At 37.9% G+C, this 57,671-nt stretch carries 47 protein-coding genes, 1 pseudogene and 1 CRISPR repeat array (1 of these 49 running past the window's edge); of the genes and pseudogenes, 37 read left to right on the top strand and 11 right to left on the bottom strand.

The genetic code is table 11. The annotated features are described in order from the left end of the window. Nucleotides 1–127 precede the first annotated feature (127 nt). Nucleotides 128–595, top strand: coding sequence for a GNAT family N-acetyltransferase (locus IGL30_RS11530; RefSeq protein ID WP_010737001.1), 468 nt, complete (start codon nt 128–130; stop codon nt 593–595). Nucleotides 596–892: 297 nt separating this feature from the next. On the opposite strand, the gene IGL30_RS11525 is transcribed toward IGL30_RS11530, so the two are convergent. Together IGL30_RS11525 and IGL30_RS11520 are read right to left on the bottom strand one after the other, a co-directional pair. Next, nucleotides 893–1,204 (bottom strand): YrhK family protein, encoded by a 312-nt coding sequence (locus tag IGL30_RS11525; RefSeq protein ID WP_123874949.1) that lies wholly within the window; start codon nt 1,202–1,204, stop codon nt 893–895. 27 nt (nt 1,205–1,231) lie between these two features. Further along, nucleotides 1,232–2,365: an alcohol dehydrogenase catalytic domain-containing protein gene (locus IGL30_RS11520; RefSeq protein ID WP_123874950.1), complete on the bottom strand. Its 1,134-nt coding sequence runs from the start codon at nt 2,363–2,365 to the stop codon at nt 1,232–1,234. 250 nt (nt 2,366–2,615) lie between these two features. Here IGL30_RS11520 and IGL30_RS11515 point away from each other — a divergent pair, with 250 nt between their 5' ends. After that, the gene (locus tag IGL30_RS11515) at nt 2,616–3,500 is read left to right on the top strand and encodes a hypothetical protein (protein WP_223610022.1); all 885 of its coding nucleotides are present in this window, start codon (nt 2,616–2,618) and stop codon (nt 3,498–3,500) included. 127 nt (nt 3,501–3,627) lie between these two features. Here IGL30_RS11515 and IGL30_RS11510 read toward each other — a convergent pair whose 3' ends face one another. Together IGL30_RS11510 and IGL30_RS11505 are read right to left on the bottom strand one after the other, a co-directional pair. Continuing rightward, nucleotides 3,628–5,322: an oleate hydratase gene (locus IGL30_RS11510; protein ID WP_010720996.1), complete on the bottom strand. Its 1,695-nt coding sequence runs from the start codon at nt 5,320–5,322 to the stop codon at nt 3,628–3,630. A 53-nt stretch (nt 5,323–5,375) separates the two neighbouring features. Continuing rightward, the gene (locus IGL30_RS11505) at nt 5,376–5,504 is read right to left on the bottom strand and encodes a hypothetical protein (protein WP_010720995.1); all 129 of its coding nucleotides are present in this window, start codon (nt 5,502–5,504) and stop codon (nt 5,376–5,378) included. 145 nt (nt 5,505–5,649) lie between these two features. On the opposite strand from IGL30_RS11505, the gene IGL30_RS11500 reads away from it, so the two are divergent. The 7 genes and pseudogenes from IGL30_RS11500 (at nt 5,650) to IGL30_RS11470 (ending at nt 13,563) form a co-directional block, all read left to right on the top strand. Next, nucleotides 5,650–5,805 carry a hypothetical protein gene (locus IGL30_RS11500; RefSeq protein WP_185068157.1) on the top strand — a complete coding sequence of 52 codons (156 nt, stop codon included), beginning with the start codon at nt 5,650–5,652 and terminating at the stop codon, nt 5,803–5,805. Between the two features lie 372 nt (nt 5,806–6,177). After that, a pseudogene (gene cas9, locus IGL30_RS11495) lies at nt 6,178–10,187 on the top strand (type II CRISPR RNA-guided endonuclease Cas9). Continuing rightward, the gene (cas1, locus tag IGL30_RS11490; protein WP_010720993.1) at nt 10,169–11,035 is read left to right on the top strand and encodes a type II CRISPR-associated endonuclease Cas1; all 867 of its coding nucleotides are present in this window, start codon (nt 10,169–10,171) and stop codon (nt 11,033–11,035) included. Before cas9 ends, cas1 begins: the two are co-directional and overlap by 19 nt. Next, nucleotides 11,032–11,376 (top strand): CRISPR-associated endonuclease Cas2, encoded by a 345-nt coding sequence (gene cas2, locus IGL30_RS11485; RefSeq protein ID WP_010720992.1) that lies wholly within the window; start codon nt 11,032–11,034, stop codon nt 11,374–11,376. Before cas1 ends, cas2 begins: the two co-directional genes overlap by 4 nt. Continuing rightward, entirely contained in the window at nt 11,366–12,025 is a 660-nt protein-coding gene (csn2, locus tag IGL30_RS11480; protein WP_240210930.1) for a type II-A CRISPR-associated protein Csn2, read from the top strand. Before cas2 ends, csn2 begins: the two co-directional genes overlap by 11 nt. Nucleotides 12,026–12,141: 116 nt before the next feature. Further along, nucleotides 12,142–12,441: direct repeats of the CRISPR family, unit length 36 nt; unit sequence GTTTTAGAGCTATGTTGTTTTGAATGCTTCCAAAAC. A gap of 401 nt (nt 12,442–12,842) precedes the next feature. Then, on the top strand, nt 12,843–13,214 hold the full coding sequence (locus IGL30_RS11475; protein ID WP_010720990.1) for a DUF1622 domain-containing protein: 372 nt from the start codon (nt 12,843–12,845) through the stop codon (nt 13,212–13,214). Then, on the top strand, nt 13,204–13,563 hold the full coding sequence (locus IGL30_RS11470; protein ID WP_010720989.1) for a DUF1622 domain-containing protein: 360 nt from the start codon (nt 13,204–13,206) through the stop codon (nt 13,561–13,563). Before IGL30_RS11475 ends, IGL30_RS11470 begins: the two co-directional genes overlap by 11 nt. A gap of 234 nt (nt 13,564–13,797) precedes the next feature. Here IGL30_RS11470 and IGL30_RS11465 read toward each other — a convergent pair whose 3' ends face one another. Then, nucleotides 13,798–15,228: a helix-turn-helix domain-containing protein gene (locus IGL30_RS11465; RefSeq protein WP_088774971.1), complete on the bottom strand. Its 1,431-nt coding sequence runs from the start codon at nt 15,226–15,228 to the stop codon at nt 13,798–13,800. 495 nt (nt 15,229–15,723) lie between these two features. On the opposite strand from IGL30_RS11465, the gene tdc reads away from it, so the two are divergent. The 4 genes from tdc to IGL30_RS11445 all read left to right on the top strand — a co-directional run bounded on the left by tdc (nt 15,724) and on the right by IGL30_RS11445 (nt 23,291). Further along, nucleotides 15,724–17,556: a tyrosine decarboxylase gene (gene tdc, locus IGL30_RS11460; RefSeq protein ID WP_123874953.1), complete on the top strand. Its 1,833-nt coding sequence runs from the start codon at nt 15,724–15,726 to the stop codon at nt 17,554–17,556. 315 nt (nt 17,557–17,871) lie between these two features. Further along, a complete protein-coding gene (locus tag IGL30_RS11455) occupies nt 17,872–19,302 on the top strand; it encodes an amino acid permease (RefSeq protein ID WP_010720986.1) in 1,431 nt (476 codons plus the stop codon). Nucleotides 19,303–19,318: 16 nt separating this feature from the next. After that, nucleotides 19,319–20,638: an amino acid permease gene (locus IGL30_RS11450; protein WP_088774969.1), complete on the top strand. Its 1,320-nt coding sequence runs from the start codon at nt 19,319–19,321 to the stop codon at nt 20,636–20,638. 109 nt (nt 20,639–20,747) lie between these two features. Continuing rightward, nucleotides 20,748–23,291, top strand: a complete 2,544-nt coding sequence (locus tag IGL30_RS11445; protein ID WP_123874954.1) for an HAD-IC family P-type ATPase — start codon at nt 20,748–20,750, stop codon at nt 23,289–23,291. A gap of 137 nt (nt 23,292–23,428) precedes the next feature. Here the strand turns inward: IGL30_RS11445 and IGL30_RS11440 are convergent, their stop codons facing one another. Further along, nucleotides 23,429–24,883: a helix-turn-helix domain-containing protein gene (locus IGL30_RS11440; protein WP_123874955.1), complete on the bottom strand. Its 1,455-nt coding sequence runs from the start codon at nt 24,881–24,883 to the stop codon at nt 23,429–23,431. 255 nt (nt 24,884–25,138) lie between these two features. On the opposite strand from IGL30_RS11440, the gene IGL30_RS11435 reads away from it, so the two are divergent. The 10 genes from IGL30_RS11435 (at nt 25,139) to IGL30_RS11390 (ending at nt 33,037) form a co-directional block, all read left to right on the top strand. Continuing rightward, nucleotides 25,139–25,738 (top strand): NUDIX hydrolase, encoded by a 600-nt coding sequence (locus IGL30_RS11435; RefSeq protein WP_088745581.1) that lies wholly within the window; start codon nt 25,139–25,141, stop codon nt 25,736–25,738. 96 nt (nt 25,739–25,834) lie between these two features. Continuing rightward, nucleotides 25,835–26,287, top strand: a complete 453-nt coding sequence (locus IGL30_RS11430) for a MarR family winged helix-turn-helix transcriptional regulator (protein ID WP_053766210.1) — start codon at nt 25,835–25,837, stop codon at nt 26,285–26,287. Between the two features lie 13 nt (nt 26,288–26,300). Continuing rightward, nucleotides 26,301–26,825 (top strand): GNAT family N-acetyltransferase, encoded by a 525-nt coding sequence (locus IGL30_RS11425; protein WP_088745582.1) that lies wholly within the window; start codon nt 26,301–26,303, stop codon nt 26,823–26,825. A 13-nt stretch (nt 26,826–26,838) separates the two neighbouring features. After that, complete coding sequence (locus IGL30_RS11420) at nt 26,839–27,549, top strand: B3/B4 domain-containing protein (RefSeq protein ID WP_123874956.1); 711 nt, start codon at nt 26,839–26,841, stop codon at nt 27,547–27,549. Between the two features lie 288 nt (nt 27,550–27,837). Next, nucleotides 27,838–28,194 (top strand): VOC family protein, encoded by a 357-nt coding sequence (locus IGL30_RS11415; protein WP_010720978.1) that lies wholly within the window; start codon nt 27,838–27,840, stop codon nt 28,192–28,194. Nucleotides 28,195–28,296: 102 nt separating this feature from the next. Then, on the top strand, nt 28,297–28,557 hold the full coding sequence (locus IGL30_RS11410; protein WP_010720977.1) for a hypothetical protein: 261 nt from the start codon (nt 28,297–28,299) through the stop codon (nt 28,555–28,557). A 229-nt stretch (nt 28,558–28,786) separates the two neighbouring features. Next, nucleotides 28,787–30,100: an NCS2 family permease gene (locus IGL30_RS11405; protein ID WP_123874957.1), complete on the top strand. Its 1,314-nt coding sequence runs from the start codon at nt 28,787–28,789 to the stop codon at nt 30,098–30,100. Between the two features lie 268 nt (nt 30,101–30,368). Beyond that, nucleotides 30,369–31,994, top strand: a complete 1,626-nt coding sequence (locus IGL30_RS11400) for a glycoside hydrolase family 13 protein (protein ID WP_123874958.1) — start codon at nt 30,369–30,371, stop codon at nt 31,992–31,994. A gap of 63 nt (nt 31,995–32,057) precedes the next feature. Beyond that, complete coding sequence (locus tag IGL30_RS11395; RefSeq protein WP_123874959.1) at nt 32,058–32,522, top strand: LytTR family DNA-binding domain-containing protein; 465 nt, start codon at nt 32,058–32,060, stop codon at nt 32,520–32,522. Between the two features lie 98 nt (nt 32,523–32,620). After that, complete coding sequence (locus IGL30_RS11390; RefSeq protein WP_010720973.1) at nt 32,621–33,037, top strand: DUF3021 family protein; 417 nt, start codon at nt 32,621–32,623, stop codon at nt 33,035–33,037. 251 nt (nt 33,038–33,288) lie between these two features. Here the strand turns inward: IGL30_RS11390 and IGL30_RS11385 are convergent, their stop codons facing one another. Next, a complete protein-coding gene (locus IGL30_RS11385) occupies nt 33,289–35,028 on the bottom strand; it encodes an RNase A-like domain-containing protein (RefSeq protein ID WP_430618294.1) in 1,740 nt (579 codons plus the stop codon). A gap of 403 nt (nt 35,029–35,431) precedes the next feature. Between IGL30_RS11385 and IGL30_RS11380 the strand changes: the two genes are divergently transcribed. The 7 genes from IGL30_RS11380 to IGL30_RS11350 all read left to right on the top strand — a co-directional run bounded on the left by IGL30_RS11380 (nt 35,432) and on the right by IGL30_RS11350 (nt 45,504). Then, nucleotides 35,432–36,727, top strand: coding sequence for an FAD-dependent oxidoreductase (locus IGL30_RS11380; protein WP_123874961.1), 1,296 nt, complete (start codon nt 35,432–35,434; stop codon nt 36,725–36,727). After that, the gene (locus tag IGL30_RS11375) at nt 36,717–38,177 is read left to right on the top strand and encodes a helix-turn-helix domain-containing protein (protein ID WP_123874962.1); all 1,461 of its coding nucleotides are present in this window, start codon (nt 36,717–36,719) and stop codon (nt 38,175–38,177) included. The genes IGL30_RS11380 and IGL30_RS11375 overlap by 11 nt, the downstream gene beginning before the upstream one ends. A gap of 112 nt (nt 38,178–38,289) precedes the next feature. After that, the gene (gene glpK, locus IGL30_RS11370) at nt 38,290–39,786 is read left to right on the top strand and encodes a glycerol kinase GlpK (protein ID WP_010720962.1); all 1,497 of its coding nucleotides are present in this window, start codon (nt 38,290–38,292) and stop codon (nt 39,784–39,786) included. Nucleotides 39,787–39,800: 14 nt separating this feature from the next. Continuing rightward, on the top strand, nt 39,801–41,624 hold the full coding sequence (gene glpO / locus IGL30_RS11365; protein WP_430618291.1) for a type 1 glycerol-3-phosphate oxidase: 1,824 nt from the start codon (nt 39,801–39,803) through the stop codon (nt 41,622–41,624). Continuing rightward, nucleotides 41,625–42,341, top strand: a complete 717-nt coding sequence (locus IGL30_RS11360) for an MIP/aquaporin family protein (RefSeq protein ID WP_123874964.1) — start codon at nt 41,625–41,627, stop codon at nt 42,339–42,341. 512 nt (nt 42,342–42,853) lie between these two features. After that, nucleotides 42,854–44,752 carry an endonuclease MutS2 gene (locus IGL30_RS11355; protein ID WP_123874965.1) on the top strand — a complete coding sequence of 633 codons (1,899 nt, stop codon included), beginning with the start codon at nt 42,854–42,856 and terminating at the stop codon, nt 44,750–44,752. A gap of 203 nt (nt 44,753–44,955) precedes the next feature. Further along, nucleotides 44,956–45,504 carry a CDP-alcohol phosphatidyltransferase family protein gene (locus IGL30_RS11350; protein WP_034867944.1) on the top strand — a complete coding sequence of 183 codons (549 nt, stop codon included), beginning with the start codon at nt 44,956–44,958 and terminating at the stop codon, nt 45,502–45,504. A gap of 141 nt (nt 45,505–45,645) precedes the next feature. Here the strand turns inward: IGL30_RS11350 and IGL30_RS11345 are convergent, their stop codons facing one another. Beyond that, on the bottom strand, nt 45,646–45,957 hold the full coding sequence (locus IGL30_RS11345) for a DsrE family protein (protein WP_010720957.1): 312 nt from the start codon (nt 45,955–45,957) through the stop codon (nt 45,646–45,648). 12 nt (nt 45,958–45,969) lie between these two features. Continuing rightward, on the bottom strand, nt 45,970–46,230 hold the full coding sequence (locus IGL30_RS11340; protein WP_010737033.1) for a metal-sensitive transcriptional regulator: 261 nt from the start codon (nt 46,228–46,230) through the stop codon (nt 45,970–45,972). 170 nt (nt 46,231–46,400) lie between these two features. On the opposite strand from IGL30_RS11340, the gene IGL30_RS11335 reads away from it, so the two are divergent. From IGL30_RS11335 to IGL30_RS11310, 6 genes are all read left to right on the top strand, one after another. Then, the gene (locus IGL30_RS11335; protein WP_010720955.1) at nt 46,401–46,712 is read left to right on the top strand and encodes a rhodanese-like domain-containing protein; all 312 of its coding nucleotides are present in this window, start codon (nt 46,401–46,403) and stop codon (nt 46,710–46,712) included. After that, nucleotides 46,713–48,368, top strand: coding sequence for an FAD-dependent oxidoreductase (locus IGL30_RS11330; RefSeq protein WP_088774958.1), 1,656 nt, complete (start codon nt 46,713–46,715; stop codon nt 48,366–48,368). A gap of 75 nt (nt 48,369–48,443) precedes the next feature. Next, nucleotides 48,444–50,579: a HelD family protein gene (locus tag IGL30_RS11325; RefSeq protein ID WP_123874966.1), complete on the top strand. Its 2,136-nt coding sequence runs from the start codon at nt 48,444–48,446 to the stop codon at nt 50,577–50,579. A gap of 333 nt (nt 50,580–50,912) precedes the next feature. Further along, on the top strand, nt 50,913–51,383 hold the full coding sequence (locus IGL30_RS11320) for a hypothetical protein (RefSeq protein ID WP_223610025.1): 471 nt from the start codon (nt 50,913–50,915) through the stop codon (nt 51,381–51,383). Further along, entirely contained in the window at nt 51,383–52,687 is a 1,305-nt protein-coding gene (locus IGL30_RS11315; RefSeq protein WP_123874967.1) for a glycosyltransferase family 2 protein, read from the top strand. The genes IGL30_RS11320 and IGL30_RS11315 overlap by 1 nt, the downstream gene beginning before the upstream one ends. A gap of 189 nt (nt 52,688–52,876) precedes the next feature. Further along, nucleotides 52,877–54,748 carry a glycosyltransferase gene (locus IGL30_RS11310; RefSeq protein WP_430618284.1) on the top strand — a complete coding sequence of 624 codons (1,872 nt, stop codon included), beginning with the start codon at nt 52,877–52,879 and terminating at the stop codon, nt 54,746–54,748. A 64-nt stretch (nt 54,749–54,812) separates the two neighbouring features. Here the strand turns inward: IGL30_RS11310 and IGL30_RS11305 are convergent, their stop codons facing one another. Beyond that, nucleotides 54,813–55,691 (bottom strand): cation diffusion facilitator family transporter, encoded by an 879-nt coding sequence (locus tag IGL30_RS11305; RefSeq protein WP_123874969.1) that lies wholly within the window; start codon nt 55,689–55,691, stop codon nt 54,813–54,815. A gap of 294 nt (nt 55,692–55,985) precedes the next feature. Here IGL30_RS11305 and IGL30_RS11300 point away from each other — a divergent pair, with 294 nt between their 5' ends. Continuing rightward, nucleotides 55,986–57,443, top strand: a complete 1,458-nt coding sequence (locus IGL30_RS11300) for an NAD-dependent succinate-semialdehyde dehydrogenase (protein WP_123874970.1) — start codon at nt 55,986–55,988, stop codon at nt 57,441–57,443. A gap of 75 nt (nt 57,444–57,518) precedes the next feature. Here IGL30_RS11300 and IGL30_RS11295 read toward each other — a convergent pair whose 3' ends face one another. Then, a protein-coding gene (locus tag IGL30_RS11295) for a glycosyltransferase family 2 protein (RefSeq protein WP_002317103.1) crosses the window boundary here: on the bottom strand, nt 57,519–57,671 show its end. The gene runs 804 nt beyond the window's last position; 153 of the gene's 957 nt are visible here — the last part of the coding sequence; its start codon lies off the right edge, out of view; its stop codon occupies nt 57,519–57,521.

The following is a 57,671-nucleotide window of genomic DNA, read 5'->3' as shown; positions in this document are numbered from 1 at the left end:
AAGGATAGCTTTCTTTTTTCTTAGTGAAAAAGAAGGATAAAAGGAGGTTTTTTTGGAGTTTAAAAAAACCATTTCGATAACAAGCGTGCTATAATAGTGCAAATGTATAGGGGAGTGAAAGGACGAAATGAAAGGTTATGAGTTGGTTAAGATCAGAGAAAGACCTGAATGGTTGGAACAGGCAGCGCAATGGTTTACGTCAAAATGGCATCTTCCGCTTTCCTTTTACCAAGAGAGCATGGAAGATTCTCTTCAATCATCTAACGCTGTTCCTCAATGGTATATAGTCGTGACGTCAGAACAAAAAATTATCGCTGGAGCAGGGGTCATCGCGAATGATTTTCATGATCGTCCAGATTTGACTCCGAATGTTTGTGCGTTGTTTGTTGAAAAAGAATATCGTAATCAAGGAATTGCCAAAGAGATTTTATCATTTATTCGAAAGGATATGGGGGCGCTTGGGATTTCGCAGCTCTATGTAGCGACTGACCATACAGGTTTTTATGAAAGATATGAGTGGGAATATCTGACGACGGTACAAGATAATGAAGGGATCCCGGTTTATTTATATCAACTAGCGATTTTTACAACGTGATCGGAGTTGATTACTCAAAAGGGTTCTTTGTCTGGTCAGTAATCTTTTGTTTCTGGTGAGCAATGCCAAGAAAAATCGGAAATTGTTTCTTGATGCTATTTTTGTTGGTATATTGGTTATTCGAGTGTCATTTAGTGGACGGTACTATTTTTTAGCTTCAAAAAAATTCCAGGAGCAATAGAAAGTTCTATCAGTCCTGGAATTTAGAATGGTTGATTTGTTGGAAAAGCATGAATGAGCTCGCTGTCCTAAATAGGCGTTCCGTCTTTTTACCGAAAAATTAGGGAGCTTTCTTATTCATTCTTTTTTTCGCTCTTTTTTTGTTTTTTTCTCGTCATAGATGAAGACATTACGTACTATTTTCAAAATAGGTCGTGCAGTCAAAAAGATCGCTCCTACTAGATAACAATAGGTACTATAACGGTCTGGAATATCTGTTAACAACGCTACGCTTCCAAAAATATAAAAAATCCCTGTTAATAAATCAACTGCAAGAGACAATAATGTATAGCGGTTCTGGAAATAAAGACGAAAACGTTGTCCAGCAATTTCGATATCTTCTTCTTTCCCAATATCTATTTCATGGCTTTTTCGTTTTATTTCTGGCATCTCTCACTCACCTATCTGTGAACAAAGCTAAGGTTTCAAAACAACTTTGATATTTTTATCTTCTTTTTTGTCAAAAATCTCGTATGCTCGGGCAGCATCAGCTAAAGGCATCGCATGTGTGATGATTTGGGTTGGATCGAACAGACCCGCAGCAATCATCTCGTAAATTTTAGGCATCAAATGAACGATCGGTGCCTGACCATGCTTCACTGTGATATCTCTCATGAAAAATTCTTGTAGTGGGTACGAAGAAGCCGGGGTCATATAAACACCAGTGATTTGTACGGTTCCAAATTTTTTGACAGCTTGCGCAGCCATTTGGATCGGTGAAATCGTCCCGCTTTGCAAACTAACGAGATTCTTAGCTTTTTCTTTCACTGGTTCCAAGCCATCCATCCCTACACAATCAATGATGACATCAGCGCCACCTTTTGCTAATTCGTAAAGTTCTTTCCCAGCAGACTGAGTATCTTCTAACAAATAAGTTTCTACATGATTGTAACGAGCGGCTTTATCAATACGATGTTGGACCGGATCGACAGCAATCACTCGCTCTGCTCCTGCCATAGCGGCAAATTTTTGTGCAAACAATCCAACTGGTCCTGAACCTAAGACCACTACAGTGTCGCCTTTTTTTACGTTGGCATTTTGAACGCTCCAATAAGCAGTTGGAAGGATATCAGATAAGAAAAGGACTTTTTCGTCTGCAAGATCATTGTCAGGTACGATAAACGAAGTGCTATCAGCAAATGGTACCCGAAGATACTCAGCTTGACCACCCCAATGATTCCCATTTAAACGGCCAAAGCCAAATAAACCACCATAAAGTTGATCTGGATTTGAGCGATCACATTGACTTTCCATCTCATGGGTACAGAAATGACAATGCCCACAACTAATATTAAAAGGAATAACGACCCGCTGTCCCTTTTTTAGTTTTTTTACTGCAGGACCTACTTCTTCAACAATCCCCATTGGTTCATGACCAACGACATATCCTTTTTCTAAGACAGCCTCCCCATGATGATAGAGGTGAAGATCCGAGCCGCAAATCGCAGTAGCGGTAATTCGAATAATAGCATCTGTCGGTTCCACGATTTTTGGATCATCTACGTTTCTGATTTCCAGTTTTTGGTTTCCTTGCCAGGTAACAGCTTTCATGAAATAAAACTCCTTTCTTCAAACCCTATAACATGTCATTTTTTGAACGAACAGCTAATTTCATTCTAAAGGAGGAGCTGGCTTTTGAGTAGTGAAACGCTTTTAGTAAAGGGAAAATCACTTTAAAATAACTAGTGTATTATTTGGTTTACATTGAGAAGCTTTATAGTTAGAAGTATAATTAAATTATGTTGATTTCTTAGGTTAAGTAAATAACAGATTAAAAAATAGATCAAAAGGGAGGTTATTTGTGATAAAAGAAAAAAAGGGAGAACAAATCAGAAAACTGATGGTCACATTTGCTTGTTCAGTGACTTTGTTTGTGATTATTTCCGTAAGAATCATTCAAGTGACGTTTTTTGATCAGGCGTATTTACTCGGTCAAATCGAAAAAACAAAGTATAGCGAATTGGTCCTCGCAGAAGCTGCTCAGAATTTTCGGAAAGAAAACACAGAAGAAAGTGAATTTTCAGAGGTCGTTGCAACGGCACTTTCACCAAGTTTTGTCGAAGAAGCCCTTCGACCATTTATCCAACATACATATGAAGAAACAAATTATGAGCTAAGAGACAGCAATGAGGTGAGTGAGAAAATTGCTCAGGCTGTGGCTACAATTGCAACAAAAAAACAACTGACTATCGATAAAGAGGAAAAAAATAAAATCGAGACAATGATCTTTATTTACATGTATCACTTCCAAAGTGCATTAGGTGATCGATACTTGACTATTTTTATCGAAAACATCGTGTCTGCTCGAAAAATAGTGGTACCTCTTTTTTACATCTGTCTGGGTCTATTGGTTTTTTGGCTAGTCTATTTATATCGGTTAATTAACAAAACACCCTTTTCTTTCCTGCGTTACGGTATGTTTATTTTGGGAACGACTGGAAGTATGTTTTGCGTTTTAGCAGGATTGCTTTATATACAAGACGTTTTACATAATATAGCTTTTCATTCACAAGCGACTTTACAATTAATGACACATTACGTGCAAGATCTACTGATGTATCCAGCGATTATTGGGGGCATTCTTTTGTTTTGTGCTGTATTATTCGGTGGGGGAAGTAAGCTTCTGCAGAAACGGCAAAGTAAAAAGTGGCTGAAAACTGGAAGCAGTATCTTAAAAAAAGCCTAAGATAATAGCTAAATAAAAATCATTCGTTGAATGATGAAATACTAAAAAACGACTGTCACTCCCGTTACTAGGAAGTGACAGTCATTTTTTGTTGCGGTTGTTCCTTGTTGATACCTTATTGCATCGATCATTCAAACATTTTCTTAGCAGCACGCATCAATGTAGGAATATCTTTGTCATATCTTGGAGTTTTAACAAGACGTGACATTGGAATACCAGCAAAATGGAAAGCAGCGATCTCCCCAGAGCGTACGGCGCTTTGTTCCGTAAAGATCATTTGATAAGGTTGTTCGACAAACTCTCCAGTAAATGCCAAGTTCGTTGAGTGTTGAGGAATCACTTTTGGTCGGTCGCTTTTTGCTCGATTATTAAATAATGCAGAAGCATAAGGCATATACACAGGAATATTATTCACAACGCTATCAAAAATCTCGGTTTCTTTCGTTCGAATATTTTCAGGACCAGGATCGACTTTCGAAAGTTGTCCAATCAGTTCTTCTAACATTTCTTTCCCAGTCATCTTGATATATTGCTTATCCACAAATTCTCCACGACGTCGAGGGTATAAGAAATATCCCCAAATGACGGTTTCGTTTGGTTTTTGTGAAGTAAAATGTGGTTGGTGATGAACGACGATCGACATATTGACATCTTTTTGTCCGAGTGGTGTGATTGGTGTAGTGGAGATAAATGAATTCAATGCATTACCAGGGACTTGTGTCGTGATCCGAGTAATTTCATTTAAAAGCAAATGGTCCTTAGTTGTTAGAGTGAAACTGACCCATTCACTGGCATCACGATCGGCAAAAAATTTGTCAGGGTTACCTAAATTATAGAAACGTTCACTGGCTTTCTTCCACAAGCTAGAAGCAGCACCATAATCCATATTTTCAACAGCTGGTGTGTCGTAGTCACCTAGTGTAGCCGAATCAGTAATTGATCCGTTAGTGAAAAGCACACCCGTATCACCATCAACCACCACGTGTTCTTCCTCATTGGTTAACGTGTTGATCATTTTTAAGCCAGTCACTGTAATTTCATCTTGCATCGGAGTTTCTTTGAATTCCCAATCGACTACGCGGCGGTTCAAAATGATTTGACATCCTTGGTCTTTTAAATAATTGATCAATGGCAACATGATACTTTCATACTGATTATAGCGAGTTCGGTTTACTCCTACCAAATGTTCGATTTGTGTAAATTCATAAATCATTTGATGCATATAGCGACGAAGTTCTTGGGCAGAACTACGAGTACGAAAAGCAAAAGTTGTTTCCCACATAAACCAAAAGTTTGTCTCAAAGAAGTGAGGATCATCTTTAAAGTATTCTTCAATTGTGACATTATCTAATTTTTCTTCTTCTGAATCAGGCATGGCGATCAGCTTAGTCAATAACAAACGATCTTTATTGTTAAATCCTAGTTTGCCTCCGTCAATAATTCCTTTGCCGCCTTCCATCAAACGTGCTTTATCAAATGTTCGGTGTTTTGCATCAAAATCTCTAGTATCTTCAGCCGCAGTCATTCCTGGTTCGGTGACAGAGGGGATTCGGCTTAAGAGATCCATCAAATCCACGTATGTTCGATAATTGAGCATACGTCCACCACGGGCGATATAGCCCTTTTTGTTTTCTAAGGGATGATTTTTATTCCAATATTCATCGACAACGGTATCCGTTGGGGCACCATCATTGGAGCCATGGTCATCTAAAGAATAAAACGTAATCTGATCACCACGCCAGTTTCCTTCTTGAATCAAATAAACAGCAGCTGCCATATTGGCGATTCCAGCGCCAATCATTATTGCTTTACTTTTTCTCATTGTGATTCCTCCAGTATTTTACAAGTGAACAGTCTGACGATTCGTTTCTTTGACTAGATCGATTCAAATTCATCATACAAATGACGATCATCTTCTAACAAGCCTGTCTTTTTACCAAGATAAACAGCACCCAATGTTAATATGCCTAGTCCAATACCTAGTTTGATCCATTTTTTACTCATAAGATGTTCCTCCTTTGTTTTTTCTCTCGTCCTTCTATGTAAAAGGATAGAACCTTTCATTCTAATTGCCAAATGATAGGGTAACCAAATATCCAAACTTTGGACAGATTGAACAGAGTGTCTAATTTTGAGCAAAAGTAAGTCAATGGAATCGAAAAGTTGGTCAGCTGAAAAAATGGAAAGCTTGGGAGGAAAATCAAGATTGGCAGAAAATCTGGAAAGAATGGTTTGCCAGATAGCAATGAAAAGATATGTAAGAGATTTTCGTTATTTTATATTTGATAAAACATTAGGTAATTAGAATTATTTTTTAAAAAAAGTTTCATTAGATTTGATTTTAAAATCAAAATTCTAAATAAAATGCTTTCAAAAATAAAAATCGCATAAAAATTTTGTGTTATAGTAAAACTGTTAAAAATCCTATATATAACAAAAAAAGGCAAAATAAAAAAGCACCGAGACAGTGCTTGCTTTAAAAGCTGATAACGGACAATGCCTTATTTAACTCGCTATGTTGATTTGAATGCTACCAACAAATTGATTATAGCATAATACCAAAGAGTTACAAGTAGAAAAAGAAAATCACTTTGTCTAACTATTCATGATGGTTGGCAATTGTAAAGAAGACAACTTGCTAAGTTGTGTAAATGTTAAAAGAAGGGATGGATAGTGAATGACAAAGGACTATACGATTGGTTTAGATATAGGAACCAATTCTGTGGGCTGGGCGGTACTAACAGATGATTATCAATTAATGAAAAGGAAAATGAGCGTTCACGGAAATACTGAAAAAAAGAAAAACAAAAAAATTTTTGGGGCGCACGATTATTTGATGAAGGTCAAACAGCGGAGTTTAGAAGAACTAAGCGAACGAATCGCCGAAGATTGGCTCGCAGAAAATATCGACTCAGCAAATTACAAGATCTTTTTGCTGAAGAACTCTGCAAACAAGATGACTGCTTTTTTGTACGTTTGGAAGAAAGCTTCTTAGTTCCAGAAGAAAAACAATACAAACCAGCATCGATTTTCCCCACGTTAGAGGAAGAAAAAGAATATTATCAAAAATATCCGACAATCTATCATTTGCGCCAAAAGTTAGTCGATTCAACGGAAAAAGAAGATCTCCGATTGGTTTATCTGGCATTGGCTCATCTATTGAAATATCGTGGTCATTTTTTGTTTGAAGGAGACTTGGATACGGAGAATACCTCTATTGAAGAAAGCTTTCGTGTTTTTTTAGAACAGTATGGCAAACAATCAGATCAACCACTGATCGTTCACCAACCCGTTTTAACTATTTTGACAGATAAATTATCGAAGACGAAAAAAGTGGAAGAAATCCTCAAATATTATCCTACAGAAAAAATCAACAGCTTTTTTGCTCAATGTTTAAAATTGATCGTTGGGAATCAAGCGAACTTTAAACGTATATTTGATTTGGAAGCAGAAGTAAAACTCCAATTTTCAAAGGAAACCTATGAAGAAGATCTGGAGTCTTTGTTAGAAAAAATCGGTGATGAGTACCTAGATATCTTTTTGCAAGCAAAGAAAGTCCATGATGCGATCTTATTATCAGAGATTATTTCTTCAACTGTCAAACATACGCAAGCAAAACTGTCTTCAGGGATGGTCGAACGGTATGAACGGCATAAAGCTGATTTGGCAAAATTCAAACAATTCGTGAAAGAAAACGTACCGCAAAAAGCAACGGTTTTTTTCAAAGATACCACCAAAAATGGTTATGCTGGTTATATCAAAGGAAAAACAACCCAAGAAGAATTTTATAAATTTGTCAAAAAAGAGCTAAGTGGGGTAGTAGGAAGTGAGCCTTTTCTAGAAAAAATCGATCAAGAAACCTTTTTATTGAAACAACGTACTTATACCAATGGGGTTATTCCTCATCAAGTACATCTAATAGAATTGAAAGCGATCATTGATCAACAAAAACAACATTATCCATTTCTAGAAGAAGCAGGACCAAAAATCATTGCATTATTTAAATTTCGAATCCCTTATTATGTCGGTCCTTTGGCAAAAGAACAAGAGGCTAGTTCTTTTGCTTGGATCGAGCGGAAAACAGCTGAAAAAATCCTTCCGTGGAATTTTTCAGAAGTTGTAGATATCGAAAAATCAGCGATGCGTTTTATTCAAAGAATGACAAAGCAAGATACGTATTTACCGACAGAAAAAGTACTTCCTAAAAATAGCTTACTTTATCAAAAATATATGATTTTCAATGAACTAACCAAAGTGAGCTATAAAGATGAACGAGGTGTGAAACAGTATTTTTCCGGTGATGAGAAACAGCAGATTTTTAAACAGTTGTTTCAAAAAGAGCGAGGGAAAATCACTGTCAAAAAATTACAAAACTTTTTGTATACGCATTACCATATTGAAAATGCCCAGATTTTTGGTATTGAAAAAGCATTTAATGCTTCGTATAGCGCGTATCATGATTTTATGAAATTAGCAAAAACGAACCAAAAAGCCATGCAAGAGTGGTTGGAACAGCCCGAAATGGAACCGATTTTTGAGGATATCGTAAAAATACTCACCATTTTTGAAGACCGTCAAATGATTAAACATCAATTAAGTAAGTATCAAGAAGTCTTCGGTGAAAAGTTGCTCAAAGAATTTGCAAGAAAACATTACACTGGCTGGGGAAGATTCTCAGCTAAATTGATCCATGGCATCAGAGATCGAAAAACGAATAAAACGATCCTTGATTATCTAATCAACGATGATGACGTCCCGGCTAACCGTAACCGTAATTTGATGCAGCTGATCAATGATGAGCATCTATCTTTTAAAGAAGAAATTGCAAAAGCAACGGTGTTTTCTAAACATAAATCATTAGTTGACGTCATACAAGACTTACCAGGAAGTCCGGCGATCAAAAAAGGAATTTGGCAAAGTCTTAAAATCGTGGAAGAACTGATTGCGATCATTGGATACAAACCAAAGAATATCGTGATCGAAATGGCAAGAGAAAACCAAAAAACGCATCGGACGAAACCGCGTCTTAAAGCTTTAGAAATTGGGTTGAAACAGATAGGAAGCACGTTATTAAAAGAACAGCCAACAGATAACAAAGCGCTCCAAAAAGAACGGTTGTACCTGTACTATTTGCAAAATGGCAGAGATATGTATACGGGAGAACCGCTAGAAATCGAGAATCTTCACCAATACGAAGTGGATCATATCATACCGAGAAGTTTTATTGTGGATAATTCTATTGATAACAAGGTGTTAGTTGCTAGTAAACAAAATCAAAAGAAGCGCGACGATGTGCCGAACAAACAAATAGTCAACGAGCAAAGGATCTTTTGGAATCAACTGAAAGAAGCCAAATTGATTAGTCCAAAAAAATATGCGTATTTAACCAAAATTGAACTGACACCAGAGGATAAAGCCCGTTTTATTCAGCGGCAATTAGTCGAAACGAGACAAATCACGAAACATGTTGCGAATATTTTACATCAATCGTTTAATCAGGAAGAGGAAGGAACAGATTGTGATGGGGTACAGATTATTACGCTAAAAGCAACATTGACGAGCCAATTCAGACAAACTTTTGGGCTTTATAAAGTACGTGAGATCAATCCACATCATCATGCGCATGATGCGTATTTAAATGGTTTCATTGCGAATGTTTTGTTAAAACGGTACCCTAAATTAGCACCTGAATTTGTCTATGGAAAGTATGTCAAATATAGTTTAGCAAGAGAAAATAAAGCTACCGCTAAAAAAGAATTTTATTCCAATATTTTAAAGTTCCTTGAATCAGACGAACCGTTTTGCGATGAAAATGGGGAAATTTATTGGGAAAAAAGGCATCATCTTCCACGGATCAAAAAAGTTCTTAGCTCCCATCAAGTGAATGTAGTGAAAAAAGTCGAACAACAAAAAGGTGGTTTCTATAAGGAAACGGTCAATTCAAAAGAAAAACCTGATAAACTGATCGAACGGAAAAATAATTGGGATGTGACGAAGTACGGTGGTTTTGGAAGTCCAGTCATTGCCTATGCCATTGCGTTTGTTTATGCCAAAGGGAAGACACAAAAGAAAACCAGGGCAATTGAAGGAATTACCATCATGGAACAAGCGGCTTTTGAAAAAGATCCGACTACATTTTTAAAAGAAAAAGGCTTTCCTCAGGTGACAGAGTTTATCAAATTGCCAAAATATACCTTGTTTGAGTTTGATAATGGGCGCAGAAGATTCCTGGCAAGTCACAAGGAGTCGCAAAAAGGGAATCCTTTCATCTTATCGGACCAATTAGTAACCTTGTTATACCATGCGCAACATTATGACAAAATCACCTATCAAGAAAGTTTTGATTACGTCAATACTCATCTTTCTGATTTCTCAGCCATCTTAACCGAAGTTCTCGCTTTTGCAGAAAAGTATACACTTGCGGATAAAAATATAGAGCGAATTCAAGAACTCTATGAAGAAAACAAATATGGAGAGACTTCGATGATCGCACAATCCTTTTTGCAGTTGTTACAGTTCAATGCGATAGGTGCTCCAGCAGACTTTAAATTTTTCGGAGTAACGATCCCTCGAAAACGTTATACCAGCTTAACGGAGATTTGGGATGCTACGATCATTTACCAGTCGGTCACTGGTTTATACGAAACGAGGATAAGGATGGGTGACTTATGGGCTGGCGAACAGTAGTAATCAATACCCATTCTAAACTGACTTATGCAAATAATCATCTGGTGTTTAAAAATGCGCAACAAACGGAAAAAATCCATTTGTCTGAGATCGATATCCTTATTTTAGAAACAACCGATATCACGATCACGACAATGTTGTTGAAGCGTTTAACAGATGAAAAAATCTTAGTGATATTTTGCGATGACAAGCGATTGCCGTCATCGCAATTATTCTCCTATTATGGGCGACATGATAGTAGTTTGCAGTTATCTAAACAAATTCAGTGGGAATCGGACTTGAAGGGCGTAGTTTGGACAACGATCATTGCCCAAAAGATCCATAACCAATGTCGTTTTTTACAAGAAAATGATTTTGTTGAAAAGGCATCTGCGCTTTCCAAGTTATCAGAAGAATTGGAAACATTTGATCCGACGAATCGTGAAGGGCATGCGGCAAGAATCTACTTTCAAACGTTGTTTGGTAATCAATTCACGCGGGAAGAGTCGAATGAAATCAATGCGGGGTTAGATTATGGTTATACGCTACTAATGAGTTTGTTTGCAAGAGAAATCGTTAAAAATGGTTGTATGACACAATTCGGTTTAAAACATGCGAACCAATTTAATGATTTTAATCTAGCAAGTGACTTGATGGAACCATTTCGTCCGCTAGTTGATCAAATTGTTTATACATATCGTGATCAACCTTTCCCGATTATCAAAAGAAGGCTGTTTGATTTGTTTTCACAAAAGTATTTATATGGGAAAAAAGAAATGTTCTTAACGAATATCGTGACGGATTACACCAATAAAACGATTAAAACATTGAATAATGAAGGGAAAGGAGTTCCTTATTTCGGAATATGAGTTATCGTTATATGAGAATGTTATTAATGTTTGATCTGCCGACAGAGACGAGCGATGATCGAAAAGTTTATCGAAGGTTCAGAAAGTTTTTACTGAGTGAAGGCTTTATCATGCATCAATTTTCAGTATATAGTAAGTTGTTGTTGAACGGTACTGCTAATCAAGCGATGCTCGGTCGATTAAAAGCCCATCATCCTAAAAAGGGCTTAGTTACCTTACTAACGGTCACTGAAAAACAATTTTCACGAATGGTTTATTTGTGTGGGGAAAAAGACCTGAGTCCAGCTAATTCAGACGAACGAGTCATTTTTTTAGGAGAGGATGTGGAGGATGAACCTTAACTTTTCTTTATTAGAACAACCGATAAGCTTTGAAAAAGCGCTGATTTTTGTAATTGAAGATGTGGAAGTTTTTTCAAAAGTCGTTCATGGAGTTTACCAGTATGGTGAAAATAGCATGTTAAAGTTTTTCAATGATAAATTACAGCTACTCAAACCATCAGAATTGATGGTTGTGACGGATATCTTAAGTTTTGATAGCCAAGCTCCGACTACATTGAAGCTGATCTATGCTGACTTAGAGCAACAATTAAATGAAAACATCGAACTAAAATCAAGGATTGATCAATTAACCACCAGGGTTCAGGAATGGATTAGTGAGGAACTCTTAGAACATGAATTAGATTTAGTCTGTGAAGAAATGAGTATAGTCGAGCTATTCAAAGCATTAAAAATAAGAATTACGACGCAACCAGAATCAATTTTTCAAAAAATAATGGAGATTTTACAGATTTATAAGTATCTAGTGAAAAAGAAATGCTTGGTTTTTATCAATGTTGGAGCGTACTTAACAACCACAGAAATGGCTGAACTACAGGAATACATTTCTTTGTGTCATATGCCTGTCCTTTTTATCGAACCACGAAAAATAAAAGGATTGAAGCAAACTGTTTTAGATCAAGACTATTTTTTGTGTGAAGAAATGTGGTAAAATAAGAACAATCAAAATAACAAAAAATCAGCATGAATGAGCATTCAAGACGAAAGTTTTGCTATGGACGAGTAGCGCGATTACGAGATTTCGTGGGAAAAAATTTTTTCTGCGAGGTTTTAGAGCTATGTTGTTTTGAATGCTTCCAAAACATTCTGGTATTTCGCACACCCAAACAACAAGTTTTAGAGCTATGTTGTTTTGAATGCTTCCAAAACAAATGGTTAGGAAATATTACTTCATGTCGGGTTTTAGAGCTATGTTGTTTTGAATGCTTCCAAAACGGTCGAAAAATATTGTTTATCGAATGATCAGTTTTAGAGCTATGTTGTTTTGAATGCTTCCAAAACTTATAAAAATTTAAAGGCTCAAGGTGTTGGGTTTTAGAGCTATGTTGTTTTGAATGTTTCCAAAATGTAGAAGCGTTGTGCTTTACTCGATCGCTGTTTTAGTTTTGTGTTATTTTGAGTGCTGACCTCATCAACTATGATAAGAGGTAGCTTTAGAGTTATGTTGTTTTGAATGAATGAAGATGCCTACTTTATCATGAAAAGTAGGCTCTTTTTTTACTTATATATAGGAAAGTGTCTTCAGTTGTTGAATCTGCTAAGTTTTGATCATTGAAAGGGGGAATCGTGCCTTTTAAAAATGAATGGGTATGTTTACGGAACAGGACACAATTGTTCAGTCTTATCAACATTGAAACGAATTCATTATCTCAAAGAAAAGATGAGTTGCTAATTTCGTGCTTTTTCTCTATCATCAAACAGTAGGCATTTGTTCGTGAACTAAAATGAATGTGAGAGGGGACAGTGAGATGTTTGATACAAATTTGATAACTTATTTGGACTGGTTGATCGCAATTTTAAATATTGCTTCAATCATTATTTTGCTAGTAGGGATTTTTTTAGTCTTAAAAAATCTTTTTGACTGGCACCCACTGAAAAAAGACTACGAACAGCGTAATTTCCGAAATGCGGAAGTACGCAAATTATTGGCTAGTTATATTTTGCTGAGTCTAGAGGTGCTAGTGGTAGCAGATATCATTGAATCAGTTATCAAACCAACTTGGACAGATATTTTAAAATTAGCAGTGATCATCATTATTCGAACGATTATTTCCTATTTCTTGAATTTAGAAACACAAGATAAAAAGCAAGTAAAGGTAGGAACACATAATGGAAATTAATTTGATCGAGAAACTTGCCCCTTATTTGGAACTATTAGTCATCGTATTAGACGTTTTTGCTATTTTAATCATTCTCTGGGGTGCCTGGTTAGCTATCAAAGATTTTCTCTACTTTTCTTTTACGGAACGAAGAATCAAAGCAGAGCGGATTAACCAAAACAATGCAATCAAAAAAATGTTAGGTGGCTATATCTTGTTGAGTTTAGAAGTCCTGATCTCAGCTGGTATCATTGAGTCCATTATCAAACCAACCTTGGAAGATGTCTTCCAGTTAGCTGCTTTGGTTGTGATCCGAACGATCATTTCGTTCTTTTTAAATAAAGAAATCGGCTCGGATGCACGACAATAAGTTATAAGTATCACTCAACTCGTTTATTATGGTGCGCCAACGTAGAAACATTTGCAATATAGAAAAAATCTCAAAACGACTTTCCAGGTTTTGAGATTTTTTGTTTTGCTTTTTAATTGCCTAACATCGGCCAGTTTATAGAACGAACGTTATTGAACAGTTGTGCTAACAACTTGGTTTCTTCACTGGAAGATGGCTTTCAGTGAAGCATACGTCGTTTTTTTCCAGCACGGCTTATCGAACTGCTTGAACTGCCCATACAATCGATTTTTCAATTGTGTCTACGGAAACGGGAACAATTGTCGGAAACTGTTCTGCTTCTGGCGTATAGAGAGTTTTTTCACATAAAATCCGAGTGTTTTCTTGTTGTGCAGCACTTTTTATCGCTTCGTCTAAGTGCTGATAAACAACGGGATCGACTTCCATATCGAAAGTAGTGACGGACTCTAAGGCTTCTCGGTAAATCAGATATTTTACGTCTGAGTTGGTAACGATACGGACGTGGAGTTTTGTTTTATTAATGCGTAAAATGCCACTTAATTCAATAACGAAAGCGTCCAAACAATTGATTTTAAGTCGTAATCTATAAGGTAATTGGGCTAACCATTGGTTGAATAAAGGCTGTATTTCGGCTAATAAGGATTGCTGTTCTGGGGACAGAAGATAAAATTTTTCAGGTACAAAGAGTTGATAATTATCCCATGCGGTGCGCATCAAACGAATTAAAGCGCGTTCGAATGCTCGGTTACCGATGAATTTTCGATTGAAATAGCTTTCAAACTGGGTAATCAGTTGCTTGATTGATTGGCTATCTTCAATGAAAACTTGATGGAGGTGACAGAAGTCTTCTTCGATTGCTTGGTAAGAATTGAAGCCATAATCACTGAGATTAAATAAGATCAAAGCAAAGTATACTTCATTTTCTTGATAATAATGTTTTAGTTTAGTTGTATGCCATGCATCCATCACATATTGATAAATGGGGCGTTTTTGAAGTTCGGCTATAAAATCTTGTTCAATCGATAAGGGATGCCTTTTTTGAGACAAATAGCTGATCAACAATCCAATACGTAAGATCTCACGGTTGTCTTTATCGTAGATACGCCTACTATTAAAGGTTACCGATTCGATAAATTCATCTATTGCCAGGAAGTAGTCTGCTGGAAGTGTTGGGATCTTCAAGGTGCCCGTTCGATAAGTCACATTCAATAATAATAAACGACGTTCGATCTCCGTAAATCGTGGAGAGTGGTGTTGGATTTGAATGTCACAATCTTCAAAGTAAGCAAGTACTTGTTTTTTTAATGAATACGCTTTGCTAACAGAAATATACTCGATTTCAGTCAGTTGGAGATAATTAGGTTCATTTTCAAGATATAACTGACAAGTTTTAAGAAATAAAGAAGGGCGTGCTAATTTTTGTATCAGGCGAAAACGAGGGATCGTAGGATCAAAATACAAGGAACAAGTATCTTTTTCTCGGTGGCTATAGATGATCTCATCCTTGAGTTCAGTTCGAATCGCTTTGATGTCATTGAGTAACGTTGTTTTGCAGACTTGTAATAAATGGGATAGTTCGTCTAAATCGATTTCTTTTTTGTGATAGAATTGACCGCAAAGAAATAACTGGCGTAAAATATTTTTTTCCAAATAGTCTTCAAACATTAAAACTCCTCCGCTTTGTAGATGGTTGAACAATGTACCATTCATTATGCCATGATTTAAAGTTTAAAACACCTTTATTTTTTTCATATGAATGAAAAAGCTTGTTTTGACAAGCTTTTTTTGTTATAAAACGATGTTTTATAAAAATATAAAGAGAAAAAATTCTTGTGAAAAAAATACAAAAAAAGTAAAAAATGGATGAGTAAACGGATAAATAAAATAATTATTTTTTTAATATACGTATTTATTTTTAAACACACTTAAGAAACAACAGTTTTTTATCTCATGTTTTTATAAAATATTCGTTATTATGAGTAGAAAATTCTGAAAAATCAGACTTTCTTTATTTTTTTCTAAAAAAAGGGGTTATTTTACAATGTTATAAAAAAAATTATCTCATTTTTTGTTCTATAGTCAGTAGTGTGATACAGATGGATGGTTTCATCTGCAGTTACAAAATCGTTGGCCAACGAGAACAATATGGAGGTAATAGACATGAAAGATATGGATATCAAAGCCGTCTTTATTGGCGACAAATCAGAAAATGGCGCATTTTACAAAATGCAATTGAACAAGATGGTCGATGAACATTTAGGCTGGAGAGAGAATTATCTTCCTGGTGACATTGCAGCCATTAGTGAAGCCGACAAACAAGCACCTCGATATATCGCCACTCGTGAGCATATGGTGGAAGTCTTGGATGAAGTCAGTCAACGGATGCGTGCAGGATCGATCCCTTGGCATTCTGCTGGGCGTTATTGGGGTCAAATGAATGCTGAGACATTGATGCCTGCCTTGCTTGCTTATAACTTCGCTATGCTTTGGAATCCGAATAATGTGGCATTGGAATCTTCTATGGCAACTTCACAAATGGAGGCAGAAGTAGGGCAAGATTTTGCTGATTTATTCAATATGACCGGTGGCTGGGGCCATATTACAGCAGATGGCTCGATCGCAAACCTTGAAGGTCTTTGGTATGCACGTTGTATCAAATCTATTCCCCTTGCAGTGAAGGAAGTTTATCCTGAAAAAGTCAAAGATAAAACAGATTGGGAACTATTGAATCTTTCTGTCGAAGAAATCTTAGAAATGGTTGGAACCTTCAGTGATGAAGAATTAGATGCTGTCAAAGCAGCTTCATCTCGTAGTGGGAAACACCTCCAAGAACTTGGCAAATGGTTAGTGCCACAAACGAAGCATTATTCATGGATGAAAGCTTTAGACATTTGCGGGATTGGGTTAGATCAAATGATCGCTATCCCAGTTCAAGAAGATTATCGTATGGATGTTGCTATTTTAGAAAAAACGATCCGTGAATTAGCCGCACAAAAGATTCCAGTCCTAGGTGTGGTAGCGGTCGTTGGGACTACGGAAGAAGGCCAAGTGGATAGTGTAGATAAAATCGTCGAATTGCGAGAAAAATTATACAAAGAAGGAATTTATTTCTATCTTCACGTTGACGCAGCTTATGGCGGATATGCACGTGCATTGTTCTTAAATGAAGCAGGCGAGTTTGTACCTTATGAATCTCTGCCAGACTTTTTTGAAGAACATCATGTATTTAATTACGATGTTTCCATTGATCAAAGTGTTTACGATGGGTTCAAAGCAATCTCTGAGGCAGATTCGGTCACGATCGATCCGCATAAAATGGGCTATGTTCCTTATGCTGCTGGAGGTATCGTAATCAAACACAAAGAAATGCGTAACATTATTTCCTATTTTGCTCCTTATGTTTTTGAAAAATCAGTAAAAGCACCGGACATGTTAGGCGCCTATATTTTAGAAGGATCAAAAGCCGGGGCAACGGCTGCTGCTGTTTGGACTGCTCATCGTGTATTGCCATTGAACATTACTGGTTATGGTCAATTGATTGGTGCCTCGATTGAAGCAGCTCAACGATTCCGAGCATTTTTAGAACAATTGAGCTTTACCATCAAAGGGAAAACGATTGAAGTTTATCCTTTGAATCATCCAGATTTTAATATGGTCAATTGGGTATTTAAAGTCAAAGGATGCACGGATTTAAAAACGATCAATGAATTGAATGAAAAAATGTTCAATCGTTCTTCTTATATGGAAGGGGATGTTTATAGTGAACATTTCATTACTTCACATACGACTTTTATGAAAGAAGAATATGGAGATTCCCCACTTCCTTTCATTGAACGGATAGGTCTTTCGAAAGAAGAATGGCAAAAAGAACAAAAAGTGACATTGCTAAGAGCGGCAATTATGACACCATATCTTAATGATAACAAGATTTTCGAGTTCTATACGCAAGGCATTACCAAAGCCATGGAAAAAACACTCAATGAAATCTTATAACAATAAAAATTAACCGATAAACTGTCTAGTGAAGAACGGTGTTACAGGAAGCTATGATCAAAGAAGATAGATGATGCACGTTGAATTGTTGTATTCAGAGTAGAAAGAGTGGATGTTCAATCGCTTTTCCGATTCAAGATATCAAGATTATGTCAAACTCAGATAGTTGAAGACTAGTGAGTAATCGGATAAACGCAAGCAGTTCTTTTTTAAAATGAAATACTGCCATTAATTTTTTTCGTTCATAGCTTTTCCCCACTGTAACGTTCAAATTAGATAGTTTATTCTGTGTTGATGGAAAGAAGGAAAATAACAATGACAGATTCGAAAACTTCACAAATCACTACACTGACATTCATCGGTATGACTTGTGCCTTAGTTGCTAGTGTTCGGAACATTCCTGATGTTGCAGCCACGGGGTGGACGATGCTTTTCTATATGCTTGTAGCGGTATTATTTTATGCTTTTCCTATTTCGTTGATCTCAGGTGAATTTGCTGGGATGTTTCCCCAAAAAGGTGGACCAGAACTCTGGGTCTCAAATTCTTTAGGACGAAAATGGGGCTTTGTTGTCTCATGGCTTTTATGGGTCCAAATGTTTCCAGGGATGGTGATGGTCGCTTCAGCGCTAGCACCTTTATTGGGTAATATGATTGATAACGTTCCTTTAGGGTTGAACAGTAAATTTACTTTGATCGTTATTCTAGTCGTGTATTGGATCATTACATTATTAAATTTGAAATTTGATATGGCTAAAATTGGTGGGAAGATCGGTGTTTGGTTAGGTCTATATATTCCATTAGCAATTATGCTTCTTTTAGGTATTTTTTCATGGATCAAAGTCGGTATCCAACCACATGCAACATTAGGTCATTTTTCTTGGGCTAAATTGATCCCTGATGCAGAAACAGCGAAATCATTCGTTTACTTTGCACCAATCATGTTTATCTTTACGGGGATCGAGATGTCTTCTGTCTACATCACCCGTTTGAAAAATCCTGTAAAAACTTATACTAAAGGGATCTTTGCTGCATTGATTTTTCTCTTCTTTGTGAATACGTTGAATGCGTTAGTCGTAGCAAATGTGGTACCTAAAGGCCAAATGGAGTTGAATAATATTGCGCAATCCATTTCAATCTATTGTCAGATTCTAGGATTACCACATATCATCGTTAATATTTTCAGTCTATTAGTCTTTGTAGGTGTAGCTGTCCAATTATCTGCATGGGCTTCAGGACCAGCAAAAACAGTCACTGCAAGTGCGAGAAAAGGAGCATATCCACCAAAATTTAATTTTTGGAAAACGAACCAATTTGATGTGTCAAAATCAGTGATCTTAACACAGTCAACGATTATTTCGATCTTTGCTTTGTTTTATTTGTTGATACCAGGTGTCAATCAGGCATTTCTGATGTTAGTGAACTCCACGACAGTGATTTATTGTATTGTATATGTCATTATGGGGATTGCTATTTTGAAATTAAGAAAAGCCAAACCTGAACTTGCCCGACCATTTAGAATCGGTAAAAAAGGTGGCAAGGGTGATTTAGGTGCATGGATCGTTGTACTTGTTCTTTTTGCAGCAATTGGCTGTTCGGTAGGTTTGACGATGCAAGCTGGAACGTTGATCAACTTTATCGCAGTAACAGTGATTAGTTTGATCTTATTCATTGCCCCATTATGTATTGATAAAATCAGAAAACCATCATGGGAACAAGAAGTCCAACAAAAATTGAATCAAGAATAAAGAAAAGGTGAGTAAGATGGAAAGAACCACAATGAAGAAAACTTTGACGAACCGGAATATCCAGATGATTGCGCTAGGAGGTGCGATCGGGACTGGACTATTCTTAGGTTCTGCCAAAGCAATCAAGTTGGCGGGACCTGCTGTCTTGCTTACTTATTTTGTTTGCGGCCTCGCTATTTATGGGTTGATGTATGCGATGGGTGAGCTCTTTTTATCCAATAGTGAGTTTCAATCGATCGGCGATTTCATCCAATACTATTTAGGCGAACGATGGGCATTTTTAGTCAACTGGACGTATTGGTTATGTTGGATGGGTGCTGGATTGACCGAATTGACAGCGATTGGTTTATATATCCGCTTTTGGTTACCAGCACTCTCTCCCTTAATCAGTGGGATCTTCGCACTTATTGCCTTAGTGATCATTAACGTAGTTGCGGTTCGTTGGTTTGGTGAGTTGGAATCCTTGTTTTCAACTATCAAGATTTTTGGGATTTTATTATTTATTCTTTTAGGGATTGGCGTTTGCTTTTTGTACTTCAAGTCACCAAGAATTGGTGTCAGAGAAAATTTTGATCAGCTCCAAACCATTTTTCCATTTGGACTAACCGGCTTAGTTGCTGCTTTTCCAATGGTTTTATTTAGTTTTGCCGGAGTTGAAATGATCGGCTTAACGGTGGGCGAAACAGCAGATCCACAGAAAAACCTTAAAAAAGCGATCCAATGCTTACCCGCACGTATCCTCTTTTTCTATATTGGAACGATCGTGGCGATTTTGTTAGTCGTTCCTTGGCAAACTTTAGATTTAAAAGAAAGTCCGTTGGTCACGATGTTACAGTTCATTCATTGTAGCAAAGGGGCAGGAGTCATCAACTTGATCATCTTGGTTGCTTCACTTTCTTCCACGAATAGTGCCATTTATAGTACGAGTCGTATCTTATATAATACGGCAAAAGAAAAAAATCTTTCAAAATGGTTTCTAACATTATCTTCTCGAGGTGTGCCCTTGCACGGTATCTTATTTACTGGAGGCATGTTTTTATTAGGACTTTGTTTACACTTTTTTGTATCAGATAGTCGGATTTTATTTCAATTACTTGCAGGCATGACCACGATTTCGTTCTTATTTGTCTGGTCAGCTATTTTATTTGCCCATCTAAAATTAACGAAAAGTCAGTTGAAAAAATGGAAAGATCGACTCATTCTATGTTTTTTTGGTTTGGTAGGAATCAGTTTGTTTTTTGAACCAACTACTCGTGTGATTCCCGTAGTTTCCGTTGTTTGGTTTGGTGCCTTGAACTTGATCTATCAACGGATTCGTCAGACCTCTCCAAAATGATTCGATATTTTTCCCCTATTTTTTTCAGGGTCCTCTGAAATAATTGACGTTAAATCAAGTCTCTCCTACCTATAATAAAAGTATCACAACCGAAAGAGGAGGGATTGCGATGGTCTGGTATAAAGAAACAGCCCAAGAAGTGATGAAGACACTCAAAACGACTCCAGATGGGCTAAACCAAGATGAGCGTATCAGTCGTTTAAAAGAAAACGGCTATAATCATATAGAAGTAAAAAAGAAAGTTAGTCCATTACGAAAGTTTTTGAAGCATTTGACAGAATTATTGATGATTATCTTATTGGTTGCTTCTTTGTTAAAATTTTTTACAGGAGAAGTGATTGAAGGAAGTATTATTCTGGCAGTCGTTCTCGTTAATAGTTTTGTTGGTTATTGGCAAGAGCGAAAGGCTGAGGAAGCGTTAAACGGCTTAGAAAAACTTTTAGGACAGAACGCGGTGATTTTCACAGAAGGGATCAAAGAATTGGTTCCAGCTAAAGAATTAGTGCCAGGTGATTTGTTAGCGTTGAAAGCAGGCGATGTTGTACCTGCAGACGTTCGCTTGATTGAGGTCCATGACTTCATGGTAGAAGAAGCCGCATTGACGGGGGAGTCGGAAGCAGTTGAAAAGACTAGCGAACGATTGACGACAACCGTCTCAACCGGTGATCAGAAGAATCTAGCATTTTCTGGTACCTTAGTTCAAACAGGGACTGCGATTGGTGTGGTTATCGAAACGGGAGATACCACTGAAATCGGGAAAATCAATCAGGCACTACAATCAGTCCAACAACAAACTACACCACTCGTTAAAAAGATCAACCAACTAAACAAGCAGATCTTTCGTGGGATTCTTTTCCTTAGCTTGTTCTTACTCTTTTTCACGACATTTAGATATGGCTTGGAAATGAACTTCTTATTTTCAACGATTATTGCTTTGATCGTTTCGATGATCCCGGAAGGTTTACCAGCAGTACTCACGATGATCCTTTCTTTAGGTGTGAACGAAATGGCTAAAGAGCAAGCAATCATTAAAGGCTTGCCTTCTGTGGAAACTCTTGGCTCTATGACCGTGATTTGTTCGGATAAAACAGGAACCCTGACAAAAAACGAAATGAGTGTTGTCGAAACCGTGACGGATCAAGAAGAAACCATGTTGACAATCATGAAAAACTGCCAAGAGATCCAAACTAAAGCAAACCAAAACGTGGCCGAATTAACAGGAAACCCGACCGAACTTGCTTTACTACGTTACACGGCAAAAGCATCACTACCTTTGGAGCCAGTCAAAGGAAAAATCCCATTTAGTTCAAGCTATAAATACATGGCAACAATGCATGACAAACAGGAACATGCGATTGTTTATGTCAAAGGGGCACCAGAAGTATTACTAGCAAAAGCGAACTTGACACCGAAACAAGTCGGAAAATGGCAAGAGGAAGCGATGAAACTCGCTCAAAAAGGACAACGAGTCTTAGGATTTGCTTATAAGACACTTGCTCCTGATCAAGAATTAGGACATGATCAATTGAATGAACTGACCTTTGTAGGGATTGCAGGAATTATCGATCCACCAAAAGAGAGTGCGATCCGAGCAGTCAAAGAATGTCAAAATGCAGGGATCTCGGTGAAAATGATCACAGGAGACCATAAAGACACTGCGCAGGCAATTGCTGAACAAATCGGTCTAAAACACACAAAAAACGTGTTAGAAGGAATTGACATTGATCGCTTATCAGATGAAGAACTAGCGAAACAAGTGAAATCAGTAGATGTAATTGCCCGAACGACACCTGAACACAAGTTACGGATCGTGGATGCTCTTCAAAAAAATGAAGAAATCGTTGGAATGACGGGTGACGGTGTGAATGATGCGCCAGCTTTGAAGCGTGCTGATGTAGGAATCGCTATGGGAATCAAAGGGAGTGAAGTGAGCAAGCAGGCAGCGGACATGGTACTGGGTGATGATAATTTCCATACGATCGCTAAAGCGGTCAAAGAAGGGCGGAGGATTCTCGACAATCTTCAAAAAACAATCAATTTTTTCTTACCAACAGCTTTAGCCCAAGGACTGGTCATTATTTGGGCACTACTCGTTAACCAGCCGTTACCACTGACACCTGTCCAAATTTTATGGGTGAACATGGTTACTACGATCACGTTATCCTATGCTTTAGGATTTGAAAAAGCTGGTAAGGACACGATGAGTCGCTCACCGAGAGATCCAAAGCAAGGGATTCTCACCCGCTACAGTGTGTTTCGAATCTTTTATGTGTCATTGCTGATCATGATTCCTGCTTATTTACTAGCAATGAGCTTTGAAGGACAAGCGCTCCAACAAACTATGCTCTTACAAAATATCGTAGCTGCTCAAGCTGTGTATATGATCAATTGCCGCGAGTTACTTGATCCTTCATTGAATCGAAGTTTATTTGAAAACAAAGCGTTGTTCTTGTCACTCGGGATGTTGGTCCTCTTACAAGCAGGAGTGATTTACTTACCGATCGCACAACAGCTAATTGGGACAACAAGTCTTTCCCTGACAGAGCAACTACCGATCTTACTAAATATTCTATTACTTTTTGTAATCGTTGAGATCGAAAAGCGGATCAGTAAGATGATCGCCAAAAAACGAAATGCTGAGTTACCCACGTAAAAAGTACCACCACAAACAGGAAATAAAAGCTTATAAACGTACTCTTTGGCCATTACCAAATAGACATTTATAAGCTTTTGTTAGTTACTTGATCATTGATCGATGTTAAGACAGAGCATAAAAAAACTAAGTGTGAGTTACAAATACGATCGCAACGATAAGTCACTTAAACGATCCAATTCATTTTTTGTCGGGATCGTTGAAAGATAAATGACAGGCATTGGCGGTGTATCGATCGGAATATTTGAAACCAATAAATCATTTTTCTTGATAGTGATATCTGACAATTGACTCAATTCAATTGGCTCCAAGATCACTCGCTTTCCTAAATAAGCATTTAATTCTTGTTGCAAAAAAGCTTTCCATGAAGGTTCCCCTTGAAAAATAAAATAAATCGTTGCTTGATACGGCTGCACGGCTAAAAGTGTCTGTTGGATCAATAAAGAAAGTAAATAAAAGAAATAAGTCTCATTGGTGACCTTTTTGACCATGCTCGTCGATTCTTTAACTTGTTGCAACAAAGCGAATTTATGAGGATATAACTCTGGGTATTCTTGTTCATATTCTTTTAAATAATAGTGATATTGCTTGGTTGTTTGTTCGATCAATAACGGTGATTCATAGTATTTCAGGAGTAGTAAAATCAAATTTTCTGGTAAGTTTGTTTGTTCTAACTCTTTGATAGCTAAGCTTTCTGATAGACGATTTACAAATTCACGAATGTTTGTTTCTGCAGGGTGACGGTGTAAAATATCCAAGATCATAGGCGGGTAAGAGTTGTTATAGTTCCAGCTGTCAAGAAAACAGGAAAAAGCAAACGCTGCTTCTTTATCTTTAAGATAGACCCCTTCAGTTCGGTACAGTTTTTCTAATTCAGGAGCATAGAGTAAAAATAATTGATCCTGGGTATAAAACAATGAAGTCGGGATTCGACAACCAGCTTTGATCCGAATCGTGTTGATAAAAAACCAACAAATCCCGAATACCTCTTCGGTGTCAACAGCTAACTCAGCTTGTCGTAAACGTTTGAGAAATCGGAAGTAGTGTGATTCATGGATCGAGTAATCCTCGAAAAAATAGTTGTTATGGGTAAACGGCATAAGTAACCGATGATAAAATAGCCGAATGGTTTCTTCTTCACCTGAAAACGACAAACGGTGGCGGTTTTGTTCAATCTGTAATTCGTAGACGACTAATTGTTGATTCAATTTTTTGACATGACGATTCAATGTTTCATAAGACAAGCCGTTACGTGCTAAAAAGGTGGGGGTAGCGACTTCTTTAATCGTTAATAATTCTTTCAATAATTGGACACTGATCGACTGTGTCAGAAAAATTTCCCACAGTTCATTTGTCAGGAGATTCTGTTCGTTTTTTAGTTGAATCCCTGATTGGTCACTATTGATTAGCCAGCCTTTAGGTAATTGGGTTTTGATTGTTTGAAGATCAGAAAAAATCGTACGCTCTGTGGTATTGACAGCTTCGGCTAATTCGTTCACAGTTATTTGCGAGTGATTCAGTAATAGTTCCACTAAAGAGACTTGGCGTTTGATATCTTTTTCAGTAATGATTTTTTTCATTAAAGAATACATCGGATCAACCTTTCTTTGTTAAGTATGACAAGTGAGGAAGACACTCGTTTCGCCGTATCTTCATAATGAAACCTGATTATTTTAGATAGCGCTTACCATTAGTATAATGAAAAAAGGCACAATATCAAATAAAGGATGAGTTTTTTTGATTTTTTACTTCAATCAGCCTTCGTTTATTTAAAGTAGAAGTTAGCTAAAAAATTTGACTTATACTAAAATAAGTAAAAAGATAGTCATGTGAGAGGAGTGAGTAGAATGGAAACTAGACTAAACGATTATCGCCGCTTACTAGCGATTGCTCAAGCTGGATTGCTTTATGGGAAAGACGTGTTTGACAAAGAACGATATGAAGAGCTGCAAGAAATCTCATTGAAGCTGCTGAGTGAAGTGGGATTGGAAACAAAGGAAGAATGGACAAGCCTAATAGAAGGTCATGAAGGATATCCAACACCAAAAGTTGACGTACGTGCATGGATCAAACAAGACGAGAAGATTCTATTGATCGAAGATACAAAAACACAAGAATGGTCATTACCAGGAGGATTTGCAGAAGTTGGTTTGTCTCCTAAAGAAAATATACGTAAAGAAGTCAAAGAAGAAACTGGATTAGAGGTAGAAGTAGGTCAATTATTAGCGATATTTGATACGAATCTGCGCACAGACATCCCTCAAGCCTTTCAGTACTATAAAATTGTTTTTTCTTGCGCTATCTTGTCAGGTACGTTTGTGGCAAACCATGAAACTTCTAATATGAAATTCTTCCACTTAAATGATTTACCAAAACTCTCGCTGAAACGTACGACCAAAGAGCAACTATTGATTTTAGAAAAAGCTACCTTGCCTTATTGTGATTGATCAGGGAAGGTAGTTTTTTATTTTTAGTGATTTTTTTATTGCAAATGCAATAAAAAAGAGTAAAATCATACTAAAGCTAGGTAAGGGAGGGTTAAAATGGACGAAATCATTCGAGAGATTGGAGCAATTGCCCGTGCCTTGGACTCGATTAGTAACATTGAGTTTCAAGAAGTTGATTTGACAAGAGGACAATACCTGTATTTAGTACGAATCTGTGAACATCCTGGCATTATTCAAGAAAAGTTAGCTGAGATGATCAACGTTGATCGAACAACAACGGCACGTGCGGTGAAAAAATTAATAGCAAAAGACCTGATAAAAAGCATGCCAGATAAAAACAATAAAAAGATAAAAAAACTTTACCCAACGGATCGTGGAAAAAAAGTCTATCCGTTTATCCTTCGAGAGCATCATTATTCTAATCAAGTAGCTGTCAAAGGGTTATCCCAGCAAGAAGTTTTGCAATTACACACACTTTTGCAAAAAGTTCGGAAAAATGTGAGTGAAGATTGGCATTATATAAAAAAAGGAAACAAAAGAATTTATTGAAAGGACTGGAGCGGTGAAAACAATCGAAATCGTAGGGATCAAAGAAACGGAAGTAGAAAAATTACAGGCAATTAGTATCGAGACCTATCAAGCTACCTTTGGTGAACACAACAGTGAAGAATTGATGACAGCCTATTTGGATGAAGCTTATGCGCTCGATAAATTGAGACGAGAACTACAAGAGGAACAGTCAGAATTTTATTGGGCAGTACTAGATGACCGGATTGCTGGCTATCTAAAATTAAATATAGGGCAAGCACAAACAGAAGCAATGGGAGAAGGATTTTTAGAGATCGAACGTATTTATGTCCGATCGCCATTTAAATCTAAAGGGATTGGATCTAGATTGATCGAATTTGCTGTGCAAAAAACGCAAGAAAAACAAAAAGAGGCGATTTGGTTAGGGGTATGGGAACATAACTATCCTGCCTTAGCTTTTTATAAAAAACATGGATTCCAACATCATAGCCAACATATTTTTTATATGGGAGATGATGCTCAGACAGATTATCTATATGTCAAAAATTTACAGAAATAAAAGGAGCAGAAACATGGAAAAAATCATCGCAGAACAAAATTTTTGGGAAGTCTTTCCAGAAGCAACAATTGAAGTTTTGGTAGTCGAAGGTATCGATAATCATGTAGATAAAGCCAAAGAAGAACAATTCCATCAACTATTGAATGATGCAGCGAAAGAAGCAAGAGGATATTTGACAGAAGAAACATTCAGTCAAAATGAAGTCATTGCCCAATGGCGTCAAGTTTTTTCACGTTTTAAAACCAAAAAAGGAGCCCGTTCATCAATTGAAGCGTTATTAAAAAGAGCCAGCCAAGAACGTGAATTTTTCCCTATCAACCCATTAGTCGATATCTATAACAGTATTTCTCTAACATTTGGTGTGCCATGTGGAGGAGAAGATCAAGAAAAAATCAAAGGGGATCTTCATCTAGGAAAAGCTCATGGTGGTGAAAGTTTCTTACCTCTAGGAGCAGAAGCTGATGCACCAGCTTTACCAGAAGAAATCATTTATTACGATAACGAAGGAGCAATCTGTCGCAGTTTCAACTGGCGAGAAGCGCAACGGACAATGTTGACGGAAGACACGACTAAAGCCATTTTGGTTATTGAATCAGTCACAAAAGAGCAAGCATCACGTGGCGCAAAAGCAATGACAGAATTGAAAAAACGCGTGGAACAAACATTTGGCGTAGAAGGGAAAACATTTACGCTAACGAAGGAACATCCAGAAATGAACATTTGAAGTAGGAGCGAAACGTAGGAAGGAAAAGTAGCTCAACCAATAAGATCACATAGAAAAACGAGGGATTTTTCTATGTGATCTTGTTTTCTCTAACGAGTGTAGTTTTGAATGGTTTCGTTTCGCTGTTGTGCCATCAAATCTTATCAAAACAAGACAAACTGACAAAGAATTGTCACAGTCTGTCAAATCTTGTCGGATTTTTCGATTCTTAAACCGAGAATTCTTTGATTATCCGCTTTCATGATATACTTAATGAAAAGGATCAACACCATCAAAGGAGGATCAGAGATGATCGGTAAAACCAGAGTCATGCTTTATGCAGAAAATGTTGAAGTGCTTAGTCAATTTTTTGTCGAAACTCTAGGCGCAACAGTTAGTGAAACGATTGAGTTACCAGAAGAATTTCAAAGTACGATCGTGCAACTTTCACCAGAATTTGAATTAGGGATTTTTCCAAAAGTTTTTGTCCAACGATTTTCGCCAGAAGTGTTAGGTACGACTCCTTCGATCATTTTCTTTACGGATCAATTTGAGGAGATCTATCAAAAAATAGAGAATGCTGGTGAAATCATGGAGAACAATGGCGTAGAGACGTTCAACTTTTCTGATCCAGAAGGAAACTATTTTGTGATCGGTAAGTTGTAATGTTTGAAATCAGAAGAGGTCCTGGTGTTTGAAAAGGAGATGCACAGGACAAGGAATTTAAATAAATGAATAACAAATTTTTGAAGGAAAGGAGAGACTGTCATGAATCTAATCGCAAAAATGGAAGAATATTCACAGAGACGACGAGAAGAAAAAAGTGAAAAAATCCGTATGAAAAACTTGAAGACAGGGAAAAAGCCAACAAAAGGTTGGGGGAAAATGGTAGATACAGGATATGGCGGCTTGAATTCGTTGACTCATTCTAGTGAAATTAGTAAATATTTTTCGGCAGAAAGTGACATCAAGGGATTCATTGCTGAAGAACAAAAACGCATCGGAAAAGAGCAGCTAAAAAATAGCTAAAGCAAACCGATTTGGTACGCTATTTTGTTTGAAATGCTCCTTTTCTATTAAAAAAACTGTTAAATCAGTATATAACGATCAAAAAAACTTAAAGTTCGGATTTTGCTTAAAATCCGACTTTTTTGTTTACTTATGTTCTGATTTAGTATATGATTAAACACGTTGTTTTTAAATAATTCAAAATTTTGAGGGACTTTTTTATAAATGTTCGGTTTTAGGGGGATGAAAGATGAAGGGAAAACTACTATCCTACTTCGAGATTGAAAAATTAGGTACCACCGTCAGAAGAGAAATACTTGCTGGTTTTACAACATTTATCTCAATGGCATATATCTTATTTGTCAATCCAACAGTTTTGGGTGCATCAGGAATGGACGAAGGTGCGGTGTTTACGGCTACAGCATTAGCAAGTGCGATCGGCTGTATTTTAATGGGGGTCTTAGCGCGTTACCCGATTGGTACTGCCCCAGCATTAGGGATCAATGCCTTTTTTGCTTATTCCGTTTGTTTAGGAATGGGGATTCCTTGGGAAACAGCTTTAGCAGGCGTGTTCGTTGCTTCTTTGATTTTTATTTTAATCACGATTTTCAAATTACGTGAAATGATCATTGATGCAATTCCAGCTGATTTAAAATATGCGATCTCAGGTGGGATTGGCTTATTTATTGCTTTCCTTGGCTTAAATGAGGGAGGAGTCATCGTTTCAAATGAATCCACATTAGTGGGGTTAGGATCACTAAGCGTAGGTTCAACATGGTTGACGATTTTTGGGTTAGTTGTGACAGCGATCTTATTGATAAGACGTGTTCCAGGAGGTATTTTTATTGGGATGGTAGCTAGCACAATTCTTGGATTAGTGACTGGACTTATTCCTATGCCTTCTCAATTAGTTTCAGCTGCACCAAGTTTAAAGCCAACATTCTTAGTTGCATTGAAACATATCGGAGACATCAACTCACTACAAATGTGGGTAGTCGTATTAACCTTTTTATTAGTTACGTTCTTTGATACAGCAGGAACGTTAGTTGGTTTAGCTAATCAAGCTGGTTTTATGAAAGATAACAAAATGCCTCGTGTCGGGAAAGCTTTAGCTTCTGATTCAACTGCTATGCTTGCAGGTTCTTTATTAGGAACTTCACCAGTTGGAGCTTTCGTTGAATCTTCTGCCGGAATCGCTGTTGGCGGACGTTCTGGAATCACTGCAGTGACGACCGGGATCTTATTCCTATTCGGATTATTCTTTTCACCGTTGCTATCAGTAGTGACTTCACAAGTAACAGCACCAGCACTGATCATTGTCGGTGTATTGATGGCACAATCATTGCGTCAAATCGAATGGGGTAAGTTAGAGATCGCCATTCCTGCTTTCTTGATCTTGATCGGCATGCCTTTAACCTACAGTATTTCTGATGGGATCGCATTAGGATTTATCTTCTATCCAATTACTATGATCGCAGCAAAACGTGGAAAAGAAGTATCACCGATCATGTATCTGTTATTCTTTGTCTTTATTGGCTTCATGTGGATACTGAACGTTAGTTAAATTGATTTAGTTGACCACTCTTTTGATGGGTGACAAGTAAAAAAGAATCTTGGCAAATGGAAGACTCGCTACTGTTAGCGAGAAAACAAATGCCAGGGTTCTTTTTTTGGAAAAAATTGTTATCGGTAACAACTAAAAGTAAAAGACGATAGCATCAAGGTTTAGGCGCGGTGAAAGAAATAAGGAGAATAATGGCTATTTACTCTCGTTTTTGAAAGCGTTACAATTTTTGCGAGACATCAATAATCTTTAACCAATGGAGGAAAGTATGGAGAAAAAATGGTGGCATCAATCAGTTGTCTATCAAGTATATCCTCGTAGTTTTCAAGATACGAATGGGGATGGAGTCGGGGATTTACAAGGAGTGATCGCTCGATTAGATTATCTGCATTATTTAGGGATCGATACGATATGGTTATCTCCCGTATATGAATCTCCTAACGACGATAATGGTTACGATATCAGTGATTATCAAGCAATCATGGCCGAATTTGGCACGATGGCTGATATGGAGGAACTGATTGCAGAAGCAAAGAAACGAGAAATAAAAATCATTATGGATCTCGTCGTCAACCACACGTCAGATGAACATGCTTGGTTTATCGAAGCTCGTCAAAGTAAAGAAAATCCGTATCGAGATTATTACATTTGGCGTGACCCAATCAATGGAAAAGAACCGAATCAATTACGGTCGATCTTCAGTGGTTCTGCTTGGCAGTTTGATGAAACAACTAGTCAGTATTATTTACATCTTTATAGTAAAAAGCAGCCAGATTTAAACTGGGAAAATCCCCACTTACGTCAAGAAATCTATCAGATGATGAACTTTTGGATCGATATGGGGATCGGTGGTTTTCGAATGGACGTGATCGATACGATTGGGAAGTTACCCGATCAAGAAATAACAAGTAATGGTCCCAAACTTCATGACTATTTACAAGAGATGAATCAAGCTACCTTTGGAAACAAGGATCTGATGACAGTGGGCGAAACTTGGGGAGCAACCACGGACATTGCCAAGCTTTATTCTGATCCCAAGAGAAATGAACTATCGATGATCTTTCAATTTGAGCATGTCGGTTTGGATCAACAGGCAGGAAAAGACAAATGGGATTTAAAACCATTAAGTATTCCTGAGTTGAAACATGTATTATCAAAATGGCAAACTTCTTTAGAGAATGAAGGATGGAACAGTCTATTTTGGAATAACCATGATTTGCCAAGGATCATCTCACGTTGGGGGAATGATCAAGATTATCGAGAAGAAAGTGGTAAAATGTTTGCGATTTTGCTTCATATGATGAAAGGGACACCTTATATTTATCAAGGAGAAGAAATCGGGATGACAAACTACCCGATCAAGGATATTTCTGAAGCGCAAGATATTGAAACGATCAACATGTATCACGAACGGTTAACTTTAGGATTTACTCCGGAAGAAATCTTGTGTTCGATCAATGCAAAAGGACGTGACAATGCGCGTACACCGATGCAATGGGATAATAGTGAACATGCTGGATTTACCACAGGAACGCCTTGGCTACACGTCAATCCAAACTACCAAACGATCAATGTGAAAACAGCCTTAGCAAAGAAAGATTCTATTTTTTATACGTATAAGCAATTGATCGAGTTACGGAAAAACAATGAACTCATCGTCTGGGGAGATTATCAGTTGGTAACAGATACGCCCGATGACGTATTTGCCTATTATCGGACGTTGAATAATGAACAATGGTTAGTCGTTTGCAATATGTCTGAAAAAAATCAGCCATACACATTGACTGATCAAGCGATGACACTGGTCATTTCAAACTATCCACAAAAACAGATACCAACTGGCAAACTGAATTTACGTCCTTATGAAGCTTTTGTTTTGAAGACGAGCAAATAAATGACTTGTCCGAACACCTCAAAAAAGAGTATGATAAAAGAAATTTAGACAAGTGTGAGGACCATGATGAAAGTATTGTTTGATTTGATTCCAAAAAAACAAGAGGAAATGGTACTTTTTCAAGTTCATGAAAAGGTACCATTTTTAACTTCGATTGCTGATATTTTAGAGAAATACAAAGTGGAAACTATTTTAGTGAGAGACTATAAAAAAGAAAGAGATGTCTATTTAGATTTATTCTCGATTTTTTATATCGAATATCTTGATCGCAAATGTTTTTTTTTTACGGAAAATGAAGTGTATGAGCGAAGATTGACACTAGCTCAGTTAATGAAAGAACTCCCAGAACCATTTATCCAAATATCGAAAACGATTATTTTAAATATCTATATGGTTAAAGAAATCAATTCGTCGCTTTTAAATGGAAATCTCTATGTCACATTACAAAATACAGAAGAGTTACTCGTTAGCCGTTATTTTTCCAAAGCATTAAAAGAAAAAATTGATCAGACTTTTCGCAACAAGTGACAAGAAAAATGCAAGAAATGACAATCAAACTAGCTTCAATAAGGAAACCTTGTAGAATAAATGTACCTGATAGCTGGTAAGATGAAAAGGAGAGCCCGATGAAATTGATACAACGTATGATGAGAAGTATTGGTATTGGAAGCTTTGCTTTCTTGCTGTTCAAATTAGTTTCACAAACCCATGAGATCACGAGAAATGAGATTCTTTTTGTCTTCTTTCTCTCGGCTTTTATTGGCGTAGTATCGCTGATCGAGCGAATTGAGAAGCTTAATTATCTTCAGATTATACTGCTACATTTTATTAGTACGTATGCCTTTAGTTATTTCTTGTTGGTGCTGTTGAATGGAAGTGTTTCTGTTCATTTTGAGAGATACACGCTAACCTTTGTGAGTATCTATTTCATTGTGTGGCTTTGTTTGATCATCAGGAACTTTTTACGAGCCCGATTGTTAAATAAACGAATCCAAATAATCAATACACGGCATTCAGGAATTTCAGGAAAGAAAGAAGAATAAAACGTGGAACATCTACAAAATTATCTCATTGTGTTAGTATTGATTCTCTTTATTTTACAGAGATTACTTAAAGAAAGAGCAATCAAAGACACGATGAAAAGTGAAATCATCATTGTATTAGTTGGACTTTATTTAATCATAAGCAACTGGCAAGAAATCATTAAGACTAACCATACACTTATCCTTATTGTTTTGTCTGTTTTGCTGGGATTCATCTTTGGCGTGTTACGTGCCCAAACTGTAAAAATCTATCAAAGACAAAGTGACCAGCAATGGGTAAAAAAGGGAACTTGGCTGACCGTCCTTTTTTTGGTTGAATCAAACGAACACTCCCCTAATGGCGCTTTGATCTTTCCATCTAAATAGCGTTGATTCGCGGTATAGATCCCTGCATTGATCGCAATTAGAGCTTGAACAGGATCATAGAAGGTCGAGGCATGAAGCAAAAAAGTACTTCCTTCAAGCCGCTGTTGTAACTCTTTTTCCGTCTTCCCGATATGTCGCATAATCGTGTGGCCTTTTCCGCCTTTTGCAAAAAATTCATCATAGACTAGATCGATGGGCGTATACCAACTAAATTTTTCATCGTCATCTTTATTGTTGGGGTCTTTCTCTTTCAGTTCTTTGATCCGCTCTTTCAGTAGTGCCATACTAGTTGCTGTCCAGGTAGCTCCTAGCGCCCCTTTGATCAAGACGTCCTTGGTCTTACCGTCAATGATATCTCCGGTCTCTTCATCAAGCACGCCACGCCGACCATCAATGGTGAGGGCATCATCATATGGAATAGCATCGGCACTGTAAGAAATCTCAATGGCGCCCCAGTAGTAAGTAGGAACGGCTTGCTTCGTTTCTGCATAAATAAAGTTGCCTGCTTGATCTAACACCACGGCTTGTCCGTATAAGGAAGCAATCATCCCTGATGGATCAAAATCAATCCCATTATTAGTCGGAGCGAGTGCCTCCGTTAAACGATTGGTAATTTGTGCTTTGCGTGTCGTATATTCTTTTGCCATTGCTTGTGCGGTTTCAACTGCTACTGCTGTTGAAGGCACATCAATTGCACCTAATGTATAGGTGGTTGTTTGTTGCACATAGCCAAGTAAGCCATCAAGAGTAGTAATTTGTTCTAAGGCTTGAGTCATAGAGATAGGTAGTTCTTTTGTATATAAAAAGGCTTGTGAGGCACCATTAGCAATATAGAATTTACCAACGATCTCTAAGATTGCTTGATCACTCGCTCTGGAAGGTTCCGCTAGTTCAATACTTTCTAGTACAAAAAATTGGTCGTCTGCATAAGTGTGTTTCGCTACAGATGCATCGCGTCCAAGAATGCAAGCTTGTCCTTGTTCAGACCATAGAAGGTTGTAACTGATGCGCCTACGATACATCAAAGCGTCACTACTTATGGAAAAGCGATAAGCACCATGATCATTTGTGCCGGTGAGGTATTCACGCATTACCGCATGGCTGGTGACGTCCTGCGCATAGCGGGCTTGTAGATTTTGTGAAAAATTATACGTGCTGGTAGTGGAATTCATCCCAGAAAGTGCGAAATCTGTGAGATCTTGTTGCACATTGGAGGTAGAGTCTAATGATTCACGAAGCCCCTTACTGGTTTGAATAAGATCGTTTGTCATCACGCCTAAATAGGAACCTAATTGGTAACTGCTATATGCGATACTAGCACCTAGCATGACGGGAATGATGAATAGGGCGGCAGCAGTTTCCAGAAAACTTGCGCCTAAAGTTGCTCCACCAGATAAGGCAGAAGCATATTCTGACAAAGATAAATGGTTAAAGATATTTAAAGGTGAGTCAATTGCTTGTTTTTCCGATGCAAGAGTTGAAGGAATTGGTTGTACCAAGGGAGGCATTTCTTCTTGCAAGACAGCTTGTGGTTCGACCGTGGTTTCTTGAGAATAGACACTCAGTGGGGACGAGAAAAAGGGCAAAAGCAACAACAAGGACATTAGTATAGATCTTTTTTTCATAATTAAACTCCTTTTGATTATTTTTTCACTAACCCAACAAACTTTAATGTTCTCCTTTCTTTGTATTCGATTACATAAAAATTGTAAATGAGATAACTAATTAAATCAAAAATCATGTTATTAAAATAACGTTTATTTTTTTGCTTTGAAATAAAAAAGTTTAGAACATTTTACATAATAGTATCTATTTTTTTAAAAAGTGCTAAAAAATAGAAGATTGAATAAAAATCAGTCAATTTTAAATAACTGGGTATATCTATTTTTCAACTGGCTTATTTGTGCCCTTTATTTTTTCACGGCTGTTCTTATGATCGAAGATTTGCTTCGTTTTTGAGTACATTTTTTGAAACATTAACGGTTACATGATACTCTTCAAATAGGCTATTGGAAAAGAGGAAAATGGATGAGGATCGTGATCATTGGTGGTTCTTTTGCGGGGATCTATGAAGCAATTTCTTTGCGAAAAAGTTGTCCTGACAGTGAAATCATACTTTTGGAAAAACAAGACAAGATTGGGTTTATACCGAGTGGACTCAATTTACTGTTAAAAAAGCAACTTACAAGTAAAGAGCAACTTTATTGGTTGACTAAGGAAGAATTGCAAGCGCTATACGCAATTGATGTTCAAGTACGCACGGAAGTCGTTTCACTTGAAATAGCCACGAAGACTGTGTTTATCCAAAATGGGCGACAGCTTACTTTTGATACATTGGTGATTGCAACGGGTTCGAGTCAGCAATTCAAAAATGGAAACAAAAGTACGCAGATCCGTTCTGTTAAAGATATCCACTTAAAAGAATCTTTGGAACAAAGTCTTGCGAAAGCACAAAAAATTGCTGTGATTGGTGCGGGACAAGTAGGACTTGAATTAGCAGAAGGGTTATATCATCAGCAAAAAGAAATCCATCTCTATGAAAGTCGACCAACATTGTTGTTCCGTTATTTCGATCCCGAAATGGTTGAACCGTTAACACATGAGTTATTGCAACGGCATATCCAATTGTTTTTGAATGAACAAGTGCAAACGCTCGAAGAAAACGAGCAAGTGGTCATAGTGACGGATCAAAAAACAGAAAGCTATGATTTAGTTCTGCTAGCGAATCACACGCGTCCAGACCATCATCTCTGGCAAGATCAGTTTAAGCTAAATGAAGATGGTACGATTTGGGTCGATGAGTATTTGCAAACGTCAGCGAAGGATATTTATGCAATCGGTGATGCGATCCAAGTGACGTTCCAACCGACTCAAGAAAAAATGTATGTCTCTTTGGTCAATAATGCACTACGTACGGCACAAGTGGTCAGTCAAACGATTAGTGGCAAACGTACGAAAGATCCGGGAACCTACCGAGCAATTGGAAATCATTGGTTTGGTTATTTTCTAGGAAGTGTCGGGCTAACGGAAGAAGAAAGTATTTTTTATCCGCAGACTGTCCGTAAAACATATTTGCTTGCCCGCTTAGCTGCGACCAATAGTGAAACGGCGAAAATCAAAGTGATGTGCAATGAAAAGGGACAATTACTTGGTGCGCAGTTGCGAAGTCGAGAGGAGATATTCGATTTATTGGATCGATTCACTCTCGCTATTGAGGAAGGCTGGACGTTAGAGAAATTATTCGAACGGGAGTTTTTCTTCCAGCCAGAATATCGGTTGCCGCTTCAATTGATAAAGGTGGTTGATATGCTCGATGAAGATTGAACAATTACTAGAGAAAAAAGAGCAGTTGCAAGTGCTGATTCTTAGGGACATGGTGTTGCATGGTGGAACTGTAGGCACGAATCAATTAAGGGAACAAGTCAATCTTTCTAAAACATCATTTGATCAATATATAGCAGAAATCCCAATGATCGGTATGATGATGGGGAAGAAAGTAGCAATCAAAAGAAATGAATTTCAAGTCACATTAGAGTTGGCTGAAGATGTCAGCTTAGAAAAAATCATTCTATTCTTAGTTCAACAAAGCTTGAAATTCAATCTGCTTGTTTATTTATTAGAGCATCACCAAGCATCGATCGTTCGTCTAGCAACAGCTTTTAATATCAGCGAATCTTCTGTCTTTCGTAAGATCAAAGAATTGAATCAGTTACTGCAAGAATTTTCTCTACAAATCAAAAATGGCCAACTCTATGGCGAGGAATTGCAAGTTCGTTATTTCTACTATGTATTATTCCAATTTATCTCTGAATCACAACGTCCCCTTTTCTTACAACAGACGCCTGATAAAGCGCCGCTTATTTTAGGATTGGAGCGAGCCTTAGAAACGACATTCTCTCAAGAGTCAGCTAGTAAAATCGCCTGCTGGCTGGGGATCACTCGTAAACGGCTATTGAGTGAAAAAACGACGTTTGCTACATTGAAAGAAAAGAAAATACTTTACCAAAAGGATCGTTTGTATCAAGCACTTGATCCGGTCATTTCACTTTATTTAAGTCGGACAGCTGCTGAGATCAGTGGCTATGAGCCTTTGATGTTTTACAGTTTTTTTGTCTCGTTTGCTGTGTTATCAGAAGAACATTTTTATCAATATGATTTAACCCGAAGTAAAAAATTACCAACAGCTGTATTAGATACGTACATTAGAGAAACGATGTTGTGGCACTATCGTCCACGAAAGTTGAAGATCAAGGAAGAAAAAGCAGTCGGTTATCAATTAGCTCAAATCGATAATGAGTTTTATTTTTTTCGAGGAGTCATGACGATCTATGAGCCAGAACATCTCTTGCAACAACAGAAAAAGATGTTAGGCCGCTCCCTTAGTCAATTACTCGAACGATTGAAAGAAACAACACTGACACAACTACCTGCTAAACAAGGAGAAGAAGCTGCTTTAAGTTATCTCATGATTCAGTATGCCAATATTCTTATGATGATCGATTTTTATATTGCGAAATCGTTCACTATCGGAATCGATATTGAAACATTACCGATTTATCGAGTGGCATTTCAACAATTTTTGTTAAGAGAGCTAAAAGGAATCAGTGGGATTGAGATTGAAAATCGACGACCAGGTAAAAAGTATGATTTAGTGATCACGTTTAATCAAGAAGATCCTCATCAAAATTATTATTATTTATCAGAGTTTGCTTCAAGCTATGATATCGCAAGGTTAAAGCAAAAAATCGAAGAAGAAAAAAAAGCAAAAAATTAAAAACTGTCAAAAAAACAGAAAATAAATGTTTTTTTGGCAGTTTCTAAAAAATGAAACGGTGTAAGATAAAGATAAATTTAGAAAGCGTTTGCAGATAATGGAGGAGATCAGAATGACAGAATCAACATACATCATGGCGATTGACCAAGGAACGACAAGTTCACGAGCAATTATTTATGACAAAAAAGGTAGACATATCGGTAGTTCACAAAAAGAATTCACGCAATATTTTCCTAAAGAGAGCTGGGTGGAACATGATGCGAATGAAATCTGGAACTCCGTACAGTCGGTCATTGCAGGGGCATTCATTGAATCTGGGATCAAACCGAATCAAATTGCAGGCATCGGGATCACTAACCAACGTGAAACGACGGTGATCTGGGAAAAAGATACTGGACGTCCGATTTATCATGCTGTGGTCTGGCAATCTCGTCAATCCGCATCAATTGCTGATAATTTAAAAAAGGAAGGCTACCAAGACTTTTTCCATAAAAAAACAGGTTTAGTGATTGATGCCTATTTTTCTGCTACAAAAATACGTTGGATTCTTGACCATGTAGAGGGAGCGCAAGAACGTGCTGAAAAAGGCGAATTGCTTTTTGGTACGATCGATTCATGGCTGGTATGGAAATTAACAGACGGTCAAGCACATGTGACGGATTATTCCAATGCAAGTCGGACGATGTTGTTTAATATTCACGATCTTGATTGGGATCAGGAAATCCTTGATCTCTTGAACATTCCTCGAGCAATGCTGCCAAAACCGACTTCTAATTCGGAAATTTATGGTTATACACAAGGGTATCATTTCTATGGAAGTGAAGTGCCGATTTCTGGAATGGCTGGTGACCAGCAAGCTGCTTTGTTTGGACAAATGGCTTTTGAACCTGGAATGGTCAAAAATACGTATGGTACAGGATCATTTATCGTCATGAATACTGGGGAAGAACCCCAACTATCCAAGAACAATCTATTAACGACGATTGGTTATGGAATCAATGGCAAGGTTTACTATGCACTGGAAGGGAGCATTTTCGTAGCAGGTTCTTCCATCCAATGGTTGCGAGATGGGTTGCAAATGTTACAAAAAGCAAGTGATTCCGAAGAAGCAGCAAAACGTTCTACAAGTGAGGATGAAGTCTATGTCGTGCCAGCATTTGTTGGGTTAGGGGCACCTTATTGGGATCAAGCTGCGAGAGGTTCGATGTTTGGGTTGACACGTGGAACGACCAAAGAAGATATTATCAAAGCAACCTTACAATCGATTGCATACCAAGTAAGAGATATCATTGATACGATGCAAGAAGACACAGGGATCAAAATACCAGTCTTGAAGGTCGATGGTGGCGCAGCGAACAATGAATATTTGATGCAATTTCAGACAGATATTTTAAATATTCCGATCCAACGAGCAGAAAATCTGGAAACTACGGCATTAGGTGCGGCATTTCTAGCTGGTTTAGCGGTTGGTTTTTGGAAAGATACAGATGAAATCAGAGAATTTTATGAAGCGGGCAAGATGTTTGAAGTAGAGATGCCTGAAGAGCGTAGAGAAAAATTATATGGCGGTTGGAAAAAAGCGGTAGTAGCAACACAAGCATTTGAGTAAAGGGAGGGAATGTCATGTTTTCAAGAGGAACAAGACAAGAAAGTATTGAAAAAATGCAACACGAAAAGTTGGATCTGCTGATTATTGGTGGCGGTATCACAGGGGCTGGTGTGGCGCTTCAAGCCGCAGCATCAGGAATCAAAACGGGGCTAATCGAAATGCAAGACTTTGCAGAAGGTACTTCTTCACGCTCCACAAAATTAGTACACGGAGGGATTCGTTATCTTAAAACTTTTGACGTCGAAGTTGTAGCAGATACTGTAGGCGAACGAGCGGTGGTCCAAGGCATTGCACCGCACATTCCAAAACCTGATCCGATGTTACTACCGATCTATGAAGATGAGGGGGCAACGACATTTAATATGTTTTCAGTCAAAGTGGCAATGGATCTCTACGATAAATTGGCAAATGTGACTGGAACAAAATATGAAAACTATACGTTGACGCCAGAAGAAGTGTTAGAACGAGAACCATTTTTGAAAAAAGAAGGGTTAAAGGGCGCTGGTGTTTATCTAGATTTTCGGAACAATGATTCACGTTTAGTGATCGATAACATCAAAAAAGCAGCAGAAGATGGTGCTTACCTAGTAAGTAAAATGAAAGCGATTGGCTTTTTATATGAAGGAGATCAAATCGCGGGTGTCAAAGCACGTGATCTGTTAACGGATCAAGTCGTGGAGATCCACGCAAAAATAGTGATCAACACAAGTGGTCCATGGGTCGATAAAATCCGTAACTTGAATTTCAAACGTGCGGTATCACCTAAGATGCGACCAACCAAAGGTGTTCATCTAGTCGTAGATGCTAAAAAACTGCCTGTTCCACAACCAACATATTTTGACACGGGCAAACAAGATGGCCGAATGGTTTTTGCCATTCCACGAGAAAATAAAACGTATTTTGGAACGACAGATACGGACTATCAAGGGGACTATACAGATCCAAAAGTAACGCAAGAAGATGTGGACTATTTATTAGATGTCATCAATCATCGTTACCCAGATGCAAACATCACCCTCGCAGACATCGAATCAAGTTGGGCAGGGTTACGCCCATTATTGATCGGTAATTCTGGTTCTGACTATAACGGTGGTGACAACGGCTCTATTTCAGATAAAAGCTTTAGTAAAGTCGTTGATACGGTTACTGAATATAAAGAAAACAAGGCTTCTCGGTTAGAAGTAGAGGATGTATTGAATCATTTAGAAAACAGCCGTGATGAAAAAGCCCCTTCTTCGATTTCTCGAGGCAGCTCGTTAGAACGTGAATCGGATGGTTTGGTGACACTATCAGGTGGGAAGATCACAGACTACCGTAAGATGGCAGAGGGCGCACTAAAATTAATCCGCCAGTTGTTGAAAGATGACTACCGGATGTCAGTAAAAGAAATCGATTCGAAATATTATCCCGTTTCCGGAGGAGATTTTGATCCAACGAAACTGGAAGAAACTGTGGAAGAATTGACAAAAATCGGAGTTGAATCTGGTTTAGCAGAAGCTGATGCAAAATACATTGCAGATTTTTATGGAACCAATGCGAAAAAGATTTTTGCTTTGGCAAAAGAAATGACACCGTATGAAGGACTAAGTTTAGCTGAATCTGCTCGTTTACGTTATGGGTTAGAAGAAGAAATGGTATTAGCACCAGGGGATTACTTGATTCGCCGCACGAATCACTTGTTGTTTGAACGTGATCAACTTGATGCGATCAAACAACCGATCATTGATGCCATTGCGTCTTACTTCGCTTGGTCAGCAGAAGAGAAGAAGCGTCAAGAAGCTCATTTAGAAGAATTGATCGCAGAGTCGGATCTACGTGAATTGAAGGGGGAAAAATAGATGAGTGCAGAAATGACGCAGATCATGGGAGAATTTATTGGTACGATGATTTTAGTTTTACTTGGTGATGGGGTATGTGCTGCGGTTAACTTGAACAAGAGTAAAGCCCAAGCTTCTGGTTGGATCGTGATTGCTTTTGGTTGGGGACTAGCCGTTACAATGGCTGTCTATATTTCCGGATTTATGGGACCTGCTCATTTGAATCCAGCCGTATCTTTAGCGATGGCGATGACCGGTGCAATTGGCTGGAACCTAGTGATTCCGTTTATTATTGCGCAAATGTTAGGTGCGATCATCGGAGCTGTTTTAGTTTGGTTGACGTATTTACCACATTGGAGTGTGACAAAAGACCAAGGCGCAATTTTAGGTACATTTGCGACAGGTCCTGCCATTCGAAATTATCCAGCGAACTTTATCACCGAGTTGATCGGTACTTTCGTTTTAGTACTAGGATTATTAGCGTTTGGACAAAACTCATTTGCCGATGGTACGAATGTCTTTGCTGTCGGAGGTTTGATCTTAGCAATCGGTCTTTCCCTAGGTGGACCAACTGGCTATGCGATCAACCCAGCTCGTGACTTAGGTCCACGTCTGACCCATGCGATTCTACCAATTGCAAACAAAGGAAACTCAGACTGGGGCTATTCATGGATACCAGTAGTAGCGCCAATGGTCGGAGCTGTCGTGGCTGTGGGAATGTATATGTTGATGGTATAAAAAGGCGGTAAAGTGTGTTATTCCTTAATAAATAATATAGAAAACGGTAAAATAGGTCTTCTATTTTACCGTTTTTTAGCACTTGACAAAGAGCAGCGCTTTAAAAAATGGGTTATTGAAGATCGCAAAATCAACGGGGTGCTTTGCTGACAACCAGAAAATTTTTTTAGATTTGTTCATGGGTCTTGATTGAATTAACCAGAGTGAAATAAAGGGCTTTCGTTATTGATTGACAGTGACAGCTAAACTTGCTATAGTGAATTTGAAAATAAATAAAACCTAGATGAATGAGGTATTTTGATGAGTGTAGCAGGTATCTAACGTAGTAAGTTGAATAGCCAATAGAGCCGTAAGCTTATTTGGCATGCTTATAGATGATACCTGTCATTTCATAACCAACAATTCTATTAATGAGGGATGGGGCGCGTCTTATTTGAGATGTTCCTCATCTTTTTATTTTTCCTAGGTCTTATTTATTTTAGGACAGGTATCTCTTCAAAAAAGGAGAGAATATGAAACAAACAATCGATAAATTACAATTTAATCAAATCAAAGAAGAAGTGAAAAAACGAGCTATTGGACAATATAGCAAAAAGCGTATCGAAGAAATGACCCCGCAAACTAATCTACAGACAGTCAAAAATCGCCAAGAAGAAACAAAAGAAGCGCGACAAATCTTAGAAAGCCAGCAACACGTTCCCTTTATGGGATTGACACGGATTGATGCGTTGACTTCCCAAGTGAAAAAAGGCTTTTTACTGACACCAACTGAATTGATCGAGTATGCAGACTTTTTAAGAAGTAGTCGAATGATCCGTCGTTTTTTTGAAAAAAATCAATATCAAACACCCTTGTTGCATGTGTATAGTAAGAATATGCCTGATTTGTCGATGGTCGAAGAGTTGATCTATCAACAAATCAAGAACCAAAAAGTGAGTGATGAGGCCTCACGAAATTTACGGAAAGTACGAAAACAATTACAATTAACAGAAAAAGAAATCCAGGATCGTCTTTTAAAGTTTCTAAGACATCCGCATAACAAAGAAATGATCCAAGAATCAATGATTGTTCAAAAAGGCGATCACTATACGATCCCAATCAAAGCTAGTTATAAAAATAAAGTGCCAGGCACGATTATTGAACAGTCAAATAAAGGAACGACCGTCTTTATCGAACCAACGGCTGTGGAAAAAGCGAGTATGAATTATCAATTGTTAAAAGCAGAAGAAATAGCAGAAGAATATCAAGTTTTAGCTTATTTGACTGGTGCTTTAGCAGAACAAGAACAAGCAATCGATTTGATTATCGAAACGATTACTAGATTAGATATCATTTTCGCCAGAGGGAAGTATAGTCGAGAAATCCATGGTGTGACACCACTGATCAATCAATCAGAATACATCAAGATCAAACAAGGAAGGCATCCACTGATCCAAGGGAAGGCTGTTCCGTTAGACTTTGAACTTGGTAATGACTATCGAGGATTAGTGATCACTGGAGCGAATGCAGGTGGTAAGACTGTCGTATTAAAGACAGTGGGGTTATTGACGTTGATGGCGATGTTTGGTTTACAGGTTCCGGCAGCCGAAGGAACAGAGCTAGCTGTTTTCGATGAGATTTTTGTGGATATTGGCGATCAGCAAACGATCGAGAATGCGTTAAGTACGTTTTCTGGTCATATGCAAAATATTGCCGAGATGTTACGCAAGGTGAGCAGAAATACCCTTGTATTACTTGATGAGATCGGCAGTGGCACAGAACCTAATGAAGGAGCAGCGCTAGCAGTTGCTATCATGGAAGCCATGTATGAACAAGGGGCACTGATCGTTGCAACTACTCATTATGGCGAAATCAAAAAATTTGCGAATGATCATGAAGATTTTATTCCAGCCGCAATGGCATTTGATAAAGAAGCATTGAAACCTAAATACCTTCTTCAAGTGGGGGAAACAGGAGAAAGCCAAGCGCTATGGATCGCTCAAAAAATGAACATGTCGCAAACCTTAATCGAACAAGCCCAATATTATATCCAGCATAAAGCTTATCGGGCAACCAAAAAAGTGTTTCAGACAACGAAAGTAAACGTGCCTAGGACGAAGACACAAGTGCAGCAATTTTCGAAAGGGGATCGGGTATATTCTGCGGTCCACCAACAAGAAGCCTTAGTTTATGAAGATACAGCAGAAGAAACGGTTACGATTTTCTTGGATAAAGAGTTAATCAACGTCCCACGAAAACGTCTCACGTTAAAGATGTCAGCAGAAAAGTTATATCCAGTCGGTTATGAATTAGACCATTTGTTTACAGACTTTCAAACTAGAAAATGGCAAAGAGATCTAGCACGAGGATCGAAAAAAGCGCATAAAAAATTAGCCAAAGAAGCTAAAGAACGACGAGAAAAAAGAGACTAGGGGTTAAATGAAGACATTGTTTTAAAGAGGAATAGCCAATAGCTCTCGTCTTTTTTCGACAGTCGTTCCAGTAGTTTTTATGATCCAAGTATGTGAATAGCTAAATTGGAGTGTTACTCATGACTTTAGACAACAGGAAAAAATTGGCACTTGTACCGATTTAGGTTAAAATGGAACAAAGTTTATTTAGGGAGATGTCATGGATGAAACTGACTTCGAATTGGCGAAAAGAAATAGGAACGATCCCTAATCTTTTATCAATTTTTCGTGTGGTTCTTTTGCCGTTTTATTTTTACTTTGTTTTAGAGCAATCGTTTATGCTTGCCGGTATCTTGATTGCTCTATCAGGAATCACTGACTTTTTAGATGGATTTATTGCTCGTAAGTTCAACCAAATCACGGAATTGGGGAAATTATTAGATCCAGTGGCAGACAAGTTGACGCAACTGGTCTTGATCCTTTCCATGGCTTGGTATCGACCGATGATTTGGTGGATATTCGGTTTATTTCTGATCAAAGAAGGGTTCATGTTTTTTGCTGGTATCATTGGATTGAGAAAAAATGTGAAATTAGATGGGGCAAAATGGTATGGGAAATTAGCAACTGCGGTCATTTACGCAGGCATGGTGCTTTTACTGTTGTTTCCCGAACTTCCTGCGATCTGGGTCAATTGGATCTTTGGATTGATCACTTATAGCTTGCTTCAATCCTTCGTTTTGTATATCCGTGAATATCATAAACTATTGAATTAAGAGAGTAATGTCTCAAATACAAATAAAAGAACTCAAACCAAGGAAGTGGTTTGAGTTCTTTTAATTGATGAGGGGATGGATTTCCGCTCATTGTTTTAAATTCTGTAGGAGAACCTTGCTTAACTCTCGAAGCTAGTAGTCTTAAGGTTTGATATAAGCATAGCCTTTTTCTTGTAATTCAATGAGGTCTAAAATACCAGCTGGTACCACGATGACCTTTTCAGGCAAGGATTCTGTACTGATGTGATTGCCACGTAGCGCATTAGCACAAGCGTGGAAGGTAACCCCTAAAGCAAGAAATTCTTCATTTGCTGGATCAAGGTAGCCGGTGATGCCTTCACCGTTGACACTAACCACAATCGTCGTTTCAGGAGCGATTTTCAATAGGTTCTTGACGTTATTCATCGTTTCATGCCACTTTCTCGTTTCATCGATATGAAAAACAACTTTCATTTGAGTCTCTCCTTATTTTTTGATGATCAAGTTGATTGCTTGTTCCATTTTTTTGGCTTGCTCTTCTGCGCTGTTTTCTGGATGCTCCAAACAGTCTTTTAAGTTTTCTGCCACGATCATTCCCATGACACGATCAATGCTAGAACGAACGGCACTTAATTGTGTGATAATTGCCATACAGTCTTTCTCTTCTTCAATCATCTTTTGGATGCCGCGAATTTGTCCTTCTGTTCGTTTTAGTCGATTGATGATGTTCTTGTCATTGATTTCCATTTGAAAACCTCCTTTATGCTTCTAGTGAGATGATACCCTATGTAGGTATATTTTGTAAATAATTATGTCGATTTAAAAAATCTAGGATTTGAATAGTTGACAATTCTCTCTTTTTTGTGTTGAATATACCCCATATGGTATTTACAAAAATAAAAAAGGTGGAAATAAAGATGTCACTATTTCAAACAGTTAAATCAATCTCAACAGCGGAATTAAAAGAAAAATTGAATGGTTCTATTCAGTTGATCGATGTAAGAACACCAGCAGAATACCAAGGGGGGCATATCAGACAAGCGAAAAATATTCCACTTCAACGTATTCTAAGTTTCAAAGGAAAACAAGAAGCGCCTGTCTATGTCATCTGTCAATCGGGAATGCGGAGCAAACAAGCTACGAAAGAGTTGAAGAAAATGGGGTATGATGTTATCAATGTACGTGGTGGAATGAATCAATGGTTTGAACCAACAGTAGGAGGGAAATAAATGAAAATTGTTATTGTCGGCGGGGTAGCAGGGGGGATGTCTGCTGCTACTAGATTACGTCGTTTAAAAGAAGATGCTGAAATCGTCGTGTTTGAAAAAGGACCGTATGTCTCATTTGCCAATTGCGGGTTACCTTATTATCTCTCTGGTGAGATCAGCGAGAGAGAGAATCTTTTGGTACAAACACCAGAATCATTGGCTGCTCGTTTTCAATTAGATGTGCGTCCCAATCATGAAGTCACAGCCGTTTTTCCAGATGAAAAGAAAGTTGAAGTTTTATCTGATGGGAAAAAATGGCAGGAAAGTTATGATGTGTTGCTTCTTTCCCCAGGGGCAAAATCAGTCAGACCAGCTATTTCAGGATTAGCAGAAGCCAAAAATGTTTATACCGTTAGAAATGTACCGGATATTGATATGGTAATGAATGCTCTTGAAGAACAACCCAAAAAAGCTGTCGTAGTAGGGGCAGGCTTTATCGGATTGGAAATGGCAGAGAATTTAAAAAAACGTGGACTGGCAGTTTCAATTGTAGAACTGGCACCACATGTTTTGCCTTCTTTAGATGAAGAAATGGCGGTGCATATCCAAAATGAACTCATTAAACAAGGCATCCATGTCCAAACAAAACGTTCTGTCACTGCTTTTGAACATGGTGGCAAGCAGTTACGATTAGATGATGGCACAACGATCGATTCTGATTTAACGATCCTCTCAGTAGGCGTTCAGCCAGACAATACATTGGCAAAAATGGCTGGACTTGAAACGGGACTGCGTGGTGGGATCGTAGTCAATGAACACTACCAAACAAGTGATCCTTCCATCTATGCGGTGGGAGATGCCATCGTTGTCAAACAACAAATTACAGGTGCCGATGCGTTGATTTCTCTTGCTTCTCCTGCTAACCGTCAAGGGCGACAAGCAGCAGATAATATAGCGGGAATCGTTCGTAACAATCGAGGAAGTCTTGGTACGTCAATTGTGCGGGTCTTTGACCTTGCTGCCGCTTCTACTGGATTAACAGAAAGAATGGCCCAACAAGCCAACTTACCTTTCTCAGTAGTCCATGTTTCTGGGAAAGACCATGCTAGTTACTATCCTGAAGCTACAGATATTTTGTTAAAACTGATCTTTCATCCTAAGACAGGTGAAATCTATGGTGCACAAGGAGTCGGTGCCAAAGGTGTTGATAAACGAATCGATAGTTTAGCCACAGCCATCAAAGGACAACTAACGATTTTTGATTTACCGGAATTAGAATTTACCTATGCGCCACCTTTTGGTTCTGCGAAAGATCCAGTGAACATGTTGGGATATGTGGCCATGAATGTTGCAGAAGGGCTAAGCGAGACGATCCAATGGCATGAATTGCCAGAAGCACTTGCACAAGGAAAAATCTTACTCGATGTTCGTAATGAAGGCGAGTTGCAAAACGGTGCTTTTAAAGATGCGCTGAATATTCCTTTAAATGATTTACGCTGTCGATTGGCGGAATTAGACCATGAGAAAGAATACGTTGTCAGCTGTCATAGTGGACTGCGTAGTTACTTAGCAGAACGTATCTTGAAACAAGCAGGCTTTCATGTCCAAAATCTCGATGGCGCCTTTGCTTTGTATCACGCTGTTCGTCCAGAAGACTTGATTTATCCAGAAAAATAGAGCTTTGCCTTGCATTCTTAGTAAAATGGCGCTAGACTGGTTAGTTCTACTACTTCGAATCAAAGGAGAATGTGTATGGTCAACACACGAAATTTAGAAGAAGCCTATCTAGCGTCAGTTTATCGGCAATTACTAGAAAAGCAGGAAGAGTATCAGCAACTATTACAAGAAACCAGTGTGTACGGACGGGATTCGTTACAAGCGATGTCCGAAGATATTCGGATCAATTTTGATAGTTATTTAGACAATCTTGATACGTATTCACTGATTGAGATGAAAAATCGCGAAATCGATCAATTGAATCTCAAGATCCAATCAGCTAATGAGACTTTGAAAAAAATCGAACGGCTATTGATGAGTCCCTATTTTGGGAAGATCGAAATTGATTTTTTAGAGGAAGAAGCACAGGGAAAAAACAGTCACGAAGCTTTTTATATTGGTACGGCTAACTTTACTAATGATGAGGATGAAACCTTGGTTTATGATTGGCGTTCACCGATTGCTTCTCTTTTCTATAACAATGATTTAGGTCAGTCTTCTTATTTAGTGAATCAAAACCAAATTGAGGTAATGATCCATGAACGACGTCAATTTATCATCAAAAAAGATCAATTGCTCCACTTTTTTGACACCTCGGTAGCAATCCAAGACGATGTCTTACTTGATGCTTTAGAACAAAGTGAGACGTCAGAGATGAAGGCAATCACGGCTACGATCCAATCCGAACAAAATACGATCATCCGAGACACTACAAGCCAAAATATCTTAGTCAATGGCGTTGCAGGCAGTGGGAAAACCTCAACGAGCATGCAACGAATTGCTTATTTGCTTTATCAATACCGAAACCAACTTTCTGCGGATGATTTGCTGATTTTGTCGCCGAACCATCAATTTATTGATTATATCGGTAAGGTATTACCTTCGTTAGGTGAAAAAAATCCGTTGAATGTCACGATGATTCAGTTAGTGGATCAACTTTTTTTAGGGAATGTTGAGTCAGAAAAAGCTTATTTTCAACGGATTACGCAGACGGATGTGGATGACCAGACAGCAGTTCTCAGAAGTCAGGCATTTATGAAGCAGATCGAGCAAGCGACTTCCTTGTTTACTGAACAGGCTGATTTCTTTTTAGCCATCAAAAAGAAGGAAAAAATCGCGATCTCAAAAGAAGTGATCAAAAAAATCTATGATAGCACGCCCGATTACCCGAATCTAAGAGAAAAACTTCAAGCGACTAAAGACCGATTGTTGCGCTACTGGGAAAAGCAATTGCTGAAACAAGCAGGTAGTGACGCCATTAAAGATCAATTATTATCCTTACCAGAAGAGATGCAACAAAAGTATTTCCAACAGTTGATCACCGATGAATCGCCAGAGAAATTAGTCAGTTATGGCAAACAATTGCTTCAAAGAAAATATCGAACAGTAACGAAACAAATCAAACAGATGGCGTGGGTCGATGAACAATTTTTATTTGAGGAGATTTATCAAAGTTACACTGGGAATAAGTATCAGCGAACAACTCCTTGTACATTAGATGAAGCCGTCGCACGTTTGCATGTACGCCATATGCTGATCGAAAAAATCACCCAAGTCAAAAAGTTCGTGTTGATTGATGAGGTCCAAGATTATACGAGTGCGCAACTTTTTCTCTTGTTAAACGTCTTCCCCAACGCTCGTTTTACACTCGTAGGAGATGAAAATCAGGGGATTTTTAATTCCACGACTTCTTTTGAAGCAATTGAAAGCTATTTTTCAACGCCTGGACGATCTGTGACGAGATATGATTTATTGAATAGTTATCGTTCAAGCGGTGCAATCACGACTCTCTTTACCCAATATTCAGGGGAAAAAGAAAAGATCGCTATTGTTCCCGTTCGTCCTTATGGGGAAGAGCCGGAATTTGTGACTGCAGCGACTTTCGATCAGTGGCTCAGTCAGGTCAATGAACGACAACAGCACACGGGTGAACAATTAACAGTCATTACATTGGAAGAACAGCAAGCCACGATGTTACAGCAAAAAGCAGAGCGGAACAACCAACTGAACATCCAAGTACGCCCATTGAGTCTTTCTAAAGGACTCGAATTTGATCACGTACTGATTTATCTAACAGCTGAACCGAATACCCCACGTGAAAGAAGGCAAATGTACACGGCTATATCTCGAGCAATGAAAACTGTCGTTATTTCTTTGGTAACAGATCAATAGAGAAAAAACAAGTTATCTTTAGTGAGACTCGCTAAGATAACTTGTTTTATATTTTTATTATTTTAGTTATTTTAATTTATTAAGAAAACCTTAACGTCAAGTTCAAATCTCATACATATTTCAAGAAACAAGCTACTATTAAATAAACAAATTTAAATAAATACAATAAAAGTAAAGTATAAGTAAGGTCTAGTTGGTCATTTTGATGAATTGTTCGTCTAACTGTCATCATCAAAAAAATGTAAAGGTTTTTATAAAAGGGGACTAAATTTATTTTTTAAAGGTGGGAGAAAAATGAATACTTGAATAAAACGTGAAGAAGTAGCAACTCTTTTGATTAAGGATAAGTTTTTTGCCAAAGGAAATCGACGGTTAAAAATCAAGCAATGGATTGTTGCGATTCTAGGATGGTGTGGCGTGATTTTTCCATTCGTCTGGGTAACTATTTCGTTTCGGGCTTCAATGAAAGGGAGAGGATTGCAATGGCATTCGTTTCCGGAACAACGGAAAACGTTTTCTTTTTTGTTGCTATTTTTAGCGGTTGCTTTTTTAGGCTTTGTTCTTTTATTCTTATTCATGACTCGTTGGAATAATCGTCGTTACCAAACGATGCTAAGAAGTGAAAAAATGTATGATGAAGAAAAATTAGAAAAGCGTCGAGATATTTTAGAAACGGAATTCAGCATGCGCTTTGGTCCTAAGGAAGAGCGTGAGGCAGTATGCTATTACGTAGTATCAGAAGAGCAAAATCTTGAAAAAGATTTGATCGAAAACCTCTACAAAAACGAGGGGGTCGAACTCTAATGGTCAGAGTCATTCATACAGGTAATGAACTACTGGATTTTGTAGCTACGATCATTTATTTTATCCTTGTTTCTTATCCAATCCTTGGTAGTTTTGCATGGTTTATTGGGGTATTATGCTATTCGTTTTTATTTAAATACAAGCACATTGATTGGGCGGAGATTCCGACAGAGGTCGAACCATTTATCACGATCATGGTACCAGCCCACAATGAAGAAGTGATGATAGAAGACACAATCGATTATTTAATGACAAAAATCAATTATGGGAATTATGAAGTGTTAGTGACAGATGATGGTTCAACTGACGAAACTCCGGCAATATTAGCTCGTTTACAAAAAAAATACCCCAAATTACGAGTGATCCGCATTGATAAAAATAAGGGGAAAGCTCACGCATTTGATATAGGGATGGCTTTTGCCAAAGGTCGGTTGATCTTAAGCAATGATGCGGATACGGTACCTGAACCAGATGCTTTGTCAAATTATGTGAATTACTTTATTCGCCCTGGTGGTAGAAATATCTCTGCTGTTACTGCCAATATGGACGTGAAAAATCGTACGTCTTTACTTGGAAAATCCCAGACTGTTGAATTTTCGAGCATCGTAGGGATCATTAAACGAACACAAGCAGGTGTACTTGGCGATCTTTATGCGTACAGTGGGGCAAATACCATGTATCGAAAAGACGCATTGATCGATGTTGGCGGCTTTCGTCAAGATCGGGCGACAGAAGATATCAGTATTGCGTGGGATCATCAGTTGAATGGCTGGATCTCGGTGTTTGCGCCAACCATCATATTTTTTATGGAAGTCCCAGTAAGTTTACCCATGCTTTATCGTCAGAGAAAACGTTGGGCAAAAGGGGGAACGGAAGTCTGGTTGACGAATTTTAAAAAAGTCCTCTTCCATCCTTTTGAAAATATCGGCAGGACGTTCATGTTTATTGATCAAACTTTTAGTATTATTTGGTCGTTGTTCTTTTGTATTTCATTTTTCGTTTTTATTATTTTAATGGGTATTTATCTTTATCAAGGAAATTTTGAACAAATCTATCGGACATTGACGATTAGTTTTCTGTTTGTTTGTTTCGAAATGATCTCGGGCATCCTTCAACTGATTGCATCTTTGGTGGTAGACGATCAAGGAAGAAAATTGAAATATATGTTATTTGCCCCATTGTATATGTTGTTATTCTGGATGGTCAATGCGATCACCATCATGACAACCTTTATCCCAGCAATCAAAACGATTTTAGGATACGGAACCGGCACATGGAAAAGTCCAGAACGAAAAAGTGAATGATGCAACTGAAAAGGACTAGCAAACAAGTGACTGTAGCAGAAGACGAAAGTCGTCTTTTACTACAGTTTTTTTTGGTGCATAACTAAATGATCTTAAAAAAACAGCTAAACGATCCCTGGAAACCGTTTACTAACTGTTTTTTATAATAACCATTATAATGTTTAATATAAACATAAAGAAGGAGATAATGTGGAATTGTACTATCTGACGGGGTTGTTTTTAATAATTATATTGTTGTATTTGTTGGCAAAAAAATATGATTTTGTCAAACAACTTTTTTCAAAGATCACGATTACTTTTTTAGTTGTTTATTTGATATGGCGTTTGTTTTATACCATACCAATAGATAGTTCTGTTTCTTTAATATTTGGGATCATTCTTTACATTGCAGAATTTATCGGGTTATTTGTCTACGGTTTTTTTATTTACCTATTTTCGAATAAATTGTCAAATGAACATCTCTATGAGGCCTATGACGAGAGTTTTCAACCAAGTGTTGCGGCGTTTATTTGTACGTATAACGAAAATAGTAAATTAGTGATCGCCACGGCTTTGGCTGTCAAAGCGTTACGATATCCCAATAAAAAAATATATATTTGCGATGACGGTCATCGTGAGGAATTAAAAGAGATAGCGGAACGTTTTTCCATCGGTTATTTATCACGAGAGGGCAATGAGCATGCGAAAGCTGGCAACATCAACTATGCACTCTCACAAACGACTAGTGACCTCGTACTACTATTGGATGCAGATTTTATTGTCAAAAAAAATATCATTTTTGAAGCCGTGAATTATTTCAAAAATCCTAAAATGGCACTCGTTCAATATCCTCAAACCTTCTATAATAAAGATCCATTTCAGCTTTTAAGAAATTCCTTTTATGATGAGCAAGAATTATTTATGCGTTTTTTGGAGCCAGCTCTTTCTCGAGAAAACGCCCTGATCCATATCGGGACAAATGCAATTATTAGAAGAAGTGCTTTAGAAGAAATCGGTGGGGTTCCAACGAATAGTATTACAGAAGACATGGCGACAGGGATGTTGTTACAAAATGCCGGTTACGAGACCCTCTTTATCAACAAGGCTTATGCATTGGGAATTACCCCTTATACAGCGAAAGAACTAGCTTCCCAACGCTCGCGTTGGGCACAAGGTACGAAGCAGATTTTTGACCACTTCAAGCCACGAAAGTTAAAAGGGTTGTCATTGATGCAAAAATTATGTTATTACAACTCTTATTTGTATTGGTTTACTTCTTTCCAAAAAATTATTTTTTTATTAGCTCCTACGCTGTTTATGGTTTTTGATATTTTTATTGTAAGAAGTAACAACCATCAATTGTTACTATTCTTTTTACCGCCGTTTGTTATGATCACCTTATCCTTTAGGTTATACGTGACTAAAATAAGAAATCTAACGAGTTCTCACATTTATGATTGCTTTGTGGCACCAATCCACACAGGAGCATTATTAAAAGAATTTTTCAAACCACAAAAGAAATTCAACGTAACGAAAAAAGAAATTGTCGGGAGTAACGCATTTGATTGGCGTACGGTGTTCCCGAATATCGTTCTTTTTTGCTGGATTCTTTTTGCTTGTATCATTGCTCTTTACCGATTGATTCGTGGGGAAGGCTATGAATTTGGTTATATTGTTACGTTAGTATGGTCAGTCTATAATCTTTATGGCTTGTTTTATGGCATCACGATCGGTAAAAACCGAGATATCGAAAGTGACAGTGAAGCATTAAGTATCACAGTCAATCGTCAGTTATCCTATGATTCGAAAATCTTTGAGATGTATCAAATGAGTTTTAATGGCTTTCGGATCAGAACTGGCGGGGAATCATTCATTCCGGGAGAAAACTATATGTTTGTTGATCAACAACAAGGGTTGCAGATTACTTCAGTGTGTCGAGAAACACAGGAAGCTTACACCACTTTCTCATTTGAAGATTTGACCCCACAATCAGCGGAAGAACTAGCGAGTTATTATAGTGACCAGCTGAATGCTGCCAAACAACTAGAATTTGATATGGAAGATGATTTAGTAGAAAGCTAAAAAAGAAGAATCACTCGCTTTTCAAAAAAGGCGAATGATTCTTTTTTCATTTTTTATCAGCTATTCAAGATTTCTCCACAGGCTCGACATGTACATCTGTTTCGTGGACTTGGAATTGTTCAAATAAAGTGTGTTCGATCAAATCAGAAATATCATGACTTTCTTTGACAGTCAAATTAGGGTCCATGGTAACAGTGATATCTACATAGGTATTTGAACCATAAGTACGCCCTTTGATACTCTTCACGCTTTGGACTTCAGGGATATTATTGACCGCTTGTTTGTAGCGCTCTAATTTTTGTTGGTCAAAGCCATCAGATAGAGAAAAGGAGCTTTCTTTAAAGATGTCAATCGCTGTTTTTAAAATCAATAAACCCACAATGATTGCAGCGGCACTGTCCAACCAACCCAAATTGAAGGAGGCCGCAAACACTGCCACGGCTGTACCGATACTTGTCCACGCGTCACTAAGATTGTCTTTCGCAGCAGCTAGTAAACCAGGACTGTTGACTTTCGTGGCTAATTTTTTATTAAAGAGATAAACCCCGTACATGATCAGCGCTGAGACAATCCCGACAATGGCTGCGGTCATGTCAGGTGATTCCATTTTTTGATCAGTAATTGAGAGAATCGAAGAATACAAGACTTCCAGAACAACTAATAACATAATAAACGAAGTGATTAAACTCGCAATATTTTCGGCTTTCCAGTGACCATAACGGTGTTCAGTGTCCGCAGGTTTGCGTGAGATTCTCAAACCAATCAATACAGCAACCGAAGCTAGGATATCCGTAAAATTGTTTAAGCCATCGGCTCTTAACGCTTCAGAATTTGCGAGATTCCCGATAGTCAATTTCAGTATCGAGACTACGATATAAGCGACAATACTAATGATTGCACCTAATTCTGCTTGTTTCAATTGTTTATATCTGTCTTTGTTCACACATTTTCACTCCAACATAAAGTATTTTATTATCTTATAATATTTTCGAATAAAAACACTAAAAGTGTGGAAAATATAATGGTTTTGGATAGGCGAAATTTGGAACTATCCCGAGCTTAACTGAATCGATAGGAGCAGCGAATCAAAAGGGATCAGCTATGATTGCACCTGCAGTAGATTCAGAAATCAGCTAAAAACAAAAAGCAGGAAAGTCATCTGATGCGTATGCTTTGAGCTTTAAATTTAACCGTGTTAGGGTAGATTTGTACCGAATAAGAAGGAGGAAAGAGACACATGGCAAAAAGAGATTTACCAAAAGTCGAAACTCGTCTTTATATCAATGGCAAATGGCAGACAGGAACAGAAGGTACCTTCGAGGTGATCAACCCTGCAACAGGTGAAACCTTAGCGAATGTTCAAAAAGGTGGAGAAAGTGAAACCCACGAAGCAATCAAAGCCGCTAAGAAAGCATTTGAAGAGTGGTCAAAAACTTCTCCTGCTCAACGGGCAAAATTAATGAACAAGATGGCAGATCTAGTGGAAGAAGACAGTGAACGTTTAGCTACGATCATGACGATGGAACAAGGAAAGCCACTCAAACAAGCTGCTTCAGAAATCAACACGAATGTTGAAAATTTGCGGTGGAATGCTGCCGAAGGGCAAAGGATCTTAGGCGAGATCATTCCTTCTCCGGCAACCAATGAATGGCAAGTACGTAAAGAACCAGTTGGAGTAGTAGGTGCAATCACTCCTTGGAACTTTCCATCCAATATGATTATCCGTAAGATATCTCCAGCAATCGCGGCTGGCTGCACGGTTATCTTAAAACCAGCAAAAGCGACACCGCTTTCTGCATTGGCGTTAATGGAGCTTTTTGATCAAGCTGGCTTTCCTCCAGGGGTCGTCAATATCGTGACTGGAGACTCCTCAACGATCGGTAAAATTCTAACCGAATCAGAAGACGTGCAAAAAATCACTTTCACTGGTTCGACAGAAGTAGGTCAAATCTTAAATAAACAAGCAGCATCAACGTTGAAAAAAGTTTCCATGGAACTAGGCGGACATGCGCCGTTGATTATTTTTCCAGATGCAGATTTAGAATTAGCAACGGATCAATTGATCAAAACAAAATTCATCAATAACGGACAAGTATGTACGTCGCCTAATCGAATTTTTCTTCATGAAGCAATCAAAGAAGAAGCTACGAAATTGATCGTCGAAAAAATCAAACAAGTATCCGTTGGTAATGGCTTAGATGATCCAACGACAGGACCTTTGATTAACCAAGAAGGTGTAGAAAAGGTAGAAGAACAAATCAAAGATGCCGTAGATAAAGGAGCCAAGATTTTAGCAGGTGGGCAACGACTGACAGAAGGCGAGTATGCGCATGGCTATTTCTTTGAACCCACTGTTTTGGATGGTGTCACGAAGGAAATGGACATCTTTTATCAAGAAACCTTTGGACCAGTCATTCCGTTGATTGCTTTTAAGGAAGAAGAGGAAGTGATCAAAGAGGCCAATGATACCATCTTTGGGTTAGCTTCTTACTTCTTCGCAACGAATATCCACACGATCGCGAATGTTAGCCAGAAACTCCAATATGGGATGGTCGGTGTCAATGATACAGCTATTTCAAATTCAGCTACGCCATTTGGAGGGGGCAAGCATTCAGGCTTTGGTCGGGAAAATGGAACTTACGGTGTGGAAGAATATGTAGTAGCGAAGTTTGTGACGATTCGGACAGCTAAATAACTAGCGTATCAAAAAGCAAAAAAATAACCAAAGAAGCTAGATTCTTCCCAGCTAGTTTCTTTGGTTATTTCTACGTTATTTCTGTTGTTCTTGCTTTCGACATTCATGATAGACATGATAGAGATTTAGTTCATATTCTTTTTTGGCATTCGTTACAACAGTATCTAAAATCAACCCAGTAACTAATGAAAGTAAGGCAAGGATCATCAATCCGGTACTTAAAATAGC

Source organism: Enterococcus sp. DIV1089c (genome assembly GCF_050530965.1).
Lineage (GTDB): Bacteria > Bacillota > Bacilli > Lactobacillales > Enterococcaceae > Enterococcus_B > Enterococcus_B hirae.
Note: the sequence above shows the minus strand (reverse complement) of the source record. Positions and strands in the feature narration are given on the sequence as shown.

Bases quoted from the DNA above. Each gene is read 5' to 3' on its own strand.
- IGL30_RS11530 (WP_010737001.1), top strand. From the start codon at position 128: ATGAAAGGTTATGAGTTGGTTAAGATCAGAGAAAGACCTGAATGGTTG.
- IGL30_RS11525 (WP_123874949.1), bottom strand. From the start codon at position 1,204: ATGCCAGAAATAAAACGAAAAAGCCATGAAATAGATATTGGGAAAGAA.
- IGL30_RS11520 (WP_123874950.1), bottom strand. From the start codon at position 2,365: ATGAAAGCTGTTACCTGGCAAGGAAACCAAAAACTGGAAATCAGAAAC.
- IGL30_RS11510 (WP_010720996.1), bottom strand. From the start codon at position 5,322: ATGAGAAAAAGTAAAGCAATAATGATTGGCGCTGGAATCGCCAATATG.
- IGL30_RS11505 (WP_010720995.1), bottom strand. From the start codon at position 5,504: ATGAGTAAAAAATGGATCAAACTAGGTATTGGACTAGGCATATTAACA.
- IGL30_RS11500 (WP_185068157.1), top strand. From the start codon at position 5,650: ATGGAATCGAAAAGTTGGTCAGCTGAAAAAATGGAAAGCTTGGGAGGA.
- cas1 (WP_010720993.1), top strand. From the start codon at position 10,169: ATGGGCTGGCGAACAGTAGTAATCAATACCCATTCTAAACTGACTTAT.
- cas2 (WP_010720992.1), top strand. From the start codon at position 11,032: ATGAGTTATCGTTATATGAGAATGTTATTAATGTTTGATCTGCCGACA.
- csn2 (WP_240210930.1), top strand. From the start codon at position 11,366: ATGAACCTTAACTTTTCTTTATTAGAACAACCGATAAGCTTTGAAAAA.
- IGL30_RS11475 (WP_010720990.1), top strand. From the start codon at position 12,843: ATGTTTGATACAAATTTGATAACTTATTTGGACTGGTTGATCGCAATT.
- IGL30_RS11470 (WP_010720989.1), top strand. From the start codon at position 13,204: ATGGAAATTAATTTGATCGAGAAACTTGCCCCTTATTTGGAACTATTA.
- IGL30_RS11465 (WP_088774971.1), bottom strand. From the start codon at position 15,228: ATGTTTGAAGACTATTTGGAAAAAAATATTTTACGCCAGTTATTTCTT.
- tdc (WP_123874953.1), top strand. From the start codon at position 15,724: ATGAAAGATATGGATATCAAAGCCGTCTTTATTGGCGACAAATCAGAA.
- IGL30_RS11455 (WP_010720986.1), top strand. From the start codon at position 17,872: ATGACAGATTCGAAAACTTCACAAATCACTACACTGACATTCATCGGT.
- IGL30_RS11450 (WP_088774969.1), top strand. From the start codon at position 19,319: ATGGAAAGAACCACAATGAAGAAAACTTTGACGAACCGGAATATCCAG.
- IGL30_RS11445 (WP_123874954.1), top strand. From the start codon at position 20,748: ATGGTCTGGTATAAAGAAACAGCCCAAGAAGTGATGAAGACACTCAAA.
- IGL30_RS11440 (WP_123874955.1), bottom strand. From the start codon at position 24,883: ATGTATTCTTTAATGAAAAAAATCATTACTGAAAAAGATATCAAACGC.
- IGL30_RS11435 (WP_088745581.1), top strand. From the start codon at position 25,139: ATGGAAACTAGACTAAACGATTATCGCCGCTTACTAGCGATTGCTCAA.
- IGL30_RS11430 (WP_053766210.1), top strand. From the start codon at position 25,835: ATGGACGAAATCATTCGAGAGATTGGAGCAATTGCCCGTGCCTTGGAC.
- IGL30_RS11420 (WP_123874956.1), top strand. From the start codon at position 26,839: ATGGAAAAAATCATCGCAGAACAAAATTTTTGGGAAGTCTTTCCAGAA.
- IGL30_RS11415 (WP_010720978.1), top strand. From the start codon at position 27,838: ATGATCGGTAAAACCAGAGTCATGCTTTATGCAGAAAATGTTGAAGTG.
- IGL30_RS11410 (WP_010720977.1), top strand. From the start codon at position 28,297: ATGAATCTAATCGCAAAAATGGAAGAATATTCACAGAGACGACGAGAA.
- IGL30_RS11405 (WP_123874957.1), top strand. From the start codon at position 28,787: ATGAAGGGAAAACTACTATCCTACTTCGAGATTGAAAAATTAGGTACC.
- IGL30_RS11400 (WP_123874958.1), top strand. From the start codon at position 30,369: ATGGAGAAAAAATGGTGGCATCAATCAGTTGTCTATCAAGTATATCCT.
- IGL30_RS11395 (WP_123874959.1), top strand. From the start codon at position 32,058: ATGATGAAAGTATTGTTTGATTTGATTCCAAAAAAACAAGAGGAAATG.
- IGL30_RS11390 (WP_010720973.1), top strand. From the start codon at position 32,621: ATGAAATTGATACAACGTATGATGAGAAGTATTGGTATTGGAAGCTTT.
- IGL30_RS11385 (WP_430618294.1), bottom strand. From the start codon at position 35,028: ATGAAAAAAAGATCTATACTAATGTCCTTGTTGTTGCTTTTGCCCTTT.
- IGL30_RS11380 (WP_123874961.1), top strand. From the start codon at position 35,432: ATGAGGATCGTGATCATTGGTGGTTCTTTTGCGGGGATCTATGAAGCA.
- IGL30_RS11375 (WP_123874962.1), top strand. From the start codon at position 36,717: ATGAAGATTGAACAATTACTAGAGAAAAAAGAGCAGTTGCAAGTGCTG.
- glpK (WP_010720962.1), top strand. From the start codon at position 38,290: ATGACAGAATCAACATACATCATGGCGATTGACCAAGGAACGACAAGT.
- glpO (WP_430618291.1), top strand. From the start codon at position 39,801: ATGTTTTCAAGAGGAACAAGACAAGAAAGTATTGAAAAAATGCAACAC.
- IGL30_RS11360 (WP_123874964.1), top strand. From the start codon at position 41,625: ATGAGTGCAGAAATGACGCAGATCATGGGAGAATTTATTGGTACGATG.
- IGL30_RS11355 (WP_123874965.1), top strand. From the start codon at position 42,854: ATGAAACAAACAATCGATAAATTACAATTTAATCAAATCAAAGAAGAA.
- IGL30_RS11350 (WP_034867944.1), top strand. From the start codon at position 44,956: ATGAAACTGACTTCGAATTGGCGAAAAGAAATAGGAACGATCCCTAAT.
- IGL30_RS11345 (WP_010720957.1), bottom strand. From the start codon at position 45,957: ATGAAAGTTGTTTTTCATATCGATGAAACGAGAAAGTGGCATGAAACG.
- IGL30_RS11340 (WP_010737033.1), bottom strand. From the start codon at position 46,230: ATGGAAATCAATGACAAGAACATCATCAATCGACTAAAACGAACAGAA.
- IGL30_RS11335 (WP_010720955.1), top strand. From the start codon at position 46,401: ATGTCACTATTTCAAACAGTTAAATCAATCTCAACAGCGGAATTAAAA.
- IGL30_RS11330 (WP_088774958.1), top strand. From the start codon at position 46,713: ATGAAAATTGTTATTGTCGGCGGGGTAGCAGGGGGGATGTCTGCTGCT.
- IGL30_RS11325 (WP_123874966.1), top strand. From the start codon at position 48,444: ATGGTCAACACACGAAATTTAGAAGAAGCCTATCTAGCGTCAGTTTAT.
- IGL30_RS11315 (WP_123874967.1), top strand. From the start codon at position 51,383: ATGGTCAGAGTCATTCATACAGGTAATGAACTACTGGATTTTGTAGCT.
- IGL30_RS11300 (WP_123874970.1), top strand. From the start codon at position 55,986: ATGGCAAAAAGAGATTTACCAAAAGTCGAAACTCGTCTTTATATCAAT.